Source organism: Peribacillus sp. NPDC056705 (assembly GCF_043656335.1).
Map to the genome: position 1 here is coordinate 1 of NZ_JBHTYI010000024.1, position 57,671 is coordinate 57,671.

The 57,671-nt window shown below is 42.3% G+C and carries 49 protein-coding genes, 4 pseudogenes and 3 other annotated features; of the genes and pseudogenes, 13 read left to right on the forward strand and 40 right to left on the reverse strand.

Annotation, left to right across the window (positions count from 1 at the left end):
* Nucleotides 1-121: 121 nt before the first annotated feature.
* From ACFRAK_RS20955 to garD, 8 genes and pseudogenes are all read right to left on the reverse strand, one after another.
* Nucleotides 122-772: a DsbA family oxidoreductase gene (locus ACFRAK_RS20955; RefSeq protein ID WP_387600610.1), complete on the reverse strand. Its 651-nt coding sequence runs from the start codon at nucleotides 770-772 to the stop codon at nucleotides 122-124.
* Between the two features lie 216 nt (nucleotides 773-988).
* The gene (locus ACFRAK_RS20960) at nucleotides 989-4,027 is read right to left on the reverse strand and encodes an efflux RND transporter permease subunit (protein WP_394572414.1); all 3,039 of its coding nucleotides are present in this window, start codon (nucleotides 4,025-4,027) and stop codon (nucleotides 989-991) included.
* Between the two features lie 736 nt (nucleotides 4,028-4,763).
* Nucleotides 4,764-5,460: pseudogene (locus tag ACFRAK_RS20965) on the reverse strand (polysaccharide deacetylase family protein).
* Nucleotides 5,461-5,537: 77 nt separating this feature from the next.
* Entirely contained in the window at nucleotides 5,538-5,996 is a 459-nt protein-coding gene (locus ACFRAK_RS20970; protein ID WP_387600602.1) for an ASCH domain-containing protein, read from the reverse strand.
* Nucleotides 5,997-6,101: 105 nt separating this feature from the next.
* Nucleotides 6,102-6,551, reverse strand: coding sequence for a VOC family protein (locus ACFRAK_RS20975; RefSeq protein ID WP_394572416.1), 450 nt, complete (start codon nucleotides 6,549-6,551; stop codon nucleotides 6,102-6,104).
* Between the two features lie 56 nt (nucleotides 6,552-6,607).
* Nucleotides 6,608-6,931: a hypothetical protein gene (locus ACFRAK_RS20980; RefSeq protein ID WP_387706794.1), complete on the reverse strand. Its 324-nt coding sequence runs from the start codon at nucleotides 6,929-6,931 to the stop codon at nucleotides 6,608-6,610.
* 113 nt (nucleotides 6,932-7,044) lie between these two features.
* The gene (locus tag ACFRAK_RS20985) at nucleotides 7,045-7,497 is read right to left on the reverse strand and encodes a GNAT family N-acetyltransferase (RefSeq protein WP_260286656.1); all 453 of its coding nucleotides are present in this window, start codon (nucleotides 7,495-7,497) and stop codon (nucleotides 7,045-7,047) included.
* Between the two features lie 183 nt (nucleotides 7,498-7,680).
* Nucleotides 7,681-8,379 (reverse strand): annotated as a pseudogene (gene garD, locus ACFRAK_RS20990) (galactarate dehydratase); the annotation flags it as partial.
* Here garD and ACFRAK_RS20995 point away from each other — a divergent pair.
* Both ACFRAK_RS20995 and ACFRAK_RS21000 read left to right on the forward strand, forming a co-directional pair.
* Nucleotides 8,356-9,114, forward strand: a pseudogene (locus ACFRAK_RS20995) (enolase C-terminal domain-like protein); the annotation flags it as partial. The pseudogenes garD and ACFRAK_RS20995 sit on opposite strands and share 24 nt — an antisense overlap.
* Nucleotides 9,115-9,274: 160 nt before the next feature.
* Nucleotides 9,275-9,976: a FadR/GntR family transcriptional regulator gene (locus tag ACFRAK_RS21000; protein WP_387706792.1), complete on the forward strand. Its 702-nt coding sequence runs from the start codon at nucleotides 9,275-9,277 to the stop codon at nucleotides 9,974-9,976.
* Between the two features lie 356 nt (nucleotides 9,977-10,332).
* Here ACFRAK_RS21000 and ACFRAK_RS21005 read toward each other — a convergent pair whose 3' ends face one another.
* Nucleotides 10,333-11,091 carry an SDR family oxidoreductase gene (locus ACFRAK_RS21005; protein WP_387600579.1) on the reverse strand — a complete coding sequence of 253 codons (759 nt, stop codon included), beginning with the start codon at nucleotides 11,089-11,091 and terminating at the stop codon, nucleotides 10,333-10,335.
* Between the two features lie 190 nt (nucleotides 11,092-11,281).
* On the opposite strand from ACFRAK_RS21005, the gene ACFRAK_RS21010 reads away from it, so the two are divergent.
* Nucleotides 11,282-11,899, forward strand: coding sequence for a TetR/AcrR family transcriptional regulator (locus ACFRAK_RS21010; RefSeq protein WP_387600577.1), 618 nt, complete (start codon nucleotides 11,282-11,284; stop codon nucleotides 11,897-11,899).
* A 29-nt stretch (nucleotides 11,900-11,928) separates the two neighbouring features.
* Here ACFRAK_RS21010 and ACFRAK_RS21015 read toward each other — a convergent pair whose 3' ends face one another.
* Together ACFRAK_RS21015 and ACFRAK_RS21020 are read right to left on the reverse strand one after the other, a co-directional pair.
* Nucleotides 11,929-12,630, reverse strand: a complete 702-nt coding sequence (locus tag ACFRAK_RS21015; RefSeq protein WP_387600575.1) for an alpha/beta fold hydrolase — start codon at nucleotides 12,628-12,630, stop codon at nucleotides 11,929-11,931.
* 131 nt (nucleotides 12,631-12,761) lie between these two features.
* Complete coding sequence (locus tag ACFRAK_RS21020; protein ID WP_387600573.1) at nucleotides 12,762-13,664, reverse strand: LysR family transcriptional regulator; 903 nt, start codon at nucleotides 13,662-13,664, stop codon at nucleotides 12,762-12,764.
* A gap of 121 nt (nucleotides 13,665-13,785) precedes the next feature.
* Here ACFRAK_RS21020 and ACFRAK_RS21025 point away from each other — a divergent pair, with 121 nt between their 5' ends.
* Nucleotides 13,786-15,789 (forward strand): YhgE/Pip family protein, encoded by a 2,004-nt coding sequence (locus tag ACFRAK_RS21025; RefSeq protein ID WP_394572420.1) that lies wholly within the window; start codon nucleotides 13,786-13,788, stop codon nucleotides 15,787-15,789.
* Between the two features lie 381 nt (nucleotides 15,790-16,170).
* Here ACFRAK_RS21025 and ACFRAK_RS21030 read toward each other — a convergent pair whose 3' ends face one another.
* Nucleotides 16,171-17,619 carry a DHA2 family efflux MFS transporter permease subunit gene (locus ACFRAK_RS21030; RefSeq protein ID WP_387601020.1) on the reverse strand — a complete coding sequence of 483 codons (1,449 nt, stop codon included), beginning with the start codon at nucleotides 17,617-17,619 and terminating at the stop codon, nucleotides 16,171-16,173.
* A gap of 254 nt (nucleotides 17,620-17,873) precedes the next feature.
* On the opposite strand from ACFRAK_RS21030, the gene ACFRAK_RS21035 reads away from it, so the two are divergent.
* Nucleotides 17,874-18,773, forward strand: a complete 900-nt coding sequence (locus ACFRAK_RS21035; RefSeq protein WP_387600568.1) for a TetR/AcrR family transcriptional regulator — start codon at nucleotides 17,874-17,876, stop codon at nucleotides 18,771-18,773.
* Between the two features lie 328 nt (nucleotides 18,774-19,101).
* Entirely contained in the window at nucleotides 19,102-20,775 is a 1,674-nt protein-coding gene (locus ACFRAK_RS21040; RefSeq protein ID WP_394572422.1) for a ribonuclease J, read from the forward strand.
* 49 nt (nucleotides 20,776-20,824) lie between these two features.
* Here ACFRAK_RS21040 and ACFRAK_RS21045 read toward each other — a convergent pair whose 3' ends face one another.
* A complete protein-coding gene (locus ACFRAK_RS21045) occupies nucleotides 20,825-22,162 on the reverse strand; it encodes an amino acid permease (protein ID WP_387601017.1) in 1,338 nt (445 codons plus the stop codon).
* Nucleotides 22,163-22,674: 512 nt separating this feature from the next.
* Entirely contained in the window at nucleotides 22,675-23,910 is a 1,236-nt protein-coding gene (locus ACFRAK_RS21050; RefSeq protein WP_387600562.1) for an MFS transporter, read from the reverse strand.
* 343 nt (nucleotides 23,911-24,253) lie between these two features.
* On the opposite strand from ACFRAK_RS21050, the gene ACFRAK_RS21055 reads away from it, so the two are divergent.
* Nucleotides 24,254-24,880, forward strand: a complete 627-nt coding sequence (locus tag ACFRAK_RS21055; protein ID WP_387600559.1) for a LysE family transporter — start codon at nucleotides 24,254-24,256, stop codon at nucleotides 24,878-24,880.
* 202 nt (nucleotides 24,881-25,082) lie between these two features.
* Here the strand turns inward: ACFRAK_RS21055 and thrS are convergent, their stop codons facing one another.
* From thrS to ACFRAK_RS21115, 12 genes are all read right to left on the reverse strand, one after another.
* Nucleotides 25,083-26,990: a threonine--tRNA ligase gene (gene thrS / locus ACFRAK_RS21060; protein ID WP_394572459.1), complete on the reverse strand. Its 1,908-nt coding sequence runs from the start codon at nucleotides 26,988-26,990 to the stop codon at nucleotides 25,083-25,085.
* A 59-nt stretch (nucleotides 26,991-27,049) separates the two neighbouring features.
* Nucleotides 27,050-27,273: a binding site (T-box leader), on the reverse strand.
* A gap of 31 nt (nucleotides 27,274-27,304) precedes the next feature.
* Nucleotides 27,305-27,527, reverse strand: a binding site (T-box leader).
* 30 nt (nucleotides 27,528-27,557) lie between these two features.
* Nucleotides 27,558-27,782 (reverse strand) — a binding site (T-box leader).
* Nucleotides 27,783-27,929: 147 nt separating this feature from the next.
* Entirely contained in the window at nucleotides 27,930-28,529 is a 600-nt protein-coding gene (locus ACFRAK_RS21065; protein ID WP_394572425.1) for a DUF7010 family protein, read from the reverse strand.
* Between the two features lie 293 nt (nucleotides 28,530-28,822).
* A complete protein-coding gene (locus ACFRAK_RS21070; protein WP_387600553.1) occupies nucleotides 28,823-30,286 on the reverse strand; it encodes an amino acid permease in 1,464 nt (487 codons plus the stop codon).
* Between the two features lie 115 nt (nucleotides 30,287-30,401).
* Nucleotides 30,402-31,727, reverse strand: a complete 1,326-nt coding sequence (locus ACFRAK_RS21075) for a peptidase (protein WP_394572427.1) — start codon at nucleotides 31,725-31,727, stop codon at nucleotides 30,402-30,404.
* Between the two features lie 37 nt (nucleotides 31,728-31,764).
* Nucleotides 31,765-32,427, reverse strand: a complete 663-nt coding sequence (locus ACFRAK_RS21080) for a 3-oxoacid CoA-transferase subunit B (RefSeq protein WP_144528238.1) — start codon at nucleotides 32,425-32,427, stop codon at nucleotides 31,765-31,767.
* Nucleotides 32,412-33,110 carry a CoA transferase subunit A gene (locus ACFRAK_RS21085; RefSeq protein ID WP_387600546.1) on the reverse strand — a complete coding sequence of 233 codons (699 nt, stop codon included), beginning with the start codon at nucleotides 33,108-33,110 and terminating at the stop codon, nucleotides 32,412-32,414. Before ACFRAK_RS21085 ends, ACFRAK_RS21080 begins: the two co-directional genes overlap by 16 nt.
* A gap of 10 nt (nucleotides 33,111-33,120) precedes the next feature.
* On the reverse strand, nucleotides 33,121-34,488 hold the full coding sequence (locus tag ACFRAK_RS21090) for an aspartate aminotransferase family protein (RefSeq protein WP_387600543.1): 1,368 nt from the start codon (nucleotides 34,486-34,488) through the stop codon (nucleotides 33,121-33,123).
* Between the two features lie 75 nt (nucleotides 34,489-34,563).
* On the reverse strand, nucleotides 34,564-34,794 hold the full coding sequence (locus tag ACFRAK_RS21095) for a ferredoxin (protein ID WP_076364212.1): 231 nt from the start codon (nucleotides 34,792-34,794) through the stop codon (nucleotides 34,564-34,566).
* Nucleotides 34,795-34,807: 13 nt separating this feature from the next.
* A complete protein-coding gene (gene ablB, locus ACFRAK_RS21100) occupies nucleotides 34,808-35,671 on the reverse strand; it encodes a putative beta-lysine N-acetyltransferase (RefSeq protein WP_387704893.1) in 864 nt (287 codons plus the stop codon).
* A 65-nt stretch (nucleotides 35,672-35,736) separates the two neighbouring features.
* Nucleotides 35,737-36,003 (reverse strand): YokU family protein, encoded by a 267-nt coding sequence (locus ACFRAK_RS21105; RefSeq protein ID WP_192206310.1) that lies wholly within the window; start codon nucleotides 36,001-36,003, stop codon nucleotides 35,737-35,739.
* 2 nt (nucleotides 36,004-36,005) lie between these two features.
* The gene (kamA, locus tag ACFRAK_RS21110; RefSeq protein ID WP_387601011.1) at nucleotides 36,006-37,442 is read right to left on the reverse strand and encodes a lysine 2,3-aminomutase; all 1,437 of its coding nucleotides are present in this window, start codon (nucleotides 37,440-37,442) and stop codon (nucleotides 36,006-36,008) included.
* A gap of 263 nt (nucleotides 37,443-37,705) precedes the next feature.
* The gene (locus tag ACFRAK_RS21115; protein WP_394572431.1) at nucleotides 37,706-39,187 is read right to left on the reverse strand and encodes a sigma-54 interaction domain-containing protein; all 1,482 of its coding nucleotides are present in this window, start codon (nucleotides 39,185-39,187) and stop codon (nucleotides 37,706-37,708) included.
* Nucleotides 39,188-39,361: 174 nt separating this feature from the next.
* Between ACFRAK_RS21115 and ACFRAK_RS21120 the strand changes: the two genes are divergently transcribed.
* Nucleotides 39,362-39,874, forward strand: a complete 513-nt coding sequence (locus ACFRAK_RS21120) for a GNAT family N-acetyltransferase (protein ID WP_387601009.1) — start codon at nucleotides 39,362-39,364, stop codon at nucleotides 39,872-39,874.
* A gap of 218 nt (nucleotides 39,875-40,092) precedes the next feature.
* Here ACFRAK_RS21120 and ACFRAK_RS21125 read toward each other — a convergent pair whose 3' ends face one another.
* Nucleotides 40,093-41,082, reverse strand: coding sequence for a LacI family DNA-binding transcriptional regulator (locus ACFRAK_RS21125; RefSeq protein ID WP_387600531.1), 990 nt, complete (start codon nucleotides 41,080-41,082; stop codon nucleotides 40,093-40,095).
* A 152-nt stretch (nucleotides 41,083-41,234) separates the two neighbouring features.
* Between ACFRAK_RS21125 and ACFRAK_RS21130 the strand changes: the two genes are divergently transcribed.
* Complete coding sequence (locus tag ACFRAK_RS21130) at nucleotides 41,235-42,083, forward strand: HAD-IIB family hydrolase (RefSeq protein WP_387600528.1); 849 nt, start codon at nucleotides 41,235-41,237, stop codon at nucleotides 42,081-42,083.
* Nucleotides 42,084-42,159: 76 nt separating this feature from the next.
* On the opposite strand, the gene ACFRAK_RS21135 is transcribed toward ACFRAK_RS21130, so the two are convergent.
* The 7 genes from ACFRAK_RS21135 to ACFRAK_RS21165 form a co-directional block, all read right to left on the reverse strand.
* On the reverse strand, nucleotides 42,160-43,077 hold the full coding sequence (locus ACFRAK_RS21135; protein ID WP_394572434.1) for a peptidoglycan-binding protein: 918 nt from the start codon (nucleotides 43,075-43,077) through the stop codon (nucleotides 42,160-42,162).
* A 289-nt stretch (nucleotides 43,078-43,366) separates the two neighbouring features.
* Nucleotides 43,367-44,014 (reverse strand): 3-oxoacid CoA-transferase subunit B, encoded by a 648-nt coding sequence (locus ACFRAK_RS21140; protein WP_192206315.1) that lies wholly within the window; start codon nucleotides 44,012-44,014, stop codon nucleotides 43,367-43,369.
* Nucleotides 44,015-44,031: 17 nt separating this feature from the next.
* Nucleotides 44,032-44,727 (reverse strand): CoA transferase subunit A, encoded by a 696-nt coding sequence (locus tag ACFRAK_RS21145; RefSeq protein ID WP_230303876.1) that lies wholly within the window; start codon nucleotides 44,725-44,727, stop codon nucleotides 44,032-44,034.
* Between the two features lie 32 nt (nucleotides 44,728-44,759).
* Nucleotides 44,760-46,145 carry a GntP family permease gene (locus tag ACFRAK_RS21150; RefSeq protein WP_387704899.1) on the reverse strand — a complete coding sequence of 462 codons (1,386 nt, stop codon included), beginning with the start codon at nucleotides 46,143-46,145 and terminating at the stop codon, nucleotides 44,760-44,762.
* A gap of 687 nt (nucleotides 46,146-46,832) precedes the next feature.
* Complete coding sequence (locus ACFRAK_RS21155; RefSeq protein ID WP_387600514.1) at nucleotides 46,833-48,503, reverse strand: sigma-54 interaction domain-containing protein; 1,671 nt, start codon at nucleotides 48,501-48,503, stop codon at nucleotides 46,833-46,835.
* A gap of 64 nt (nucleotides 48,504-48,567) precedes the next feature.
* Nucleotides 48,568-49,743, reverse strand: a complete 1,176-nt coding sequence (locus tag ACFRAK_RS21160) for an acetyl-CoA C-acetyltransferase (protein WP_387704903.1) — start codon at nucleotides 49,741-49,743, stop codon at nucleotides 48,568-48,570.
* Nucleotides 49,740-50,687, reverse strand: a complete 948-nt coding sequence (locus ACFRAK_RS21165; protein WP_394572438.1) for a 3-hydroxyacyl-CoA dehydrogenase family protein — start codon at nucleotides 50,685-50,687, stop codon at nucleotides 49,740-49,742. Before ACFRAK_RS21165 ends, ACFRAK_RS21160 begins: the two co-directional genes overlap by 4 nt.
* A 257-nt stretch (nucleotides 50,688-50,944) precedes the next feature.
* On the opposite strand from ACFRAK_RS21165, the gene ACFRAK_RS21170 reads away from it, so the two are divergent.
* A complete protein-coding gene (locus tag ACFRAK_RS21170; protein ID WP_394572440.1) occupies nucleotides 50,945-51,721 on the forward strand; it encodes a 3-hydroxybutyrate dehydrogenase in 777 nt (258 codons plus the stop codon).
* Between the two features lie 303 nt (nucleotides 51,722-52,024).
* A complete protein-coding gene (gene mleCBF, locus ACFRAK_RS21175; protein WP_387600502.1) occupies nucleotides 52,025-52,867 on the forward strand; it encodes a CBF family alpha/beta fold macrolide esterase in 843 nt (280 codons plus the stop codon).
* Nucleotides 52,868-52,923: 56 nt separating this feature from the next.
* Here mleCBF and ACFRAK_RS21180 read toward each other — a convergent pair whose 3' ends face one another.
* Complete coding sequence (locus ACFRAK_RS21180) at nucleotides 52,924-53,097, reverse strand: YjcZ family sporulation protein (RefSeq protein WP_387600499.1); 174 nt, start codon at nucleotides 53,095-53,097, stop codon at nucleotides 52,924-52,926.
* A 289-nt stretch (nucleotides 53,098-53,386) separates the two neighbouring features.
* On the opposite strand from ACFRAK_RS21180, the gene ACFRAK_RS21185 reads away from it, so the two are divergent.
* Nucleotides 53,387-53,899: a hypothetical protein gene (locus tag ACFRAK_RS21185; RefSeq protein ID WP_387704911.1), complete on the forward strand. Its 513-nt coding sequence runs from the start codon at nucleotides 53,387-53,389 to the stop codon at nucleotides 53,897-53,899.
* Nucleotides 53,900-53,956: 57 nt separating this feature from the next.
* Here the strand turns inward: ACFRAK_RS21185 and ACFRAK_RS21190 are convergent, their stop codons facing one another.
* The 5 genes and pseudogenes from ACFRAK_RS21190 to ACFRAK_RS21210 form a co-directional block, all read right to left on the reverse strand.
* The gene (locus ACFRAK_RS21190) at nucleotides 53,957-54,193 is read right to left on the reverse strand and encodes a DUF4083 domain-containing protein (protein WP_394572443.1); all 237 of its coding nucleotides are present in this window, start codon (nucleotides 54,191-54,193) and stop codon (nucleotides 53,957-53,959) included.
* 555 nt (nucleotides 54,194-54,748) lie between these two features.
* On the reverse strand, nucleotides 54,749-54,847 hold the full coding sequence (locus tag ACFRAK_RS21195) for a ribonuclease E inhibitor RraB (protein ID WP_387600490.1): 99 nt from the start codon (nucleotides 54,845-54,847) through the stop codon (nucleotides 54,749-54,751).
* Between the two features lie 58 nt (nucleotides 54,848-54,905).
* A pseudogene (locus tag ACFRAK_RS21200) lies at nucleotides 54,906-55,268 on the reverse strand (SRPBCC family protein).
* Nucleotides 55,269-55,419: 151 nt separating this feature from the next.
* Nucleotides 55,420-56,292 (reverse strand): AraC family transcriptional regulator, encoded by an 873-nt coding sequence (locus tag ACFRAK_RS21205; protein WP_394572447.1) that lies wholly within the window; start codon nucleotides 56,290-56,292, stop codon nucleotides 55,420-55,422.
* 100 nt (nucleotides 56,293-56,392) lie between these two features.
* The gene (locus ACFRAK_RS21210; protein ID WP_387600484.1) at nucleotides 56,393-56,839 is read right to left on the reverse strand and encodes a GNAT family N-acetyltransferase; all 447 of its coding nucleotides are present in this window, start codon (nucleotides 56,837-56,839) and stop codon (nucleotides 56,393-56,395) included.
* A 253-nt stretch (nucleotides 56,840-57,092) separates the two neighbouring features.
* Between ACFRAK_RS21210 and ACFRAK_RS21215 the strand changes: the two genes are divergently transcribed.
* Nucleotides 57,093-57,272 (forward strand): small acid-soluble spore protein H, encoded by a 180-nt coding sequence (locus ACFRAK_RS21215; RefSeq protein ID WP_260286606.1) that lies wholly within the window; start codon nucleotides 57,093-57,095, stop codon nucleotides 57,270-57,272.
* The last annotated feature ends 399 nt before the right edge of the window (nucleotides 57,273-57,671 follow it).

The window sequence follows — 57,671 nt, forward strand, 5'->3', positions numbered from 1 at the left end:
ACCTGTCCCGCTGCTCCCGCAGGAGTCTCGCACTTGCGCTCCAATCAACCTTAAATCGTTTCGTTTTAAAAACAACAATCTTTACGAAAAGAGCCTAATTTTTTTAATCCTCAGAAGGTTTTTAGCAATTCCCCTTACCATCACATTGCAAGCCCTCAAGTTCATTCCGTTCATTTTTTGCTTCTTCCTTCTCAATGACTTGCGCTAACCTTTCTTTACTGGCTAGTCCTTGAATAACTTCATCACCAATAATAAACGTTGGGACAGCCCTGATATCTGCTTCTTCATAAGCATGTTTCAGTGCTTCTTGGTGCACTTCCCGATACTTTCGTGACACTAATGCTTCTCTAAAAGCATCTACAGGAAGTTCAACTTCATCCGCTAATTTTGTCAATACTTCAATATCTTCAATATTTTGTTCCTCTTGAAAAAACGCTGTAAATACTCTGTCGTGGAACTCGTTCCCTTTTCCGTGCTCCTTTGCAAAATGGCACCCTTCGAACGCCAAATGTGTATATGGATGCGGGGAGACACGGGGTAAACGCATATCCACTCCAAGTTTTTTCGCAACAGGGAGAATGTAAGAATCCCATGAATTCAACTTATCGGGTTCCTTCCATGGATCTATTTTGGAATGTGGACTCGGTCGCAATTCAAATGGCATCCATTCCACTTCTACATCCTTTTCCTCCATGATTTCGTCCAAAGGACCTTTACCTAAAAAACAAAATGGACATATAAAATCAGAATACGCTTTAATTTTCACTGTCATTATATATTCCCTCACTTTTCATCATCGGCTAAACTTGTAATCAAACCAGTTACAACACAAACCAAAAAAAATATAACATTTCCACTAGCTGTAATAATTTTAGTTACAGGTTGAAAGAAAGTCAACCATTATTTTTAAAAAACTAAAGAACATGCACTATTTTACAGAAAAAAAAGTTTGTAAAGAAAGCTTTGCTTCTCTACAAACTTTTTATTATTACATTTCGATTTGTTCGTTAACGGGTTCTCTCTTTTTCTTTCTCTGTTTTTTCGATTTTTTATAGTGCAGCAATTCGTATATACATGGAATGACGATAAGTGTGAGCAGTGTAGACACAGCTAGCCCGCCAATGACAACGATCGCTAAACTTTGTGAAACCAAGCTTCCTGTTTCAGCTTTTTTATACAATAGGGGCAGCATGGCACAAATCGTTGCTACAGCCGTCATTATGATCGGACGGAATCTTGTAGCTGTCGCTTCGACGATCGCATCACGGATAATCATTTTTTCTTCGTTTTGTTTGACTCGATCCAGAAGCACAATCGCGTTTGTCACAACAACTCCAATTAACATGAGAGCACCCAGCAGTGCTGTAATATCGACTGGAATTCGGCTGATAACCAATCCTAATACCGCTCCAATGGCAGCGAATGGCAAGGAAAATAGAATGGCGATCGGTGCTTTGATCGATTTAAATGTTATAACCATGATTAAAAAGACAATGCCGATCGATATTAACATCGTAAGGAACAAATCGGAAAAATCATCTGTTTGCTGAGCACTGGCTCCCCCGACTAGAATATCTACATCATTCGGAATATCAAGTCCTTTGTTCTTCTCTTTATCTCCAAATATCTCAAGATTTATTTTGCTTGCAATATCGGAAAGCTTAGTCGGATCTACCGTTGCCTTCAATTGAAGATACGTTTCCCCATCTTTATGGAACTGCGTTGTTGCACTCTCCTCGCTCTTTAAAGAAGCGACCTTTGACACTGGGGCCAGACCGCCATCTGTCATGATCGGAATGCTTTTTAAATCCTCTGGTTTTTTAGGATCTAAGATCGGTTCAAGGACGACAGGTGTCTGCTTATCCTGTAAAGTTATATTTCCAATAGGCGTTTTATTAAGCATGATACCTAATTGTTGACCGATTTGTTCTGTATTGCCTTTAGCCGGATCTACCTTGAATGAATAAATGGTTTTCTTTTCGTCTTGGTTCGTTGTTACTTCTTCAATTCCTTTAATATCCTGTATACTTTCTTTGACCTTATTGGCCGTCAGTTCCAAATCTTCAACATTACTGCCGACCACATCTATCGTAATGTTCGTCTTCGATGCCCCCATCATAAAGGAAGAGGCTTGGGCCGTAAGTTTTGCATCAGGATAGTTTTCCTGTTCCTTTTCCATTTTTTTCAGAATCGCATCTACATTTGCTTTATCCTTTACCAGGATGCCGAAAGTCGCTTCCGTCGGTGATGTGACTTCCCCATATTGTGCTGATTCGGCAGAGTTTCCTAATTGCATGAAAATATTATCCACTTCACTCATATCCTGCATCGTTTCTTCGAGTTCAATCGCTTTTTCCTTCACTTTTTCATAGGGCTGATCATTTGGATAAGTTAATGTCACGGAGACATAGTCTGCTGAAGAATTATCAATCGCCCCTTTTGGCATGGCAAAATATGTACCAATGGAACCGACAAACAACAGCATAGCAATAATCAAGACAACCCATTTATGGTTTAGTGACCAAGTAACGAGCTTGGTAAAACGCTTGGCCGGGCTATGTTTGGGCAGCTTCGTCCTTTTCAGCAATCCTGCACTCATTAACGGAACAACCGTTAATGCCACGATTAAAGAAGCCAGTAAAGAATAAGTGACAGTCAAAGCGAAAGGCAGAAGAAACTCTTGAAGCCCTCCATTCAATAAGGCAACCGGAAGGAAAACGGCTACAGTCGTAAGGGTTGAAGCTGTTATCGCCACTCCCACTTCTTTAGTTGCATCCATCACCAATTCAATTGAAATCTTCTCCTGCTGCATTTTCCGGAAAATATTTTCAATAACAACAATACTATCGTCCACCAAGCGCCCGATCGCTACAGCGACACCGCCCAGCGTCAAAATGTTCAGCGTCACTCCCGACAATGACAGCAAAAATAACGTAAAGCCAAGAGATAGCGGTATGGATACGATTGTAATGAATGTAGATCGTACATTCCGTAAAAAGACCATGATCACTATCGTGGCGAATAGCGCTCCCAGCAGGACTTCTTTTACCATCGTCTGAACGGAAGTCTCCACCATATCAGCTGTAGATAAATAAATGATCGATTTCTGGTCGCTATACTTTTCATTAATTTCTTTCGCTACTTTTTCAACCTCTTTACTGATTGTGACAGCATTTGATTGACTGTCCTTGATAATGCTTAAATCAATGCTTTCCTTTCCATTAAAACGACTGATGAGGTTGCCATCCTTCGCTTCTTCAACTTTTGCTATCTCTCCAAGTGTGACATTCGGGGTGACCTTTAACGCTTTTAATTTCCCAATACTTGTTAAATCCCCGATAACCTTGATGTTACTTGCCTTCCCATCAATCACTTTTTCGCCTACGGCCAAAGCTGCATTCTGACCGTTAAGGACGTTCATGACATCTTGAATGGAGACTTTCTTTTTAGCCAATTCTTCATTATCCACCTTGACTGAAAGAACGGATTGGGAAACTCCAAATGTCTGTACATCGGAAACCCCTTTAATATCTTTATACAGAGGCTCTAATTCCTTCTTGGTAAAGTCAATATTTTCAGCTGTTAATCCATCCTTAAAAGTAACGGAAACAAATGAAATGGGAATCATAGATGTATTTAACTGTGTAACAGTAGGCTTTGCCATGCTTTGTGGCAAAGCTACACTGCCTAAAGCCTCTTGAACATCAAGTTTTGCTTGTTTCATATCCGATCCGGCTTCAAAGAATAGATCTACTTTTGAAAACCCGTCTCCCGTTGTGGAGTATATTGAACTCTTTCCCTTAACTCCAGTGACCGCTCTTTCAATCGGATCTGTAACTTGTGCTTCCATCGTTTTCGAATCGGTGCCCTGCCCCATTGTGATAATCGTAACTTGTGGATTATCAGCAGATGGTAAAAATTCCATCGGCAGTTTAAAATAACTGACAACTCCTATCAACAAAATAAATATGGTTACCAATGAAACGGCAGCCTTGTTCTTAAACGACCACTTTGTAAAAAACTCCACGTACTAATCACCCCTGAATAAAATTTAAAAGAAAATAATTCCATTTAAAATCTTACCATATATTACTAGTGTTTGAACGTTAATTTTTTATTGATTTTTATTTTTTTTTATGCCTCTCTGTGTGAAGAGCTTTTTTCCACATAAAAAAGGCTGCCGCAGCAGCCTCCAGTTTTTAGACAAAAGGAGTTCAATCTAAATATTAAAACAAAGTTGATTGGAACGTAAGGTACGAGACTCCTGCGGGAAAAGCGTGGCCAGGGGAGACCCCGCTGGCGCGAAGCGTCGAGGAGGCTCCCGGACCGCCCGCGGAAAGCGAGTGCCCTTCGTTCCAATCAACGTTCAAATAGCACAACCTAAAAAAATGTAAACAAACTCGATTATTTATATCCTTTGAAAAAAAGCATAACGATAGCCAAAACCATTACCCCGATAAACAATAACGGGCCGATGCCCGAGCTATACACGAAGTATACTTTGATGTGGCGAAAAAGGAGCATGACAAGAAATAGGAATAACAGGAAACACAAAATGATGATCAGAGCGGTATTTTTATTCCGATACAAGTAACCAGCCCCATTTTAAAATAGCTTTTTCATGCAATTGCATGCCATACAACGAATTCCGTTAAGAAACAATATGCAGACCACGTTTTGTACTATTCTGTACTATATCAAATAAAAAAGGGCTGCCGCAGCAGCCCTTTTCTTCGAAAATCGTACATTCGGTATAAATGAGACTACATTTCCTGAAGTTCATTGACCGTTACAAACGTATACCCTTCGTTCGTTAACTCCTGCAAGATCCCTTCAATCGCTTGAAGTTCTTTACCCGTATCATCATACATCGGATGCATCAGGATGATCGAACCTGGCTTTATATTTTCCTTCACATACTTCACTTTGTCAGAAGCGGTAGTGTAATAGCTATCTGGTTCCAGATTCCAGGTAATGGTCTCTCTATCATTTTCATTTAAATAATAAGGCAGACCTATGATTTTTTTCCCGTGGTGGCCGGACGTCAATTTCACCCTTATATCCGGAGTCCAGAATTAATTTATCCGTTTTCTCGATTTCCGCCTTGATAAAAGAAGGCGATTTAAAAACCATTCGCTTGTGGGAATACGTGTGATTCCCAATCTGATGTCCTGCTTCCGCTATTTTTCCAGCTTCCTCTGGGTATTTTTCGATTTCGTTACCAATCAGGAAGAAAGTAGCTTTTACATCGTATTTAGCCAATAACGGAAGGATCTGATTCACATTCTTCGATGGGCCATCATCAAATGTCAAAGCGACCACTTTTTCATTCGTCTCGACATTATCCGTCAATCCTCCGAATACCTGATATGTTCTCGAATTCATTAATTTATACGTTCCAAGCAATAGCAGGAAAACAACCACGATTCCCAAACCAATGAATGTCAATTTCTTTTTCATGCAAATACCTATCTTTCTATAAGTCTTTTAATCCAATGACCTATTATAGCAAATCACTGAACGAAAACACTTATTGTTCACTTCCGTAACTTTACATGTATCAATTCAAAGCGCTCACACACAAGCAGCATATCTTCTTTAAAGGTGTGCCCGATCTTGTCCAATTGTTCTTTCAGCCATTTTTCATGGGCCTCCCACCAGTATGTATAGGTTCGATCTCCTTCCCCTTCTGCAATCGCAAACTCTTCACTCACTTCATTCATGGGCAATACTTCGACTTTCACTGTTTGGATGATGGCTAAGGGCTCATCCTCACTACTTAAAATAATGCTGTAATCACCTACTGATGGTAATGGTTCATTTTCCTCTTCATAAAAAACATACCCAGAGCACGTAGCCGTTTTCATCCCATCCATCACTAATTGAGCCAACTGATCGGGATCAGCCCCGAATTGCCATGCACTGACTGCCTGGGGTTTTTCTTCATCTTTCCCCTGCCAAAATTCATTCCAATATAATTCCGCTTTGACATTCATTCTATGATTCTCCATTCTGTTTTAACATAAAAAGGATATAAATGATTATTATTCTTGAAGTTTTCGCCCAACTGTCATTCGCTTTTTTTTACTTCTGTTTTTCATTTATATCTGTTCCCATTCACTTAAATACATACGATTCTTGATTTTTTGGGGATTCTCCATTTTACTAATAAACTCCAAACTGTTTCCGTCTGGATCATTAAAGTGAATTTTAGCGTGGGCATATTCCCCGTGAGGCATCACGAAAGGTTCAATTGGTTTAAATCCAAAGGCCTCTCTTGGCGCATAGCCCCTATCTTCAAGCCATGCGACTGAGCTCTTTAGATCTTCCAATGATACTTGAAAAGCGATATGCCGCAGGGAGGGATGATACTCAACCTCCACTTTTTCCGTTTCCCAAAGCCCCAACCAACTTTTGTCCTTTTCAATCCATAGAAAAGCCAGGTTGTCTTCAACCTTATGATCTAACTGTAAACCAAGCCCCTCATAGAATTCGATGGAACGTTTCAAATCACGAACCGGTAAATGTGATTCATATAAACCTCTTATCATTGAAAAACCACCTTTTGTCAGTTCTATCTCACAAGAAGCTTCCTGGTTCAATCCCTTTATCCTATTGTCCTACGAGGCAATTCTATTTCCCCAGTTATCAACAAGGTGATGATGATCACCCAAAATATAAAGAAGGATGAGGAAAAAACCAAAGAAATGATCGGGATCACTTTTTTCTCGGTTTTCTTCAAAATTCCTATGACAGAGAGGACGATGCCGGCAATAGTAAGGAAAAAAGTTATATAATCACCCGTCCTGCTCCCGATATTTGCCATTCTAATAGGTGTAATAAAAACAGTAAAAAAACAAATGATTCCAATGATGAATGAAGTAAAACTGATTACACCGTACCTCTTCTGAATACATGCTTCGTTTTCCATCGAGCACACCCTTTCATCAGATCCTGCGCATCTATTAATATCTCATAAATAATTTTAACATATAATGCCAGACAATTTGTTATGCACAGAAAAAGGGGTCAAAAGACGGTGAATTAAAGCTTCATTTTCATGCCTTCATGAGTGGCTTTGAATCCTAAACGTTCATAAAATCGCAGCGTTTCTTCCCGCTTTTTATCGGTCGTCAGCTGAATGATATGGCAGCCCCGCTTCCTGGCACGGTCAATCGCATATTGAATCAACTTGCTTCCGATGCCTTTCCCTCGTTCTGAAGATGCCGTCCGAACCCCTTCGATCGTTGCTCTCCAACCGCCTTGATGGGTAATATATGGAGTGAACGTGATTTGCTGCACCCCAACGATTTCCTTACCAAGACATGCTACGATCAATTCATTATTCTCATCTGCATCAATGGATGCAAATGCTTTTAGATAGCTTTCAGGAAGGGGATTTTCATAGCGTTCCCTTTCCCTCCCCAACACATCATCCGCTAGCATCCGTACTATTTCACTTAAGTCTTTTACTGTCGCATTCCTGAATGTTACCATGATATCCCTCCTGTACTGTATTGCCCTTTTTTCGTCATGCCGGAAAACCGATCGTTCATTAATAACTTCAACTAAAAGTTAGGCGGTCCTCTTTTCTGGAGGAAAAATTATGACAGCTTTAAAAATCGGACCAACAAAAAAGGACCCCTTTTAAAAGCAAGTCCTTCTTAAGTAACATCATTATTAGGTAATTGGCGCAGGATTGAACAGGGCCAAATCATTATGCAGGCCCCAATGCTCTGCCCAGGTTTTCTTTTTACCGCTGGCCACTTCCAATATGAGGTGAAACATTTCCCACCCGACATCCTCTATGGTTGCTTCACCTGTAGCGATAGTTCCTGCATTTATATCAATGAGATCTTTCCATTGCTCGGTCAAAGTATTTCGTGTAGATACTTTGATGACGGAAGCCATTGCCAGGCTATAAGGTGTGCCTCTTCCGGTTGTAAAAACTTGAAGGTGCATGCCGGAGGCGAGCTGCAGCGTTCCGCAAACGAAGTCACTAGCTGGTGTAGCTGCAAAAATCAGCCCTTTTTCCGTTGCTTTTTCACCTGGGGCCAGTACGCCTGAAATTGGGCTGCCTCCGGATTTGGCAATGGAGCCTAATGATTTTTCCACTACATTGGCCAATCCGCCTTTTTTGTTTCCTGGAGACGGATTGGCACTTCGATCGGCATCACCTAAAGCCAGGTAGTTATCATACCAATCCATTTCCTTTATTAACGCTCTCCCCACTTCTTCATTCACTGCACGGGGCGTCAATAGATGAATCGCATCCCGTACTTCTGTGACTTCAGAAAATAGAACGGTTGCCCCTGCCCTAACTAACAGATCTGTAGCATATCCTACTGCAGGGTTAGCTGTCACACCAGATATGGATTCAATGATTTTAAACTGAAAGGCGGAGTTTTGCGCGGGGAAGAAGAAATCGAAGCAGTGACGGCTCTTGCGGAACGCTTCCCTGAAGCCAGGATCACCCTTGACCCAAATGGCGGCTGGCTGCTTAAGGATGCGATTGAACTTTGCCGGGATCAACATCATGTTTTAGCCTATGCGGAGGATCCATGCGGAGCGGAAAATGGTTTTTCCGCCCGGGAAATCATGACGGAATTCAGGCGCGCAACGGGCCTTCCGACCGCTACTAATATGATTGCAACGGACTGGAGGCAAATGGGGCACTCCATTCAACTTCAATCCGTGGACATCCCTCTTGCCGATCCGCATTTTTGGACGATGCAAGGCTCCGTCCGCGTCGCTCAAATGTGCAACGACTGGGGATTGACATGGGGATCACACTCGAATAATCACTTTGACATTTCGCTTGCCATGTTTACACACGTTGCTGCAGCCGCACCAGGAAATATCACTGCGATCGATACCCACTGGATTTGGCAGGATGGGCAGCGTTTGACGAAAGAACCTTTTAAAATAGTCGGCCGTATGGTCGATGTCCCTTCCAAGCCCGGACTTGGAATTGAAGTGGATATGGAACAAATCGAGAAGGCACATCAGCTTTATAAACAAAAAGGACTTGGTGCCCGTGATGATTCAATGGCGATGCAATACCTGATTTCCGGATGGGAGTTCAATCCAAAATCACCTTGCCTTGTCAGATGATTTTTTCCAACAATGCGTGCGTCTCTCTCTTTAGAGCGGCGCATTTTACTTTTTTTGGGTATAGATCTTCTCTTCCTCACATGCAAATAAGCGTATTATATTATATAATTAGTCTTACAGTATGAATACATATAGGATTTAACAGAAAAGGGGTTACACAATGGTAGAATCGTCAAAGAAATTAGGCGTACAATCGGTACATCGCAACACTCTTTCACAACAAGTCGTGGATCAAATCGTGCATCTGCTCGTCAGCGGACAAATGAAAGCGGGCGACAAACTGCCTCCTGAAATGGAACTTATGAAAGAACTTGAAGTAAGCCGGCCTGTTTTACGGGAGGCACTCAGTGCACTTGATACACTAGGAGTCATTACACGGAAAACGCGTGAAGGCACCTTTTTTAACGATAAAATCGGTACACATCCATTCTCTGTCATGCTGGCGCTGGCTACGGATAATTTACCAGCGATCATCGAAGCGCGAATGGCATTGGAGTTGGGACTGGTAACAATGGCTGCCGAGAAGATCACAGACGAACAACTGGAGAAACTGCAAATTACGATTGACACGATTGCCAATAGTGAAGACAACGATTATGGAGAGGCCGATAAAGAATTCCACAAGCTCATTGCTTTAAGTGCGAACAATCCCATTATTGAAGGCATGATCGATTCCTTATTGATTACCCATAATAAAATAAATAGCCTGATACAATTCAGGGAACGGGAACTGACTGTAAAGTATCATAAAGCCATCTATGCGGCACTTGCAGCACATGATCCACATGAAGCATTCAGTCAGATGTACAAGCACCTTGACTACGTCCGTCAGAAAGTCCTTCAACATTCTCACGCAAATTAATGGATCGTTTGTGTGGAAGATGAAGTAATCGCAGCAAACCAATGGATCACTCAAATGATCCAATTTCATAGGGAAAGTGGATTTATTCAGGGAACCTATTTCGCTTCCAAGATTTCAGAGTTCAACTTATCTTTTAAATCCAATTGATAGCATCATTCTTATTGAGAAAAAAATGGATAGTAGTTGAACTATCCAGCCCCCACTTATCCACTTTTGATTGTGAAAGTGTTCCCCGTTGAATTCGAAACCTCCCGCTCCCAATCCAGGTCTCCACTCAAAAAAATGCATTCCTGCTTACTAGCAGGAATGCATGAATCAGTCCTAAGTTCTTGACCATCATCTTGTTCATTTACGGCTTAATATGCACTCCAACCAGCATCTGCCGTGATGACCGTGCCATTAACAAAACTGGAATCGTCTGAAGCAAGGAACAAAGCCACTTTAGCGATTTCCTCAGGTTTGCCATTGCGTGGATTGATGGCCATCCCCAATTGTTGGCGAGAGATGCCGAACTCATTGATGCTCGTCATGCTGGAACCGATATTGGTTTCAACTCCGCCTGGTGCTATTGCATTGCAGCGAATCCCTTTATTGGCATACATGAAACCCGTGTTTTTTGTGAAACCAACCACTGCGTGCTTAGAGGCAGTGTATGCTGCGCCTGCTCGAGCACCGTACAAACCGCCAGCAGAAGCAATGTTGATGATGACCCCTTTTTGTTTTTCCAAAAAGATCGGCAATACTTTTCTGGTCGAACGCATGACGCTTGTCGTGTTAATGGCAAAAATCCGATCCCACCTAGAATCTTCAATGTCTCCAGCAGGTTCCATGCCATCCATGATACCCGCGTTATTCACCAAAATATCCACCGTACCATACGTACTTACCGTGGTATCGATCAAATGTTGAATATCTTCCTCCACCGCTACGTTCGTTTTAATGGCAAAGGCCATACCGCCATTCGCTTTTATTTCTTCTACCGTCTCGTTCGCGCCATCAAGATTTAAATCCGATACGACGACTTTAGCCCCTTCTCTGGCATAATCTATAGCGATCTGTTTCCCCATGCCAGATGCTGCGCCTGTCACTACTGCAACTTTGTCTTGTAATTTCATTTGAACTCCCCCATTCATTCTAGTGAAGTGATACTTATCGTACAGATGTTCATTAACTTACTTCCTTTATAGTATAATTAGTTTCAATAGGCTTATACAATCAGCAAATGATGACCTTGATGTTGAACAATGAACAGAAAGTATTGATTATGTTCATTAAAAGCACAATAACCAACAAAGGGTGAAGAAAATGTCCAATAATAACACTGGGATTGATAGAAGGATCAGGAAATCCAAACTGGCTTTGAAAGATTCTCTCATATCATTAATGCAACACAAGGATTTCAGGGAAATATCGATTACTGACATTGTAGAACGCGCCGACCTTAATCGAGGTACATTTTACAAACACTATCAGTATAAAGAGGAACTGCTTGAAGAGGTCATGGAGGATGTAATTGCGGATTTGATCATATCTTACCGGGAACCTTATAAAAATGTTGAAACTTTCACCATCAATGAACTAACGGCTTCAGTGGTCAAAATATTTGAACATGTAGCTAATTATGCAAACATTTATACCCTCATACTAAAGTCGAATGCATGGCCAACTTTACTGGAAAGGATTTGTGATGAATTAAAGAAACTTCCATTGGAAGACCTGGAAGATTACCGGCCGAATCCTAAGATCAATACAGAACTTGCCTCCAGTTACCAAGCATATGCGATATTAGGCATGATCATCGAATGGGTCAACACCGGCTTTAAATACAGCGCTGACTATATGGCTGAACAGTTACTGGAAATCATTAATAATAAATCGGTAAATGCCGTCTATAAAATAAACCATACATTTAAGCAGGAATAGGAGGGCTGCATCGGCACCCCCCTATCTCATTAATACGCCTGCCCTTTGGAAAGAAACCTTGTTACGGCAGACAAGAAAGCTGATAAATTATCTTCATGCACAAAGTGTCCTGCATCCTCTATCGTCACCAATTCGCAATTCGGAATAAGCTCGGAAACTTCCTGCAATTTATTTTGGGGTATATGGCTCGACCCTCCCCCTATAACAAGCGTCGGAATCATAATATCGGTAAGGCGTGCCCACCATTCGGGTTCGGGTTCATTAAGCTGCTGTAGAATCGAAGGCACAACCTGCCAATCAAACGGCAGAGGGCCAGAAGGTTGGGAAGGAATCTCTATTGGTTCATCCAAGAAAGGTGGAGGCGTATCTTCGACAATCAACCTATCTATCCTCGAAGGAAAAGTTTGCGAGAAAAGGTAGGAAACTGTCCCTCCCATGGAATGCCCCATTAGCGAAAATCCCTCCAAATTCAGCGCATCCGCAAAATGAAGCAAATCATCGCACATCAATTCGAAAGTGTATGTACTAGTTCTCGCACTCCCACCGTGTCCCCGTTGATCTAAAGCCAATACACGAAAATTTTCTCCTAATGCGGCAGCCACTTGATCCCATGACTCTGCACTTTTACCCAGCGCATGAAGAACAACAAGCGGCGGTGCAGCAACATCCCCGCTCTCCCGGTATTGAAACGTGTGTCCATTCAATTCAATTTGATTAACCCGTATTTCCATCTCCATTCATCTCCTAGGATCGGCATTGGTCTTTTTGAACCCGATCTATTTAAGAAAACCCCTAAATACTATGTTCACGATAATTACATTATATTCCGGCCTACATCCGATTATTTCGACCTTTCCCACATTTATTGATCTTTTGGTCTGGCGGAGTTGGCAGCAGCGAAGTAATCCATGACAAATAACCGAAATTGCTTGGCTACTGGGGTGAAGTAGCGTTTTTCTGACCAGCCGAGCCCTATCGTTCTTTGACAAGCAGGTTCGGTTATCCGGATTTTATGGGATAATGACCCGGTTTGATGAAGCCATGTCAGCTCGGATACGAAGGCGACTCCCAACCCTTTCCTGACAAGGTCCGAGATGACAGCAGGTTCATCTCCTTCAAATGCGATGTGCTGGGCGAATCCCGCTTCGAGGCAAAATTGGTCGGTGAGGCTGCGGAACCCGAAGCCTGTGTTCATACTGATGAATGGTTCATCTTTCACTTCTTGAAGTGTAATGCTTTCCCTGCCTGCCAGCCGGTGATCGGGAGGCACGATCAAGTATATTTCTTCGGTGATCAGCGGTTCCCACTTTAAGTCTGGGCCTTCAATCGGAACGGATGATATGCAATAATCAATTTCCCCTTCTATTAGAAGCTGCTTCATGGATGATATGGATTTTAGGAATTGTTGAAAACGGACATCCGGGTATTGAGATAAAAATGTCCCCAATAAATCAGGCAGGACCCTGGGAATGGTAACGGCCAAGGTGATGTTCTTTTGGTCCTGATCAATTAATTCCACTATTTCGCGCCTCCCTTCATTCAGTTCCGCAAAAGCGCGTTCAACACGGTTCAAGAAAATTCGTCCGGCTGCATTAAGCTTGATTTTCCGGTGTTCCCTATCGAACAGTGCGACTCCCAAATCCTCTTCAAGCCGGGATATGGTTTTACTGAGGGATGGCTGAGCAATCTGAAGTTGTTCCGCAGCCTTCGTCATATGTTCCAGCCGTGCTACGGTTTGAAAGTACTGGAGCTGTAATATTTCCATTTTCCCACTCTTTTCACATAGATTTAAATCTATTATTACATAATCAATTATGTATTATACAGTATCTAAAAAAGCCATTATGATGAAATAATCTCTTAGTTAGAAAGGGCAGGCTCAAATAATGAAAGGTTTACAACTTGTATTTCAAGATATAAAAGCAATGTGGAAACATAAACACGGGAGAATCGCCTTGATTTTCCTTTTGGTCGTTCCATTGATTTACTCAGGTTTCTTCTTGGCAGGATATTGGAACCCTTATGGAAAGTTGGATCAGCTCCCTGTGGCAGTGGTCAATCTCGATAATGGTTCAAAAATGGACGATAAGCCAGTCGAGGCTGGAGAGGATTTCGTTGAACAATTGAAAAAGCAGAAAGAATTGGATTTTCACTTTGTCACGGCAAAGGAGGCAAATACGGGTCTTAAGGAAGGGACCTATTATATGGTAGTCACGATTCCGGAAGATTTTTCGCAAAATGTCACGACTTTAATGGATAAAAAACCGGAAACGGCTAAACTTTTGTATACTGTCAATCCAGGTAAGAACTTCGTTGCCTCACAGATCAGCTCCACTGCTGTTGAAAAAATGACGGCAAAAATCAACGCAAGCATCACGAAAGTCTATTCTAAAGGCATCCTTTCGAAGTTCCAGGACGTTTCTAACGGCTTGGCGGAAGCCGGGGATGGAGCGGAAACACTTCATCAAGGAACGGCCGATGCGAAAAGCGGCAGTGAGAAATTGAATGATGGCATCCATGATTTGAATGATGGCGCTCAGAAGCTGCATACAGGAAGCAACAAGCTCTTGGATGGACAAGAAGCCCTAACGGATGGTGCGAAAGGATTAACAACAGGTTCCCACAACTTGCATTCTGGCATGAAGCAGCTATCTGATGCACATGACTCATTGGAAAATGGGATGAATGAAGTAAGTAAGGGTGTTGAGAACTGGTCAGCCGGAAATGCAAAATTGATGCAAGGGCAAGAACAGGCTGCCGATACAGCGAATACTCTAGAAAAACAATTGGATGCCTATATGAAAAGTCATCCTGATGCAATAAAGGATCCAGACTTCAAGCAAATCATTGCCCTATCGGAAGGTTTATCCAAAACAGCCGCCACATTACATGCCAATCAAAAGCAATTGGGCGAAGGTGCTGCCAAAGTGGCTGATGGACAAGCAACCGTTCAAACCGGGATGAATGCCTTTGGTGATAAAATGGCACAAGCTACCTCGGGTGCCGAGCAATTAAACGAGGGTTCTGAAGAAATGGCAAATGGATTATTTAAATGGAAAAATGGTTTCTCCGCTTTACATTCCGGAATCGATTCGCTAGCCGGCGGAAGCAGCCGGCTAGCCAGTGGATCGACGGAGCTTCAAGACGGACTGGCTTCACTGGAAACGGGTTCAAGCAAATTATCCACCAAGCTTAATGAAGCCGCCGATAAAACGGCCAGTCTTCAGTACGACGATTCGACAACTTCGATGTTCTCTGAGCCCGTACAATTGGTCCAATCCAATTTATCTGAAGTACCTAACTACGGAACCGGGATTGCTCCTTATTTTCTGTCATTGGCCTTTTATGTAGGCGGCATCATGGCTTCCAATATCTTGCCGCTTGGCCGCAGGCAGAATCTTAAGGTTACCGGAACCGTTCATTTCACGAATAAATTAATGCTCGTATATGTAATTGGCTTGATACAGGCACTTCTAGTGGATGCAGTCGTCCTTCTTGGATTCCATTTACACGTGGCCAGTGTCCCTGTATTCATTCTATCAAGCATCATCGTTTCATTTACCTTCATGACATTCATTCTTATGTTGGTGACCGTATTCGGAGTGGTGGGCAAATTCGCAGCCGTGACCCTTCTCGTGTTCCAATTGGCGACTTGCGGCGGAACATTCCCAGGCGAACTGGGCATGTCATTATTGACGAAAATCGGTCAATTTTTACCTATGGCCCACTCATTAAAGGAACTTCAAGAGGTCATCTCATTAGGCGGCTGGGAAAACTTGCAAACGCAGATTTGGATCTTACTTGCCTATCTCGTTTCGGCAGCGATCATTGGCTGGATCGCCAGTCATATCCAGCATGCAAAAGCAGCTTCAGAGGAAGTGACATCTTGATGTAAATAAGCGCAGTGCAAATGGCACTGCGCTTATTTTATATACAAGTGAAAATCACATGGGTAAAACATACTGATTAAGTCGGCTGAACTTAAAGAAGGCTGTTTCCGCATACTTTTTTGCTATTTACCAAGTAAAGCGGTGTGGTTGATTTTCCCCTCCAGATGCTCGCTTTCCGCGGGGCGGGCGGTGAGCCTCCTCGGCGTAAACGCCTGTGGGGTCTCACCTGTCCCGCTGCTCCATCAGGAGTCTCGCACTTGCGCTACAATCAACCTTAAATCGTTTAGTTTTTAAAAACAACTATCTTTACGAAAAGAGCCAAAAAGAAAAAGCCCCATGCTGCCTGAACGATTAAGGCGGCATAGGGCTTTATTGTTTCCTTTAAGCGGTTTGATCTTTTTTCACAGCTGGTTTTTCTTCAGCCGGCCATGCGCGCTTAATGAATAACGCCAGAATCAGCGCCACACCGGCAATGAAGGTAGATACAAAGAAGGAGAAGTTAATTCCATCCAGCATTGCCTGCATCCCGATTTGGGCTTTCATTTGGCCCATCATCTCAGCGGTGGGCTGGCTTGTTAATTTGCTCATCGCTTTCGTCATTAAATCTTCGGCAGTAGAAGCTGCACGGTTAGACATGACCGTAACGAGCAATGCCGTACCGACCGCACCGGAAATTTGGTTCAGTGTGTTATTCATGGCTGTACCGTGCGGGTTCATGCGGGCTGGCAGCGAGTTCAAACCATTTGTCATGATCGGCATCATGGACATTGACATCCCGAAGGAACGAACGGAAAACAGGATTACAATTTCTGTATACGTAGTTTCCATTGATAATTTACTTAGCAAATACGTAGTTACCACGGTGATGAGCAAACCGATTGAAGCAAGGATGCGGGCACCGAATTTATCGAAAAGCTTACCGGTAACCGGTGACATGAGGGCCATTAATAACGCACCTGGAAGCATCAGTAATCCAGAATCGAATGGTGAAATGCCACGTACTGTTTGTGTGTACATCGGAATTAAGATCATCCCCGAGAACATCGCCATGTTCAGTACGATTGAGATCGTTGCGGATAAAGCGAACATCGGGTGCTTGAAGATCTTGAACTCAAGCATTGGTGTTTCCATTTTAAGCTGGCGTGTTATGAAAAGGATCAGGGAGATGGTACCGACTACCAGTGTTCCGTATACCCACGGGCTGTCCCAGCCTTTGCTGCCTGCCGAACTGAATCCGTAAAGCAAACCGCCGAAGCCTAAGCTTGAAAGGATGACCGATATTTTATCAATTGAGATATCGACTTTTTCCTTTTTGTCTTTAAGTTTAAAGAAGCCGAAAATAAGCACTAATAAAGCTAGCGGAGTAATGAAATGGAATAGCATTCTCCAATCATAATGTTCGATGATCCAGCCTGAAAGCGTCGGCCCGATTGCCGGGGCAAACATCATGACCAAACCGAATAATCCCATTGCCGAGCCCCGTTTTTCAACAGGGAAAGAAGTTAATAGTACGTTCATCAATAACGGCATCATGATTGCCGAACCGGCAGCCTGAACCATACGTGCGCTCAATAATAGCGGGAATACATGCGCTACACCTGCCACGATTGTCCCGATTGAGAATAGGAGCATGGCTGTCAGGAACAGATTGCGCACCGAATATTTTCTTATTAAGAAGGCAGTTGTCGGAATCATGATTCCGTTCACGAGCATATAGCCCGTTGTCAGCCATTGGACTGTGGAAGTCTCGATTCCCAGGTCTATTTGGATTGATGGCAGTGCAATATTTAAAAGGGTTGAATTCAGTATCGATATGAACGCACCGACCATCAGTATGGCCAAAATGCCATACGAACCCTTTTTCTCATTTATTTGTGCAGTACTCACTTTTTATCTATTCCTCCATTCAAACTATTGGTTCATTTTATTAGACATGCGGTATATTCCAATCTCACAAAATCAATAATATACCCCTAGTTCATTTTTTGCAATAAAAATTTACTGGTTTAAATAAGGGTTTGTGCTGTGATGAAAAATAGAGTACGATTATTTTTATACAAGCAGTATAATGAAAATTAGGTGATATGATGAATAACCGAAGGCAGAATGTCATCGATACGGCTCATAAGCTGTTTATTGACAAAGGCTACCAAGCCACGTCCATCCAGGACATTTTAGATGGCAGCGGTATATCAAAAGGTACATTCTATAATTATTTCCCTTCGAAGGGTGAATTATTTATAGCCATTTTCCGTTCCTTCTATACAAAGATTCGCCATGACAGGGAAAAACTGTTGATTGGTCAAGATTCAGCCGATATTGAAATTTTCATCCGGCAGCTTGATATGCAGATGATGGTGAACAAGCAGAGCAAATTGCTTATCCTTATCGAAGAAGTCCGTGTTTCCAACGATGAAGAATTAAAACAATTCATCAATAATACGGTATTGTTTAACTTACGCTGGATATATAATCGTTTTATCGATATATTCGGGGAAAGCAAAAAACCCTATCTTTTAGATAGCGTCATCATCTTTCATTCGATGATGACCCACATGAATCATTTTAGCTATCGGGCAAACCCCGCCGGTACACCGGACATACAAATTATCCGCTATTGCATGAACCGCATTGTCCGCTTAGTCAATGAAGTGGCTGAAAGCGGGGAACAGATCATCGATCCGGAACTAATGGATAAGTGGTTTCCAAAGTTTACAAACAACCTTGATCCTTGCCATAATGATTTGCTTCAATCCACCACGGAATTGAAAAAAGCGATAAACAAAGCTTTGCCATGCGATGAAGATCGAACAAGAGCCATTGAATTGATCGACTTTATCCAAGATGAGCTGATGCAGTCCGACAAGCCGCGAAAATTCTTGATAGAAAGTTTGCTGCTCACTTTGAAAACTGGATATGCATCAAAGGTCCAAGCAAACATTGAGACTTTTGAAGAAAGCATCAATTCTTGCTTGAGCCTATGAAGATTGGAGATACACGCACCTGCCGAAAACGGCAGGTGTTTTTTTATGGCTTTTTGAATTGCCCTGTTTCCGCATACTTTGTTGCTATTTACCAAGTAGTGAGGTGTGGTTGATTTCCCCTCCAGATGCTCGCTTTCCGCGGGGCGGGCGGTGAGCTCACCTGTCCCGCTGCTCCCGCAGGAGTCTCGCACTTGCGCTCCAATCAACGTTAAATCGTTTCGTTTTAAAAACAACAATCTTTACGAAAAGAGCCTAAAAAAAGAGTTGGTTTTATAAAAGTGACCTATGGAAACACTATCATTATCATCATAAAGGGAGGTCTATCTACTTGAGTGCGAAAGAGAATGCTTTGTCCATACTGGCTCTGGGCGGAGTGAATGAAATCGGTAAAAACATGTACGTGGTTCAATATGCTAACGATCTCGTCATCATTGATTGTGGGGCTAAGTTTCCTGATGAAAGTTTATTAGGAGTCGATTTGATCATTCCCGATATTTCCTTTCTTCAGGAAAATAAGGAGAAGATCCGCGCTTTAATTGTGACTCATGGGCATGAAGACCATATTGGCGGGATCCCTTATTTCCTGAAAAAATTGAATGTACCCATTTATGCCACACGTTTAACACTTGGTTTGATTGAATTGAAATTAAAAGAACATAGCCTTTTGGCTGATACGGAATTAATCCAGATCGATTCGGATTCAAGGTTGGAATTCGGGGAGATGGTTCTGGACTTTTTCAAAACGAATCATAGTATACCCGATTGCCTTGGAGTCACCATGCATACGCCTGAAGGCACGGTCGTTCATACAGGGGACTTTAAGTTTGACTTGACTCCCATGAATGATCAGTATCCCGATATCCATAAAATGGCCAAAATCGGGAGTGAAGGTGTACTGGTTTTATTATCTGAAAGCACGAACGCAGAACGTCCCGGCTCAAGCCCCTCTGAGCATCTGGTTGGCAGCCATATTGAAGAAGCCTTCATGCAGGCAAAACGGAAAGTCATTCTTTCGACCTTCGCTTCAAATGTCAATCGCGTTCAACAAGTTGTGAACGCTGCACAGAAGACAAACCGGAAACTCGCCCTGATTGGACGAAGCATGGTGAACGTCGTATCCGTTGCCATTGAACGCGGCTACCTCGAGGTACCTGATGGGATGCTTATCCAACCGCAAGAAGTGGATAAATATGCTCCTGAAAGGGTCGCGGTTTTATGTACAGGAAGTCAAGGAGAGCCATTTGCTGCACTTTCCCGGCTTTCCAGTTCGAATTATCGGGATATGAGTATATTGCCTGATGATACAGTGATTCTTGCCTCCACTCCAATACCCGGAAATGAACGGGATGTTTCACGCATCATCGACAACCTGTTTCAACTTGGCGCCAAAGTCATTTACGGTTCTGGGACAGTAACGGGCATGCATGTTTCCGGACATGCCTATCAGGAAGAATTAAAGCTCATGCTTACCCTGATGAAACCGAAGTATTTCATACCGATTCACGGTGAGTATCGGATGTTGCACCAGCATCGATTGCTAGCTGAGTCTGTCGGGGTGGAGAAGGACCACACTTTCATCATCAATAACGGCGATGTGGTGGATATTGAAAACTCCGTTGCCCGTCAAACGAGAAAGGTCATTGCAGGCAATACCTTTGTTGATGGAGTTGGCGTTGGTGATGTTGGGGAAATCGTTCTGCGGGACCGTAAGCATCTTTCCGAAGATGGAATGCTCGTGATCGTCATAACACTAAGCAAGACGGAAAGAAAAATAGTATCGGGTCCCGATACCATTTCCCGGGGATTTGTTTATGTTCAAAATTCCGAGGACCTCCTTAGGCATGTGAACCGTCTTGTCACGAAAACGGTCAACGACTTACAAAGTGAAAAAATATACCGCTGGAACGTCATCAAGCAAACCATAAAGAAGGAACTGGGGCAATACCTCTATACTCAAACTAAGAAAAAACCAATGATCCTTCCGATCATCATTGAGGTTTAGCGCCAAATCGAAAGCACACAAAAAGGAACTCGATTCGAGTTCCTTTTTTTCAATCGAGCCCTGATTTACCCGCTTTTGCGGCCATCGCCTTATTCTTATTCCAAACCTTGAACTTCATGAAAACGGCGGCAAGACCGATGATCACGATGAATAAAAGGCTGATGAAGAACCCTGGACGTATCTCTTTTTCAAGCAGGGTGCCACTTACGGCGGCCAAAATTAACAGAAGCCCGAAAACGGCCGTAATCTTACTCCAAATCTTATTTTCCAAGATTTTAAAAGAAGAGAGAATGATGAATGCCCAGTTATACAAAAGTAATATCCCAGCTGATGTCGTAATGTATTCATAAATCTTGCCTGGCAGGAGCAAGGCAGTGATGATTGATCCTAAAAGTCCCAAGGCTCCAAGACCGAGTGAGGGCAGTGGAAGATCCTTGAATTTCTTGATCTTTTGCATGAATAATGCGGGTGCATTCCCATCATCGGAGAGGGTTACCAATAGATTGGTTACACCAAATAGTGAAGCGGTCATCGTCGAGAAACCGGCAATGATGATCGCACCGTTAAAAACGTGCGGGAAAAATGCCAGGTGATAACTGTCCAATGCCGAAACGAATGGGCTTTCTTTTTCACTGAATGCCCCTAATGAAATCATGGTTACGGCTAACCCCAATGAAATCACATATATGATGGTAAGAACAAAGAGCATGATAGTCCCTGCCTTAGGCGCATCTTCCTTCTTTTTAAGCTGCATCGCCATCAGTCCAATGACCTCAATTCCGCCAAATGCATAAAAGGCATAGATAAGCGATGTCCAAAACCCTTTTAGCCCTTTTGGAAATAATTCATTGAACTTATTCGGAAATGAGGGCGGTTTCCCTCCATCAAGACCAAACCAGCCGAAAACGGCACATATTGCAATAATGATAAACATGACGATCGCTGCCGTCTTAATTATCGCAAGTATGTTTTCCACTCTGTCGAACCCTTTTGTTCCCAGCAATACCACCACGATCGAAACAATGGCAAAACCGGATGCAAATAGCCACAGCGGGACCTTCGGAAACCAAAATTGTGATAATAACGAAAGCGCAGTAAGCTGGCTTCCCATGATCAATATATTGGAGGACCAATAATTCCAGCCACAGCTAAAGCCAGCCCATCGTCCAAATGCTTTATTGGCATAATAACAAAAAGAACCCTCTTGAGGATCGGCAGCCGTCATCTTAGCTAGCAGATTATAAACGATGTAAGTACCTAGTGCAGCCAATATAAATGAAAATACAATGGATGGCCCAGTCGTTTTAATCCCTATGGCCGAACCGAGGAAATACCCTGTCCCGATCGTACAGCCAACACCGACCAATGATAACTGCCACCATTTCATATCGCCTTGTTGTGCACCAGATTCTGCGGAATTTTGAGCAGCCTTCCCTTTAGCTGAACGGCAATTGGCTTTTGTTGTCATAGCATTACCCCCTTCCATCATTCATAGTGTTGTTAATGCCACAATGAATTATGTAAGGAAGAAATTTACCAAATGGTTAATCAAGTATTCGAATAAGAATTGAAGCACTGTGATACGACGGCTGAAATGCCTTGATAAGCGCCGATAAAGATAAGCCAGGGATGATGGAAATAGCCATTAAGCTTTTTTCATTTAGGTTCTTTTCGTAAAGATTGTTGTTTTTAAAAACTAAAACGTTGATTGGAGCGCAAGTGCGAGACTCCTGCGGGAGCAGCGGGACCTTGGTAAATAGCAACAAAGTATGTGAAAACAGCCTTCATAAAAACCTGCAAAATCCAATGCAGCTACAAAAAGACCAAGAAAAATCATCCAGCTATAGATGAAAAGTACAAAAAAAGCCGTTGGAAAGACCGGCTTTTTCGGAGAAATTATTAGGAGGCAGCAGCTTCTTTTTTGTCTGAACTAATGAATTTCCAAACAATCAGGACGATTCCTATACCAATGATTCCTGTAATGATATAGCTCAAATTGAGATGATTTTTCATGACAAGGGACATGACCGGAGGGCCTGCCGCAACTCCGATGAACCTAGATGACATGTAGAAAGAGGTTATCGTCCCACGCTGTTCCTTTTTTATATTTTGAGTGATGATTGCGTCTAGTGTCGGCAATAACGCACCAATTGCTATGCCCGCCAAACTTGTTACGAGTAATAATAGGAAAACTTTATTTTTTGTAAAACCGACAAATACAAGGCTGATTGAAAGGACAATCAAACTAATCATGATGATCTTTTTCATGATTGGCAATTCGCCCTTGATTTTCTTCCCGGCAACATAAGAAGACACACAAAGGAAAAATAGCGGGATCGCTATCACTAAACCTTTTTTGATTCCATGCAAATCATGGATTTTTTCCAAATTATCAGACAAAAAGAAAAGAACACCGAATAAAACCAACATGACAAATACACCAATCAGGAAAACTGTATATAACCATTTTCCTTCCTGTTTGAATATTTTTTTCGTATCATTCCAAAATTCATTGAATTTCTTCGGATCATCCTTTTCCTTTGGTACCTTTATAAAGAAAAAGACCAAGACAATAGATATTAAACTGAAGAATGAAATCGAGAAGAATGGTAAAAACCAGATAAATGCAGCAAACAGGGAACCCAATATTGGACTAAGCACTTTCCCAAATGTATTCGAGGTTTCTATGATACCCAGACAAGCACTCGTTTTTTCATCATCATCCTTGTATAAATCCCCCACAAGAGGCAAAATGATGGGCGAGGCACCAGACGCCCCAATCCCCTGCAATACCCTCCCAATGATGATCCATGTATAGGGATTTTCCATTTTCCATGATGCATAACCTGCGACCAAGCCACCAATGAGGGCTAGGATCAGACTTGGCAGGATCACCATCTTCCGTCCGAATCGATCTGATAAATAACCTGCTATGGGAATTAAAAAAATGGATGCAACGGAATAGCTTGTTATCACCATGCTTGATTGAAATGAAGATATCCCCACCTTATCCTCGAAAATGGGCAAAACCGGAATAAGCATTGAATTTCCAAGCGTCATCACCAATGGAATCGATGCCATACTGATCAGGCACCACACGCTTACATCTTTACTTTGCTTCTCATGACCCTCCATACTTACACTCCTCATCCATTATAAAAGCCACTAATTGCATAAAAGGTAACCATTCGTGAAATCAATATGTGTTTTGCATCATTTTTTAGATGTCTTAAATTATTATGTTATAGCTTTGAAAGATTTATTCAGTAGCGCATTAACCAAAATTACCCCTTTTGACCTTTAAAACAAAAAAAACTACTGTATAACAATGGCTTTCTCTTTTTTCACAATGACTGGTAAGCGCAAACCGGACCATGATTCACCATGTCCACACTAAAAGGGCTAAAAAGGTGGTACAAGTCCAATTGTTTGAATACATTCAAATAAGCGAAGATGTATTAAACGATGAGGTGATGAATTGGGCGTTTTTTTCAGCTATATATTATTAGGTTTATCACTGGCGGCTCCTATCGGTCCCATAAACGCTGCTCAATTGGACAAAGGAATCAAAAAGGGTTTTTGGCATGCCTGGATTTTTGGATGGGGTGCCATTTTAGCAGATCTTGTTTTTATAGCCCTCGTCTTTTTCGGTGTCGTCCACTTTTTGGACAACTCCTTCATGAAGACATTTTTATGGCTTTTTGGATTTTTCGTCCTGACCTATACCGGGATCGAAAGTCTGCTAAGTGCAGGCAAGATTGAAGTGAATGCACGAAAAGCGAAAGACTCCCTTTTTTCTTCATTTCTGACAGGCTTCATCATGTCCCTTTCGAATCCTTTATCCATTTTGTTTTGGCTGGGCATTTATGGATCCATTCTCGCAAACTCCGCATCAAAATATGATATGGATCATTTACTTTTTTACAGTTCAGGGATCCTTGTCGGCCTCTTGATCTGGGATTTCGCAATGGCCATCATCGCCAGCACTTTCAGACGCTTTTTATCCAAACCCATTCTAATAGGCATCTCGATCATTTCGGGTATATCCCTTATAGGGATTGGCATTTACTTTGCCATCCAAGCAGCCAAGGTTTTATTTACATAAGCATTTACTGGAAGAGTTCGTATAGAAAAGACAGCCGATTTATTCGGCTGTCTTTTTTTATCCAAACCTAATCCAAGGGACATATACTCGTGAATTATGTGCATTTACTCGTGAGTTTTGTGCATTTACTCGTGAGTTTTGTGCATTTACTCGTGAGTTTCGCGCATTTACTCGTGAGTTCCGGATTAAGCTGCTTTTTTTGTTAGATGCTGCGTTCTTTTATTTGCTGGACCATTTTCTTGATGAACGTTTCTATTGCGACATTTTCAACCTCTTGTTCCCCGTATTTCCGGACATTCACTTCATTTTCTTTCTCTTCTTTATCTCCAAGAACCAGCATATATGGGATTTTCCCCATCTGTGCTTCCCTGACTTTATATCCGAGCTTTTCATTCCGATCATCAATTTTCACTCTTATGCCTTGATTCTTCATTTCTTTTTGAACCTTTAAACAATAATTCAAATGAACTTGTGAGACAGGGATGATCTGTACTTGCACCGGGGCGAGCCATACTGGAAAAGCACCTGCAAAGTGTTCTATCAGGATTCCGAAAAAGCGATCGATCGATCCAAAAATGGCACGATGAATGACGACTGGACGAACTTTTTCATTATTTTCATCGATGTAAGTTAGATCAAATTTGTCGGGCATTTGAAAATCAAGTTGGATTGTTGCACATTGATGGCTTCGTTTTAAAGCATCTTTAATATGAAAATCAATTTTCGGTCCATAAAATGCCCCGTCCCCTTCATTTACTTGATATTGTATCCCGATGCTTTCCAGAACATTTTTCAAGGCTGTTTCAGAAGCTTCCCAAAGGGAATCATCACCCATTGAATCCTCTGGGCGCGTCGAGAGCTCCACGGAATACTCGAATCCAAAAGTGCGGTACACCTTATCGATCAGATGAAACACTTGTTTAATTTCACTTTCGATTTGATCCTGCCGAACAAAGATGTGGGCATCATCCTGACAAAATGTACGGACACGCAGCATCCCGTTCAATGCCCCGCTATATTCATGACGGTGGACTTGACCGAATTCGGCCATCCGAATGGGTAAATCCCTGTAAGAATAAAGACTGTTTTTAAAAATGAGCATATGACCCGGACAGTTCATTGGCTTCATCGCGAATTTTGTTTGATCCACCTCAGTGAAGTACATATTCTCATGGTAATGATCCCAGTGACCCGATTGTTCCCATAACCGCTGGTTCATCATGAAAGGAGTCCGAACTTCGTCGTAATCAGCTTCAGTCTGAAGCTCCCGCGAGAATTTCTCCAATTCATTTCTAACAATTTGCCCTTTCGGTAAATAAAACGGCATTCCAGGGGCTTCCTCCGAAAACATGAATAGTTCCAACTGCTTTCCTAATTTACGGTGATTGCGCTTGGCCGCTTCTTCCAGGAATTCAAAGTGTTCCTGTAGATCCTTTTTCTTTCGGAATGCCACGCCATATACCCTTTGAAGAACTTCATTTTGATTGTCTCCCCGCCAATAGGCACCAGATACACGAGTCAATTTGAACGATTTTACAATTGATGTGGATGGAAGGTGCGGCCCTCTGCAAAGATCGACAAATTCCCCCTGTTGATAGATCGTTAATTTTTCACCATTAGGGATGCTCTTTGCAATATCCAACTTGAATGACTCCCCTCTGCCCTCGAATAACTTCACAGCTTCTTCATAAGTCACTTCGACCCTTTTTATTTCCAGATTTTCACTTATGATATGTTCCATCTCTTTTTCAATAGCTTGTAGATCTTCTGGACTCAAAGGATGGTCTAACTTAAAATCATAGTAAAAACCATCTTCCACAACTGGCCCCATTCCTAATTCCACATTTCGGTACAATCTTTTCACTGCCTGTGCCAAAACATGCGCTGCTGTATGTCGTAATACTTGTAATCCTTCATCCGAATCCAGAGTCAAGATCGACAATTCGGCATCCTCATTCAGCTTGTGACATAGATCAACCAGTTGCTTATCCAGTTTTCCTGCCACTGCCTTTTTCCTTAAACTTGAACTGATGGACCCTGCCACACCTTCCACTGTCATCCCAAGCGGATATTCCTTTTGCTGCCCATCCGGGAATTGAACTTTAATCATTTTTTCACCCATCACATAAACACCCCTTTTTAAGTAATAAAAAACGCACTCATCCCTAAGTAAGGGACGAGTGCGTTTATACCCGTGATTCCACCCAATTTCCCATGAGCAAGTAACACTCATGGCTCTGGAGCTTGTAACGCAGCTTAGACGTTATCAGTTACTCTTGTTCACCGATATAGCTCAAAGGCGGTAAATCAGTTTCCTAAGCCAGGAAGTTCGCAGCTGCCCTTCCCTCTCTGTAGACCGTAAAAATGATTCATGTCCTTATCATGGCACTAATTATAATAATAAAAAAACGCACCCATCCCTAAGTAAGGGACGAGTGCGTTTTACCCGTGGTTCCACCCAATTTCCCATGAGCAAGTAACACTCATGGCTCTGGAGCTTGTAACGCAGCTTAGACGATATCAGTTACTCTTGTTCACCGATATAGCTCAAAGGCGGTAAATCAATTTCCTAAGCCAGGAAGTTCGCAGATGCCCTTCCCTCTCTGTAGACCGTAAAAATGATTCATGTCCTTATCATGGCACTAATTATAATAATAAAAAACGCACCCATCCCTAAGTAAGGGACGAGTGCGTTTATACCCGTGATTCCACCCAATTTCCCATAAGCAAGTAACACTCATGGCTCTGGAGCTTGTAACGCAGCTTAGACGATATCAGTTACTCTTGTTCACCGATATAACTCAAAGGCGGTAAATCAGTTTCCTAAGCCAGGAAGTTTGCAGCTAACCCTTCCCTCTCTGTAGACCGTAAAAATGATTCATGTCCTTATCAATGCTTCTAAAATGTAATGGATTTTTATATTGTTATATATATTACAATATATTCCCATAAGTGACAACCTCAATTTTATAATTCTCAGATTCTTGACCTGGATGAAAAATTAATCAAAATGAAAAACCCGTTCGCCATGACGGTTTTTTTGATTGATTCAATCTTCATCGGCTATCGTTAGACTTGAATTCTTTATTCTAAGCCATAGCGTAAGTCCAGTGATCCAGAGAATTAGCGCGCATCCAAAGCCGAGCAAAGATAACGGTGCAAGGATTTGATGCTCCCCAAACATGACAGTGTCTGGCAAAATAATCAATGTGATAAGCGCCAATAAACAGAGAAGCACTCCTGTTGCATAGTAAACCTTGATTTGGAAAAGTGACGCCAAAGGTAAAAAATGAATCCCTACAATAATGGCGATGACCCCTGGTATAAGCTCGGTCTGATTGATCAAGTTACAGATGACAATGGCAATCCCAATCAGCAAACCTTCGGCAATGAAGACCATATTAAACAAAAATCCGATACGCTTCAGACGCCTAGCCCCATTTTCTGAAACTTGATTGGACATTTTTTGTGATGCATGAATTAATGAAATGCCGCCGATAACCATTATGATTCCCACGAAGATGGCTGCGAGTTCCACGTAGGGAAACCCCCACCCCTGCAATCCCATTACACCTGTACCTGCCCACAGTGTACCGAAGACCGCCATGAAAATGACTCCAATTCCAGAACCGCGATACGCCTCTTTCATTCTCAGTTTCCTTTCATCCACAGTAATAAAAGTACATAGAATAATAGTATTGCTTACCCTCCCCAATTATTCAGCTATAAAAACTGATTCATTGCAAAAATTACCATGTTGTGAATTTTAATGGATAATTGCCGCTTTCGTCGATATAACTGGATTTTCGGAGATATATTCCTATTTTCGGAGATATAATCTTGTTTTCGGAGATATAATTCTACTTCCGTTAGATATCGTCTAATTAGTGTTCATAAAAAAACCTGAGTCCCAAAGGGATTTCAGGTTTTTATCTATTCATATCAAGCCACATCTGATTTATCAAATTGACAATCTTTTAATGATATTAATTTGGTCTTGTGATAAATCTTGTATCCTGACCAGATCGCCAGGAATATCGGTAATCCGATATAGGAGACAGCGACGCCATACCAGTCGATGCTGCCGCTTAGGAATGCTTGATAATTCTGCCCGGCAATGACTCCCATGCAAAGGACGAATGATAGGATCGGACCGAGTGGAAACCATTTTGCTTTATATTTCAATTCGTTCAGGTCACCACCCTGTGCAACATAGGCAAGTCTAAAGCGATAATGGCTGATGGCGATTCCAATCCAGGCGATGAAGCCGGTTAGCCCGGATGCATTCAATAGCCATGTAAATACATGGTCCCCAAAAATGGAGGTCAAGAAGGCGAGCCCACCAATTAATGTCGTTAGAATCAAAGCATTCATCGGGATTCCCCTGCGATTGACTTTGGCGAGGAATTGGGGAGCTTGTTTATCTTTCGCCATCGACCATAACATCCGCGTTGATGCATATAGTCCAGAGTTCCCTGCGGATAGTAAGGAAGTCAACACGACTGCATTCATGACGGATGCCGCGAATGCAAGTCCTGCCCGTTCAAAGACAAGTGTGAAAGGGCTTACAGAAATGTTTTCGACGTCCCCGTTCAGCAAACTTGGACTTGTATACGGAATCAAGAGGCCGAGTATCAGGATGGCTCCGATGTAAAATAATAGGATGCGCCAAAATACTTGGCGGATCGCATTCGGAACATTTTTTTCGGGATTCTCACTTTCCCCGGCAGCAATCCCAACCAGCTCCGTGCCTTGAAAAGAAAATCCCGCGATAAGAAAGATTGAGATGATCGATAAAAATCCTCCCTTGAATGGTGCCTCGTCCATGGTGAAGTTTTCAAATCCAATCACCTTTCCGCCAAAAACCCCAAATATGGTCAATAAACCAATAATGATGAAACAAATGATGGCAATGACTTTTATTAAGGCAAACCAATATTCAGATTCACCATAGCTTTTAATGGATAGGGCGTTGAGGGTGAAGACGATTCCAAGAAATAATCCACTCCATATAAGGCTGGGTACATCAGGGAGCCAGAATTTCATGATGATGGCTGCAGCAGCTATTTCCACGGCAAGGGTGACAGCCCAGTTAAACCAATAATTCCAGCCAAGTGCAAAGCCGAATGCGGGATCAACAAAGCGTGTGGCATAGGTGGAAAATGATCCCGACACAGGCATATATGTCGCCATTTCCCCTAAGCTCGTCATAAGGAAATACACCATGATTCCAATGCAGGCATAGGCAACAAGGGCACCGCCGGGCCCTGCGCTCTGGATGGTTGCCCCGCTTGCCAGGAATAATCCGGTTCCTATTGAACCTCCAATGGCAATCATGGTCATATGCCTTGCTTTCAGTTTCCTTTTAACTGTCGGTTCTTGATTATCAATGAGATTCATGTCCATATGGTTCCTACCTCATTTTCTTTTAAAGTTAAAAGTTCAAGAAATATAAGAGTTTTTAACAACCGCTTTGTGAAAGTCTTAATAGTTCGCTTCACTTGCTGGGATCCTATTCAGTTTAATTGCCATTGCCTGGTATCGTCTCCCTATTCCCGGTCTGGGTGACTCCATCCTGCTCAGGCTCCATTCCACACCATTGAATTAATGTTAGGGCAATGATTTCGGCCGTGGAGAACACGTTGTCGAGCAGGATGTATTCATTTGGATAGTGTGCAACCTCGGTTACTCCTGGTCCGAAAACGATTGCAGGCGTTTCACCGACATGTGTCAGCAATCCCCCATCCGTTCCCCAAGGGGAGGCCTCAATGACAGGGTCCTGCCCGGCCACTTGCCGATATTGATGAACAAGCGCATTCATCAGTTCATGCTCTACATCAATTGCTCCTGGAACCCAGCGTGCCCCGAACCACTCCAATACGGGCGGGTTTTCCTTGAACCATTGGTCCACTTCCACCAGCTGCAATAACCAGGACGCCATTTCATCCTTCGCCTGCTCCATCGTTTCCTCCGGCGCAACGCCCATCCTTCCTTCGATTTTCACAAGGTCAGGGACGGATGACGGCCAATTGCCGCCTTCAATGACACCTAGATTGATAGGTATCGGAATAGGCGTGTTCTGATAAAGCGGATCACTGACACGTGCATTTCGCTTTTCTTCCAAGGCACGAATATGATTGATGACGGTCATGCTTTTTTCTATCGCACTAACGCCTTCATATCTTGTTCCGCCATGGGCTGACCGTCCTTTGACATGGATTCGGAACCACATCGAACCCTGCTGTTTCGGGAAGATCCTCATATTCGTCGGTTCAGGGATCAGGGCGGCATCTGCTTTATATCCCCTCAGGACGGCTGCCAGTGTTCCGGCCCCGCCGCTTTCTTCTTCAATCACACTTTGAAAAATGACATCTCCTTTTAATTGGATGCCACTTTCCTTCAATGCCTGCATCGCAAGGATCAGCGATACATTTCCACCCTTCATATCGGTTACACCCCGACCAAACATTCTTCCATTTTTAATCGCTCCACTATATGGATCGTCGTCCCACTGATCCCGGTCACCATCCGGAACCACATCGATGTGTCCGTTCAATATGATGGAACGTCCGCCGCCAGTCCCTTTCATGATACCTACCACATTGGGGCTGTTGGAAAATTCACTGCGCGGAGAATAGAAATAAGAATGCTTTTTCAGCTCGCTGCCGTCCGGTTCCCAACTATCGATTTGCAAACCCATTTCCTGCAGCTTTTGGGCGACGATGGCCTGTGCCCCTGCTTCATTTCCTTGCGTACTTGGAGCTTGTACCATTTTTTGCAGTAGGTTTGTTCCTTCTTCCCGATGATCCTTGATCCATTGGTTTATCCGTTTTTTAATATCCGGCACATTTATCCCTCCTTAATCTTGAATGCATATTATCGACTTATTCAATCGTGTTGACGGCAGCATGGATTTTCAATGTCGCCTCTGTATTCCTTATCACATCATCGACGGTATATGGCGCCATGACTTCCTTCAGCACCAATCCCTCTTCTGTAACTTCCATGACAGCCATATCCGTAATGATTAAATCCACACTCTGCCTCGCCGTCAATGGGAGCGTACATGCCTTCAATATCTTCGATTCACCCTGCTTATTCACGTGATTCATCAGGACGATCACCTTTTTCGCTTTCTGGGCAAGCTCCATTGCCCCGCCCATACCCGGCACCCGCTTTCCTGGGACGATCCAATTCGCCAAATCCCCTTTTTCACTGACCTCCAGGGCTCCAAGGATGGTGATGTCGATGTATCCTTTCCTGATCATTCCAAAAGCTGTCGCACTGTCAAAATAGGAAGCTCCCATTACAGTGGTGATCGGGAACCCTCCTGCATTACAGAGGGCAGGATCTTCTTGCCCGGGATCAGGACTTGGCCCTGTACCGAGAACTCCATTTTCCGCATGGAACAGCACATGAATATCTTGAGGTATATGGTCGGCCACCAAGGTAGGGATGCCGATGCCTAAATTGACGATCAATCCGTCATGGATTTCCTTGGCGGCGCGTTTCGCGATGCGATTTCGTACATCTACTGCCATGCCCATTTCCAATTCACCCCTTTTGTCGGAATCACCATATCTACATAAATGCCCGGTGTAGCAATACATTCCGGATCCAATTCGCCTACAGGAACGATTTCCTCCACTTCCGCAATCGTGAATGTTCCTGCCATCGCCACTAGCGGATTGAAGTTACATGCAGTCTTATCGTACACTAAATTCCCCAGCGAATCTGCCTTTTTGGCATGGACGATGCTGACTTCAGCCGTCAAAGCGGTTTCCACCAAGTATTCTTTTCCTTCTATCACCATCTTGTCCTTGCCTTCTTCGGCTATCGTACCAATCCCGACATCGACAAAAATCCCGCCTAAGCCTACACCGCCAGCACGAATCCGTTCGGCTAATGTCCCTTGCGGTGAAAATTCCACCTGCAGCTTTCCTTCAGTCATGAGCCTGCCGGCATTAGGGTTTGAACCGATATGCGAGGCGATCACTTTCTTTGCCCTTTCAGCAGTCACAAGCCGCCCAATGCCGATGTCAGGGAATCCAGTATCATTGCCAATCAAGGTCAATTCCTTAACGCCCTTGTCAAGAATACCCTGTACGAGCGTCGGAGGAGTCCCCACTCCGCCAAACCCGCCATACATGAGTGTGCATCCATCGGAAATATGCTCCAATGCTTCTTCCATGGTCACAATTTTGTTTTTCTTCGTAATGACCTGCTTCATAACGTTCCTCCTAAATAGCCTGCATGTCCTCAATCAAACCTTCCGTGTGCAATTCTTGCTGCAACTCTTCGAGGGAAGCTTCCAGTATCTTGACGAGGGTATCGATTTCTTCATTAGTAATGATTAATGGCGGAGATATGATAACCGCATCGCCAGCGATTCCTTCAATCGCACCTGCAGCAGGATAGATCAACAGCCCCTTAGCAAAAGCCTTATTGACAAGCCTTGTAGTCAGGCCGATTTGCAAGTCGAATGGCGTTTTTGAAATCCGATTGGAGACAAACTCAAGCCCAAGGAGCAGCCCTTTCCCTCTTACATCACCAATGATGTCGAATTTTTCAGCCAATCCTTCCAGCCTCTTAAACAGATATTGACCTTTCTCTTCCGCTGCCTGAACCAGGCCATTTCGCTCAATGTAGGAAAGCACTTCCAATGAAACGGCTGCAGATAGAGGGTTTGCACTATATGTGTGTCCAGCCATGATTGATTTCGAACCTTTTAAAATGGGCTCCATGACACGGTCAGTAATCATCGTGGCTGCCATTGGTGTATAGCCGGCACTCATTCCTTTACCCAATGCGATGATATCCGGGGTGACTCCCCAGTGTTCCATTGCGAACATTTTTCCTGTTCGGCCGATTCCCGTCATTACCTCATCGGCGATAAAGAGAATGTCATAGGTTTCGCAGATCTCCTTAATCCTTTGATAGTAGCCATCCGGCGGTGTTACAGCACCAGCCGATGCCCCAATTATCGGTTCTGCGATGAAGGCTGCGATATTCTCGGAGCCGACCCTTTGAATAGCTGTCTCCAGTTCATCTGCACACTTAAGCTTGCATCCGGAAGTTTCATTATTATGAGGACAGCGATAGCAGTAGGGAGCAGATATGCTAGGGAAATCTTCCAATAGCGGCACAAAACGTTTTCTTCTTGGTACATGGCCTGACATCGATAATGCGCCCATCGTGATCCCGTGATAACTCGTCCACCTGGATATGATGCGATTTTTTCGCTCGAACCCTTTTTCTTGCCAATGTTGTATCGCGATCTTCATTGCCGTTTCGGTCGCTTCCGAGCCACTATTCACAAAAAATGACCAATTCAAATCCCCTGGAGCCAACTCACTCAGCTTTTTTGCCAAGGCCTCTGCGGCTCCACTCGTAAAATGAGACCTATATGCAAAGGAAACCTTGCGTGCCTGCTCCGTCATTGCCTCGACAACATCCAATACACCATGGCCTATACTTGCTGTGACCGCTCCTGATGAGCCGTCTATATACTGTTTTCCATCTATATCATAAAGGTAAATTCCATTCCCATGAGAGATAGTGGGATAATGTTGATCTAAAGTAGGTTTAATCAAATGATTCCGTTCCATTTCATCTCTCCTTTTTCACGTTCGTACACACTGCTCATTATCTATCAATCAATTAAGTTCTTAAAAGAAACCGATCTACCAACTAAAAGGTTCATCCTGAATCAGGATGGATTCGGTAGGGCAGCCTTCCATAGCATCTTGCATGTCATCATGCAGGATCTCAGGAACTTCGGCAATCCCCTGATTATCGTCCAAGATGACGAAAGCGATTCCTTGATCATCATAGTCATAAATCTCAGGACCAGTTGCACCGCATGCCCCGCATGCAATACAGGTTTCTTTATCAACCCATGTGTATTTAGCCATAGAAACAATCCTCCTACTTGACGGATAAATCTTTACCCCAAATATTCATATCCTCATACTTATCCCAAATATTGCAATTCTTCGTTAATCTGCCTCCATATTCATATCCCAGCTGATGAAAGACTGCGTTCATGCCCATTGACAATGATCGCGCCAATGAATAAGAGCAATAAATGTTTTTCCTGAACAATTCTTGTTCCAATGCGGAGATGAGCACCTTCATGAAACCATGCTTTCGATGTTCGGGAATCGTTGCACAGTCCGTCAATTCAGCATTGTGATACATCTCATTCACTTCAGCGGATGCAGCACTCACGATGGTTCCTTCATATTCGATTACACTAAAGATCGTGCCTTCCTCCATCACTTTCTTGATATATCGCTCATCATTCATCGGTGTAGGATAGGTTTCAAAAATGGCACCGTATAACTCCGCCAGCTCTTTTGCATCTTCAACCGTAGCAAACCGGAGGATATAGTCCTTAGGAATTTGCTGAGATTCCATTACCCTTGGAACCTTGCTTATCTCTTGGATGACTTTATCTTCCTTGACCCAAAAGTCGCTCGTTCGCCTTTCATCCGTTAAATAGAAGGCCATGCAATAGGCATCATTCCCTTTGAAATACTTGTTCAATATGCCTTCCAGCATGAATCCTTGACCCAATGCCGCTGATAAATCTTCATTTCTGGCCTTAAGTATCACTTTAGTGAAGCCCTGCTCCTTTGCGATGGCAAGGGCCCGATCGATCGCTTTTTTGACATTTCCCCGATAATCATCCATGCGTAAGCGCTGATTGGCATGATCATGATAGAGTTCCATCGTATAACAATCCCCAGTCTCCACTTGGGTGAAAAAAGGCAGCTTTTGAACAGGCATTACGTACCCCCCTTATTTAAAGAATTCGGGAGAAGAGATGCATATCATCCGCTTCTCCCGGCATTCTATTTCCAATTGAATAATTTTTTGACAGGTGCCTGAAGAAGCTGATCATACGTGAACTCATCAGGATATTCACTCACATCATATATAGACAAGGCTTCATCCACCTTTTGATTCATCGAATCGGACACATAGATTCCACACTCAGGACAGTTCACGGCTGGAACTTGAAGGACTTTTATCGAGCGTTTCCCGTCAGGCATGATCCAGTAACAATCCTTCTTTTCACTTTCTTCCACGTTCGGGGCGTTGCACCACAAGCAATCCATCTTCATTCCTCCTTGCCTTCGGATTTAACCGAGCCACTAACGGCCATGGCGCTCTTTTTTTCTTGGGCTAGCCTTAATTTTTCCTTCATCTCATCCCGTTTATCACGGCGGTCCTTCAAGGAAGCATGTTCCTCAGTGCTTTCATACGATTTTCTCTTGTCAAGACGACGAAGGCCCTCTGGCACCAAATTGAATTTCTCGTCCGTCATGAGAGCTGAAATCCCGACGGCTTCTTTCCTATCCGCCGTACCATACACTTCATCAAAGTAAGCATCCGCACTGCCGGCAACATAATTCTTCGGCTCCGGATAGCTTGTGATAACTCCTTCAAAGTTCCGTAAAACGACTTTATCCGGACTTTGCGAAAGAAGGTAATTCGGAGTCAGGGCAATCTTTCCGCCTCCGCCAGGAGCATCCACCACAAAGGTCGGCACTGCATATCCTGATGTATGGCCGCGCAGCGCTTCAATGATTTCAAGCCCTTTTGAAACCGGCGCCCGGAAATGGCCAATCCCTTCAGATAGATCACATTGATAAATGTAATAAGGTCTTACCCTTGCTTTTACACAGTCATGCATAAGCTTTTTCATGATATGTACACTATCGTTGATTCCAGCCAGGATGACTGCCTGATTACCAAGCGGCACGCCTGCCATCGACAGCATATCACATGCTTTTTTCGCTTCATCCGTCAGTTCAAGTGAATGATTGAAATGCGTATTCAACCAAACCGGATGATATTTTTTCAGAATGTTACATAAATTTTCCGTAATCCTCTGCGGGAAAACGACCGGTGCACGTGTTCCGATCCGAATGATTTCCACATGCGGGATGGCACGTAAGTTACTCAATACGTATTCAAGAATCTTATCATTGATCAGCAAACCATCTCCGCCAGAGATCAGCACGTCCCTTACTTCCGGAGTGTTCCGGATATATTCAATCGCCCCATCAAGCTGCTTCTTCGGGACACCCATGCCAACCTGACCTGAGAAACGGCGTCGCGTACAATATCTGCAGTACATGGAGCATTGGTTCGTTACAAGGAATAGAACGCGATCCGGATATCGATGCGTCAATCCCGGAACAGGGGAATCCTCATCCTCATGCAGCGGATCCTCCAAATCATATCTAGTCTTGTTCATTTCTGCCGAAAGCGGTACCGACTGTAAACGAATCGGACAGCGAGGATCATCGGGATTCATCAATGAAGCATAATAAGGCGTAATGTTCAACGGAATCGTTTGAGTCGAAATCCGGACTCCTTCCTCTTCTTCAGGTGTCAGGTTGACGACCTTTTTCAGATCATCCAGTGTTTTAATCGTATTGGTCAATTGCCAGAGCCAATCATTCCACTGCTCTTCCGTTACATCTTTCCATAATTCGATATCATTATAATGCCTGCGTCCACCTAGGTATTCTTTATGTTTTACATCCATTCCCATCAAATTCATTTAAAATGCCCCCCTTATTCTAAAAGCTTATATATATACTCTCGCAAGAATGATGCCAACATGAATAACACGGTAAACATAAGCAAAAGGGGGCAAACCGAGCTTAAAGTCGCAAGAAATTTTTCAATACGCATAATTTTTTGCAGCCAGTTTCTTTGCGCCATGCGAAAAAAGAGGGTCTCTTTTCACAAGAGCCCTCTTCAGGTTACATGATCAAGAAAGTAGCAGCGTTTTCAAAAAACCTGAATTCACTTTGATTCCTTCGATCCCGCCGTATAAACTTTCTCAATGCCGTACTTGTTTAACTTATATTGCAGCCCCTGTCTTTTAATATTGAGGGCTTCTGCCGTTTTGCTGATATTTCCGTTATATTTCTCGAACATTTTGATGATCATTTCCCTTTCCATTTCTTCAAGAACGACAGGTAAATCAATCTTGTCCTGCAATGGGGAAGGATGGCTCTGCGCATTTGCTGCAGCATAATTTCCTGAAGGGAAAAGATAAGCGGGAAGATGATGTTCATCAATCATGTCTTCTCCTGCGTCCATGACGTTAAAGGTCAACTCGATGGCATGTCCCAGTTCACGAATGTTCCCTGGCCATTGATATTGAAGAAGCCGCTGCATCGCCTTTTGACTGATCCCGCGCACTTCGGTAAAAAATGATTTGTTGAACTTTTGAATAAAGTGATTGACGATTTCCGGAATATCCGTTTTACGCTCCAAAAGAGAAGGCATTTGGACCGTCACGACATTCAGGCGGAAAAATAAATCCGAGCGAATGATTCCCCGCTCCAACGCCTCTTCTGGAGATATGTTCATCGCAGCAATGATCTTAACATTAACCTTCTGCTCCTTCGAACCTCCAACACGGCGCACCTCACCTTCCTGAAGCACTCGCAGCAATTTTGCCTGCAGACCGAGGTCGAGGCTATTCAGCTCATCAAGGAAAAGGGTTCCGCCATTCGCCTGTTCAAAAATGCCCATGCGATCCATCGCTCCGGTAAAAGCCCCTTTCGTCGTCCCGAACAGCAGACCCTCCATCAATTCCTTTGGAACAGCTGCACAGTTCTGCGCGATGAAAGGCTGATTTCGCTGAGCACTTACATTATGTATACTTTGGGCGACCAGTTCCTTCCCTGTCCCGGTGGGTCCATAAATCATGACTGGGGAATGTGTACGGGCCGCTTTTTTCGCCAATGAAATCGCTTGCTGAAAAGCAGGGCTACTACCAATCAAATCACTAAAATGATAGGACGCCGTCCCTTCAGGGAACTTGCTTTTCTTATGGGTCTCGACCAGCTGGGAACGCAAATCGACAATTTGGTCGTACATATTCATGACCTTCGTAATATCCTTTGCGATTTCCACTGCCCCTATAATTTCACCATCCTCATACAGAGGATACGTACTATTGATCGACGTTATTTTTTTCTCTTTTACATTGACATATGTTTGAATGGACTCAATCGTTTCATTGCCTTTTTCCAATGCTACATGCAGCGTACTGGATTCATCAGTCAATGAAGGATAAAGCTGAAAAATATTCTCCCCCAGCACCTGTTCACGATCAAGCCCGTCGATATGTGCCATCATTTCATTGTAGAATACCGTATCCCCATCCTTATTCACGATATGGACACCCACATTGATCACATTCAATATCCATTCAAATTGAGTGGAAAACTGATTTACTGAAGATTTCATTTCTTCATCTCCGTTCTCTGTCATTTGATAGAATCACCTGTAAATTATAGCATTTAATGGGAAACATTCATCTCTTTATTCTTATAAGATTAAAACTTCAACAGAAAGGCCATAGATTAATAAGTTCAAAAAAAAGGAATATCGCACCAAGCCAAGAAAATTAATATAAAGAAGAATTAAAATTAAGGGGTGAGTCGGATTTCAGACCGAAGCAAAGAAACGAAAATAGAAATTAAACCGTGGGAAGATACAGACCTTGAATTACTTTTTCAACTAAATGCCCCAGAAATGATGGAACACCTTGGCGGACCAGAAAATAGTGAACAAATCCTGAAACGCCATCAACGGTATCTACAGATTGGGGATAAGGGGTGCATGTTTAGCATCGACTCGTTTCCGGAGGCAGAGGCAGCCGGTTCCGTCGGCTACTGGCAAACAGTGTGGAATGATGAATATGTATACGAAATCGGCTGGAGCGTCCTCCCTTCCTTTCAAGGAAAAGGAATCGCATCTCAAGCCGTGAAGGCACTGATAGAGAAAGTCAAAGCCGAACGAAAATACAAATGCATTCACGCTTTCCCTTCGATCAATAATTCTGCATCAAACGCAATTTGCCGCAAGCTCGGCTTCAACCTCATCTCCGAATGTGAATTCGAATACCCGGCAGGGAGCTTTATGAGATGCAATGATTGGTGCTTGGAACTTGAATGAATTCTTTAGATGATTAGCGGACTCGTGCAGGACGGATTATTCCAGGGTAAGTCGAATCATGACGGTTTTAGGTGCATTATTTCCCGGGAAAGTCGAATTATTCCCAGGGCAGGACGGATTGCATCCTATCCGACAACATCCATATAGCCGGAACTGCTTAACGTGTCTGTCTAAAAGGATAATGAACCTGAATAGGAAGTTTTATATCTTAATGATGGTTAGGTTGATTCCCTGATTTTAAGTTTGGTAGGCAATTTAATAATGTCCCGCTTTAATTCCAAACCATCATTTAAATATTTTATTAATTCCATTACAGTGCGCTGTCCCAGTTCCATAATTGGTATATCGATTGTGGTTATGGTGGGGGTTGTGACTTGGCAAATCGATTGATTATCATAGCCAACTATAGCTAGGCATTCCGGTATTTTGTAGCCCAATGTAGTTGCCTTTTTAATAATTCCTGCTGCGACCTGATCATTTCCAGTAAATAAGGCAGTAGGCTTTTCTTTTAATTTTAATATTTCATCACAAATACGGAATCCATCTTCAATATTAAAACCATGTCCAAATATCCAATCTTCATTGTGTAGTAAATTATTATCCGCTAACGCTTTTAAAAACCCCTTTTTTCTTTGACCCTGAGCCTGACTATAAGAAGTATCGTAGCAAAAACCTATCTTCCTATGGCCTTTTTTTATTAAATGATTAACCGCTTTGTAAGTCGCTTCAAATTCGCCATAACCAATAATCGGTATAGAGGCGGAATGATGGTATTCATTACACAGTAAAATTGGGCCGTATTTCAAATAAGGCTTTATTACATTCCATTCATTTTCTAACGCTCCTAAAATAACTCCATCTACTTCTCTATTCTTTAATTTTTCCATAACATCCAATTCATTTTTCGAATCATAAAAGGTTTGAAAAATAAGAACTTTATAATCATTTTCCAACGCTGCCAGAGATACCCCTTTAACCAATTGGGCAAAGAATGGATGATCGAATCTTGGGACTGATAGTGCAATGGTTTGGGTTTTATTTGTCCTAAAATTCCGGGCAAGTGAACTTGGTGCATAATCAAGTTCTTCAATGACCTTTAAGATTTGTTCCCTTTTTTCTTTCGATACATATGGATGATTATTCAAGACTCTAGATACCGTTGTTTTAGAGACATTACATATCTTGGCTATCTCGCTAATTTTAGTCATTTGATCACATCCTTATAATAAGTGGTTGACATGTTATCGATTTCAGAAGTTATTATTAAACCGTTCCTCACATATCACATATTACCAAATTTTCCTGAGTTGCATTTTTACATGTTATTGAAGCGGATATTTTTAGCTAATGGAGGGTTGTTATGTTATTGAATAAAAAGGGCGGGTTTCAGTTACTGCCAAATGTTGAAGACCCAAAATACATTGTATTCTGTGATTTTGATGAAACCTATTATCCTCACTCCATGAGTCACGAGAGGCAGAAAGATTTATATGAACTTGAAAATTACTTAGAAGCAAAAAGTCATGATGAAGAACTTGTCTTTGGCTGGGTCACTGGAAGTAGAATCGAATCAATATTACATAAAATGGAGCAAGGTGGCTTCAGATTTTTCCCGCATTTTATTGCCAGTGACTTAGGTACCGAAATCACCTATTTCTCAGAAAATAATTTTTTGGAAAATGATCCAGATTGGCATTCACAGATTACTATCGAAGAATTTAATAAAAGGAAAGTCGATGAAATTTATCATGTTCTACATAACGGCAATATACCATTGATTCCTCAGACTCAAATGGGAAGTTCACGCTACAAAAGAAATTATTATTATCAAATACAACATGAATCCGTCGACAAGAAGAACTTGGCCACCATCCAAATGGTGGCCAAAGAGTACGGGATAGGGGTAAATATCAATCGTTGCAATCCCCTTGCCGGAGATCCTGAAGATAGTTATGATATAGACTTTATTCCATTAGGCACTGGAAAAAATGAAATTGTACGTTTTATGCTAGACAAATTCGCGCTGAGTCGGGAGCATGCCATTGCATTCGGGGATAGCGGCAATGATCTGCTCATGTTAAAAAGTGTTAAACATGGTTACCTGGTAGGGAATGCAACTCAAGAAGCGAAGGAAGCTCATCCTAAAATAGCGACAGGCACATACTCTAAAGGAATATTAAGAACTCTGCAATCCATAATTAATCATTGAGGGGAAGTATAAGTAGTGAGAAGTTGGAGCGCTTTTGCCACAGCTTTAACTTCCTGCTAACGGTATGGTTTTTCTATCAAGCAAGCAATTCATCCCATGTTTCTTGACCTGCAAGCTTATCAGCGGAAATCTTGCTTGCCTTTTGGTATTGAAATAATGCCGCCTCTGTTTTTCCCCCGAATTCTCCGTCAAGGGACCCGGGGTGAAACCCTTTCAAATAGAGCGCTGCTTGCAGGATCCATGTGATATTGCCAGCAGCTCCTTTTTTTAAGGTGACGGTTGCTGTCTTGGTTTTAGGTCCCCATTTTCCATCGACAATTAACTTTTTATTGTATTGCTTATTCAGCTCTGTTTGTAAACCTTTTATTAAAGCCGATCGAGTTTTTGGACCATAAAACCCATCACCTTCAATATTCGTTTTATATCGGCTATTTAACGTTTTTTGTATCGAAATTATATGACTATCTCCTTTGCTGGCCTTCGGCATTTCAATTTTTTCTAATTTGAATGTAAGGTGAGGTTCTTTTCCTGCTTGTAACTGTGCAAAAGATAACCCGCCTGTCATCTCCAAGTGGGGATAATCCTTGAATGAACTCCACTCCCCGCCCCATTTAAAACCTAAATCCTTGCCTATGGCAGCCACGCGCTGCCACTTTGAATCAACTGTCCATATCGCCCTCTTGCCATCATCACTCACAATGAAGAAATCAATGGCCAGTCCATAATTATGATAAGTTTGCCCTGGTTTAGCGTTCGTCACAATAGGTTTAGCTAGATTGCTATAACTTTTTCCATTGTAGCTGTAAACTCGTCCTTGACCATAAAGTGCGGCTTGTTCTTCCAAAGAGCGATGGCCCGCACTTATCTGTACAGTGATCCCTTCAGTATAAGCACGTTCCAACATTTCCAATGCTGATGCCTTCACCACAGGGTTTATCCCTTTGCCCATCCTTTTCACTGATCGATCCAATAATGTTCGTAATGCTACCGTCAAAATGCAATCCCTCCTTTTAAGTTCCCATCAGGCTTTATATAAGCCTTTTTAATGGAAAAGTAGCATGGTTGGAAAAGTTTGTTCTCATTTATTAGTGAATGGTATTTAACAAACGTTCCAGCTGATTTCAGAAATCCGCTCCCTTTCCGCCGACTGCCTGCCAAGCGTCTGTGGGGTTGTTCCTTCACAATAGAAAGGGAATTTCCCAAAAAAAATTAGACTACTTCCGTTCGCCCGTTTGCGAATGGAAGTAGTCTATTAATGAATTATTTTATTAATCTCTTTAAACTTACGCCTTAATTTCAATAGAAGGGCTTATTGTAAAGTCAGCCTCTGTTTTACTTTTCACTTCATCAAGTGTTATGCCATTTTGCAATTCTATCAATTCCATGCCAGCTTCTGTAAATTGAAAAACAGCCAGTTCGGTAATCAGGCAATGGACGACTTTTTCCCCCGTCAATGGCAATGTACAGCTCTTTTTCACTTTGGATTCCCCATGCTTGTTCACATGGTCCATAATGACAACGATTCTTTTTGCGCCTTGGACGAGATCCATCGCCCCTCCCATTCCTTTTACCATCTTCCCTGGAATCATCCAGTTTGCCAAGTCCCCATTCTCGGACACTTCCATCCCGCCTAAAATGGCCAGGTCGATGTGGCCTCCGCGAATCATCGCGAACGATTCAGCGCTATCAAAAAATGATGCCCCGGATTTTGCGGTTACTGTTTCTTTTCCGGCATTTATCAAATCCGGATCGACTTCATCCTTTTGTGGATAAGGCCCGATTCCCAGTAAGCCATTTTCCGATTGAAGCATGACATTAAAGTCATTTGGAATCATGTTGGCAATCAAGGTCGGCATTCCAATCCCTAAATTCACACACATACCATCTTGGATTTCTTTAACGGCCCGTTCTAAAATTAGTTGTCTAGTCATTCGAATACTCCTCCTTTTTATGCGTTAGCAGTTGTAAGTTTTTCAATTCGTTTTTCATAGTCATTTCCTACAAGCACTTTCTGTACATAAACCCCTGAAGTATGAATTTCATCTGGATCAAGTTCTCCTGTGCCCACGAGCTCCTCCACTTCGACAAGCGTGACTTTTCCTGCAGTGGCAACGACAGGGTTAAAATTCCTTGCCGTTTTCCGATATACAAGATTACCGAAATGATCTGCTTTCCAGGCTTTTACAAAGGCAAAATCTCCGACTATTCCTTTTTCCATAATGTATGTGCGGCCATCAAACTCTTTATGTTCTTTACCTTTCGCGACTTCCGTTCCTACTCCTGTAGCTGTATAAAAGGCAGGAATTCCCGCTCCGCCCGCTCTTAAACGCTCGGCCAGCGTTCCTTGGGGAACTAGCTCGACCTCCAGCTCGCCACTTAAAAATTGCTGTTCAAATAACTTATTTTCCCCTACATAAGAAGCGATCATTTTTTTGATTTGCTTATTTTCAAGCAATAGACCTAGACCCCAATCGTCGACTCCACAATTGTTGCTGACAATCGTCAAATCCTTTACCCCTTTGTTACGCAAAGCAATGATCAGTTTTTCTGGTATTCCGCTTAATCCGAATCCGCCAACGATAATGGTTGCTCCATCCTCGATTTGTTGAATAGCGCTATCAAAAGATGTTAATAATTTACTCATTTTCCATCATCTCCATTCTTAATACTATTCTATTAAATAAACAGTGAAGTTGCAAAAGCTATGATGAACACGGTCACTGTTTTCAAAATCGTAATCGCAAAGATATCCTTATAAGATTGACGATGTGTCAGTCCAGTAATGGCAAGCAAGGTAATGACGGCACCATTATGCGGCAGCGTATCCATTCCGCCAGATGCCATGGATGCAATTCGATGAAGCATTTCAGGGGTGATTCCGACACTTTGGGCCACCTGCAAATAGTGACCTCCCATTACTTCTAACGCGATCGAAAGTCCACCTGACGCGGATCCGGTAATCCCTGCCAGCACATTGACGGCGATGGCTTCGGATACGAGTGGATTGCCGCTTGCATCGAACACCCAGTTTTGAATGACCGAGAATCCAGGAAGCGTTTTCACCACATTCCCGAAACCGACTTCAGATGCAGTATTGAATATGGCAAGCAAGGATCCCATTGCCGCAGCTGTTAATCCAGTTGCCAATTTGACCTTGATACGTCCAACATTCAGAAGCATCGCTGCAATAATACCGATTGACAATGCAACAATCAAAGACCAGGATGAAGTGACTGTGCTTACATCGGCAATGTTGAAAGTTTCCTTCAACATCGATGCATCATACCAGTGCTTAACCGAAATGGCACTCCGGCTGAAAGCAAAATTAAACGCTACGACAAGGATGAGCGGTACGATGGACAGCCAAAAGTTAGGCAGGTTTTGCTGTTCTGCACTTTCTGGTTCATTAATATGTCCTTCCCCGTAGCCTTCGCCATTTGCCAACGCTTGTTTACGGCGACGCTCTAACCAGATCATTCCTCCAGTGAATACCATGATCGCGCCAATAATCCCCATTATTGGGGCTGCATAGGTATCCGTTCCGAAATAATTCGTTGGAATGATATTTTGAATTTGAGGTGTTCCAGGAAGGGCATCCATCGTATAAGTGAAAGCGCCTAACGCTATCGTTCCTGGCAATAATCTTTTTGGAATGTCTGCTTCTTTAAAGATTGCCGCTGCAAATGGATAAACGGCGAATGCCACGACAAACAATGAAACCCCGCCGTATGTCAGCGCCGAACACGCCAGCACCACGGCAAGAATGGCCTGCTTTGAGCCTAGTGATTTTACGATGGTTTTGGCAATGGATGCAGCTGCACCGCTCATTTCCATGACCTTTCCAAATACGGCCCCTAATAAGAATATCGGAAAAAACGCTTTTATATAGTTAGCAGCAAACGTCATATATGTCTCTGTATAACTCGGCAGCAAATGTCCACCGGATAAAATGACCGCCAATAAAGTAACGATCGGCGCTATGATAATGACCGGATAGCCCCGGTAGGCTAAAAAGATTAAAAGTCCCAGCGCCACAACAATGGCTAAAATTTGAATCACCAACTCAATTCCCCCTTTTCTCCCCTTGCCCCAAAATAATTTCAGAAGCCCTTAAGCAGAACTAGTAATCTCCTAAATTCCATATTTTCAACTTTTCCGCCTTTGCCATCCAAGCTTGCCTTCCCCAAGTCAAGCTGAATGATCTTCCTAAGTGGTTTCCAATTATTGAGAACGCTTTCAGCAATCTGCTGAATTACGAAATCCCCTTTCATTTTACGTGGAAACACAATATAAAATGACAGATAGGCCATTCACAAAAGTAATTATGCAATTATTGTGCCAACTTAAGGACAATGAAAAATGACATCTTTTAAAGCCTTTTCCAACACTTTTTTTCCCTGTTTATCAATAAAATCCTTTAAAACTGTCAAGGTTTCAGTACACATACGTATAGACTTCGAAAAAGTGTAAGCCTTTTCTTACACCATTTATATTTCCTTTCATTTTTTGTGCGGATTTCCTTACATATCAAATATTTGCTGGGGAAAAATTCTTAAGAGGTGGGGAATAAGTATAAAAAAAAGTGCCCTTGGGCTAAAGGGCACTTCAGACTGTAGACATACTCAAAGAAAACCGAGTTGGTCTATAGTTATTTTGATCGTTGATTTCCTCTCCAGGCACTCGCTTTCCGTCCAATCTACTATTTTAAAAATTTTGAAAGTACCCTTCGCAAAAGGACAATTTCTACATTCATAAACCATATTTATTCATTTTTTCATACAGTGTCGTGCGGCTCACTCCGAGTCTCTTTGCCGTTTCTGATTTATTACCAGAAGTCATTTCCAAACATGAAACGATTGCAGCCCGTTCGGTTTCATCCATCACTTCAGCTAAAGTGCGAATCGATACTGATTCTTTATGCCCTGTTATTTCTTTAGGGAGATGCTTGGAACGTATCATTTCCCCTTCTTCCACAATATTCATTGCGCGTTCAATGATATTCTCCAACTCACGGATATTACCCGGCCATTTATAAAGACGCAACAGCCGTAAAGCTTGTTCACCCATCCCCGTTACGCGTTTTTTCATGAGGTTCTGGTATTTTTCAACAAAATGGTTTACCAGTATTTCAATGTCCTCCGGTCGCTCTTTCAAGGAAGGAACCTGGATTTGCAAGACCTTCAGCCGGTAATACATATCAAGTCGGAATTCCCCCTTCGAGACCATTTCCTCCAGATTACGGTTCGTTGCAGCGATTACCCGTACATCAATCGGAATGCTTCCCGTCGAACCGACCCTCTCGATCTCTTTTTCTTGTAACACACGGAGCAGCTTAACCTGCATATGCAGTGGCAGCTCACCGATTTCATCGAGAAAAATCGTTCCGCCTTCAGCCGCTTCGAACTTACCTGCTTTTCCGCCTTTTTTTGCACCAGTGAAAGAACCTTCTTCATAACCGAATAGCTCTGACTCCAGCAGCTCTGCCGGGATGGCGGCACAATTCACTTTGACAAATACACCCATGGCCCTTCTGCTATCATTATGAATGGAATGGGCAAACAGCTCCTTACCTGTTCCGCTTTCACCCAAGATCAACACATTCGAGTCACTTTTAGCGGCAATTTTGGCTTGACCTTTTACTTCCATGAAAGCAGGACTTCTCCCCATCAAATGATCAAACGTATAGGAGGCCTTATTCCTCTCGCGAAAATCGCCTTTGTACTTTTTCAGCTCGACTTCTAGTGAATTTATCCGTTTGGAAAGAGCGGTAAATTGGCCGACATTCTTAAACAGAATCTTTCCGACCGCCCCTATTAATTTACCTTGTTTCCTTATCGGGGAGCGGGTCGCAATTATATAATTATCTTTTATTTTTTGTAATTCAGCGACCTCTTGCTTGCCAGTTTTGGCGACCACATGCATACGGGTATTTTCAATGACCTCCGTTACATGTTTCCCTATGGAACTTTCCTGATCGACGCCAAGAAAATCCGCATAAGCGTGGCTAAGCATTTGGACATACCCTTCCGTATCGACCATCACCAAGCCGTCATAGGCAAATTCGATAATATCCTTAAACAGAAGTTCTTCATGATTATCGCTGTTAAGAAAATCACTTTTATTATTTGTAAATAATAGGAGATAAATCTGATACTCTTCATCACCCATTTGAATGATGGCCTTTCTGACAATTCCATTATGATCATTCAAACGAATCGGAGTATTTACAGCGGGTACAAGTTTTTTTTCAATAATCAAATTTATTTGCAGATCCAATTCATTCTCAGCAAAAGCCTCGGATAATACGCGATTGCTGAGAACGATTTCTGTTTCGTTTTTGGTTACCAAAACACCAAAAGGCAATTCTTCCAATATCGCTTTCACTAATTCCAATTGAATCGTTTTATTATCGCTGGCCATTCCTATTCTCCTTAACCCGTCTGAAGTTTCCTCCATTATATCATAGGAAAAAGGGGCCAAGTCATTACCGTTCCACAATCAGCGCAGTTCCCTGACCGCCACCGATACATAATGTGGCAAGGCCGGTTTTTGCATCCCTAAGCTTCATTTCATACAATAAAGTCACTAAGATTCGGGCACCGGAAGCACCTACCGGATGACCCAGAGCTATTGCACCGCCATTTACATTCACTTTCTCCGGATTCAGTTCAAGGTCTTTAAGCACGGCGAGTGATTGTGCCGCAAAGGCTTCATTCACTTCCATCAAATCAAGATCATCTATTGTCAATCCCGCTTTTGCCAAAGCCTTCCTTGTCGCAGGCACAGGACCGTATCCCATGATTTTCGGATCAAGCGCAGTGTTTGCATATGACTTAATTGTCGCTAATGCTTCCAGCCCCAGCTCGTCCGCTTTTTCTTTAGACATCAGGACTAACATCGCACCCCCATCATTGATTCCGGATGCATTTCCTGCCGTAACCGTCCCATTTTCCTTGAAAGCAGGGCGCAGCTTCGCTAGCTGGTCGATCGTCAGCCCATGACGCGGGTGTTCATCTTGGTCCACCAAGATCGTCTTTCCTCTGCGTTTATATTCTACAGGTACGATTTCATCTGCAAATCGTCCTTCAAGCTGTGCCTTTTCAGCCTTCAGTTGGCTATTTAAAGCAAATTCGTCCTGCTTTTCACGGCTGATTTCCCACTGCTCGGCGATATTCTCCGCAGTCACGCCCATATGATATTGATTAAAAACATCCGTCAAGGCGTCATATGTCATGGAATCGACTGCTTCGGCATTACCCATTTTCTGTCCAAAACGATAATTCGGAAGTAAATATGGAGCATTGCTCATGCTTTCAATTCCCCCGGCAAGAATCACATCAGCATCGCCAAGGGCAATGAATTGCGCTCCCATTATTACCGTCCGGAGGCCAGATCCGCAAAGTTTATTTATGGCCATGGCCGGCGTTGTTTCCGGAATCCCTGCATGAATCGCAACCTGACGTGCCACATTTTGCCCTAATCCAGCAGACAGAATATTCCCTACCAATACCTCATCGATCATGTCAGCCGAGATATTTGCCCGCTTAATCGCTTCCTTGGCGGCCACAACTCCCAAGTCAACCGCCGACACATTGGCAAGACTGCCTCCAAAAGAACCAACTGGTGTTCTTGCTGCCCCCACAATCACTACTTCTCTCATAATACTTCCTCCTTCTCCATTTTTAATTTTCCCAGTTTAATATAATTACGGTTCCTCTCATTGATTTTCTGGGAAACGGCAGATCCTTCATACGTAAAAATCCCTTCTCCCGACTTCGCCCCAAGTTTTCCCTTGGCTACCAAATCACGAATCAAATCAGGGGCTTCCTTACTTTGATCCAATACCGGTGAAACATTATCAAAAACGCGCTGCCATGTATCCAATCCGCCAAAATCTGCAATCTCGATCGGTCCAGTAAATGCCCACCGAAAACCTGGTCCAGCTGTTATCGCCGTATCGATATCCTCAGCATCGGCAACGCCCTCTTTCAATAGATAAAAGGCTTCCCGCATCAAGGCAGTCTGGAGACGATTGGCGATGAATCCTGCTATTTCTTTTTTTAAGAGAATCGGAGACTTGCCGATTCTACGCATTAAATCCATTGTTGTCTTGACGATTTCAGGCTTTGTTTCGTCATGCTGAACAATTTCAACCAACGGAACCAAATGGCCAGGATTAAAGAAATGCGTGATGACCATTCTGTCCGCAAACGAGGCCTTCACCATCAATTGAGAAATCGGAAAGGTCGATGTATTTGAAGCGACAATGGCATCCGGTTTGATTATTCCCTCCATTTGCTGATATAGATTCAACTTCAGCTCAATGACTTCCGGAATCGCCTCAATGATAAGGTCAGCATCCCTTACAGCCCCTTCCAAATCTACGCTATACGTAATATTCGCTAAAGCATCTTGCTTTTCCTGATCAGTCATGGCCCCTTCCTCAATGAGCAGTGATAGATTCTCAGAAATCCGATTTTGGGCATGGTGTAGCAACTCTTCCTTTATATCATTAATGGTGACAAGATACCCGCTAACTGCAAAAGACTGAGCGATCCCGCTCCCCATTACACCTGAACCGATAATGGTTATTTTTTTAATCATCCAGCTTCCCCTTTCCGTTTCAAATACCTTTATTTACTCACCTTTTTATCTATGCAATATTTATGCCAAAGATAGGGGGAAATAAAATTCTTTTTTTATCTTGAAAATCATGATAGACTCTTACTCATTAACCTAAACCATATTTTTATAACCTTCCCTTTAATATTTCCAATGGAGTTTACCTTGTGAAATATTCCCTATTTACGACATGAAATGACAGACCTGGACCATTACATTTTTTATTGGAGGAATGTAATATGGTTAAAGATAAAGTGGCGATCATTACCGGATCTGCTAGAGGAATCGGTTTTGAGATCGGAAAGATATTCGCTGAAAATGGCGCAAAGGTCGTTTTGTCCGACCTTGATCAAAACACAGTTGAAAAAGCTGCTTTAGACCTGAGGAACAAAGGCTTGGATGTTATCGGCCTAAAAGCGGACGTAACAAGTGAAGAGGATATTATCCAACTAATCAAACAAGCTAAAGACAAATACGGTCGAATAGATATTTTCATCAATAACGCAGGCCTTCAGCATGTTGCTCCAATCGAGGAGTTTCCGACTGAAAAATTCGAGCTGATGATCAAAATCATGCTGACCGCGCCATTCATTTCAATCAAGAACGTTTTGCCGATCATGAAAGAACAAGGCTTCGGCAGAATCATCAACGTCTCTTCCATTAACGGCCTGATTGGATTTGCCAACAAAGCAGCGTACAATAGTGCCAAACACGGTGTAATCGGTTTAACGAAAGTCGCCGCATTGGAAAGCGCCTCTTTTGGCATTACCGTCAATGCCCTTTGCCCAGGATACGTAGACACACCTCTCGTCCGCGGTCAATTGGAGGATCTGGCGAAAACAAGACAGGTACCGCTAGAAAGCGTTTTGGAAGAGGTCATTTATCCACTTGTCCCACAAAACCGCTTACTTGATGTAAGTGAAATTGCCGGCTACGCCATTTTCCTCGCAAGCGACAAAGCTCGGGGCATCACAGGCCAGGCAGTCGTGTTAGATGGCGGATATACAGCTCAATAAAAGGAAAATGCATCTGCGATAAACCCCGAATAAATGACACCAAAAAAGGTGCTCTGCATTCGGGGTTTTCTGGCTTCTTGGGATTGTGGGAAAATTTGGTGGTTCACAGACCTCGCACATGTTACAGTAATATAGGGACATTTCCCATTTTACAAATATAAAAGGAGGCCTCGTCATGATTATTAAGTGGGTTAGACTGCGATAATTAAAAGCGCAGGCCAATCATCATGCTCCGGAAAGAATTTATTGATCTGCGCCATGGTAAACGGCTATTAGATAATATTTAATACGGAGGTAAAAAACATGAGTGAACAGATACTGAAAATAAATAAAGTGGATATATGTACAGAAAGTTTTGGAAACCCAAAGGACCCTGCTGTGCTTTTGATCATGGGAGCGATGTCTTCATTAGATTGGTGGGATGATGACTTCTGTCTCCTCCTCGCTGATTCGGGGAGGTTTGTCATTCGGTACGACCATCGGGATCTCGGACGATCTGTCAATTATGAACCCGGTACCTCCAACTATACAATAACGGACATGGCTGACGATGCCGCGGGTGTCCTGGACGCTTATTCCATAGAGCAGGCGTCTATCGTCGGAATGTCCCTAGGCGGTTTGATCGGCCAGATTCTTGCATTAAGATATCCGGAACGCGTAACTACGCTTACGCTAATTGCATCAAGTGTGTTCGGGACTGTAATGGAAAAACTCCCCCCAATGGACCAAAGCATATTGGATTATCATGCGAAGAGTGCTTCCATGGATTGGTCAAATCGGGAGGCGGCCATCGCTTTTCTTGCGGATGGATGGAAAACCTTAGCCGGTTCCAAACCTTACGAGCAGGAAAGAATGTATAAACTGGCACAAAGAGAGGCGGACCGCGCCAAACAACTGCCGAGCAGATTTAATCATGCTTTGCTTGCTGGCGGGGACGAATACTTTGATAGAATGGGTGAGATATCCGTACCTGTCCTCATTATTCATGGCACAGAAGATCCAGCCTTGCCATACGAGCACGGGCTTGCCCTTGCAAAAGCAATCCCTCATGCAGAATTAGTGGCTCTTGATGGATCGGGGCATGAGATTCATAGTGAAGATTGGGATGTAATTATCGATTCAATCATTAAGCTAACTTCACGATAAACTAGTCATAAAAGAAGCCGACCAATAAAGGTCGGCTTTTTTTTTATATACTACTTTTAGCAGTAACTGCCATACCCTTGTACGCCGCCGTACCCGCCGCCGTAACCGCCGCCGAAACAAGCAGCTCCAACGATGATTAAGAGTATAAACAAAACGACTATAAAAGCGAAGCCGCCACCAAATCCAACACCATCATTACAACAACTTGATTCATGACCACAATTTGACAATAGAAACATCTCCTTATTCGTTTTAGGAGGAAATAATTAAATGGGTTAATTCAACTTATGTTCCAATTAGGATAATGACACAAAAATCTCCGGAAAATTTTTAACAACCCACTAAACCATTTGGGAATCCAATTATGTCGGTCAAGAATATCGCCGATCCATGAACCAACTTGACGTTCCCAGCTTCGGCTGAAGAAGGAACAGGGTTAGCTACTGGCGGACGGCCCGACAAGCAATCCCTACTAAATTCGTTTATTGTACAATTAAGGTAAAAAGGTTCGAGGTATCTATGATAAAAGGAAATTCTTATATTCTTGTTTTCACCGTGCTTGTTATGTTTACAATAGTGCTTGTTTCGACTACACCAATAATAATTAAAACTTTACTTGCTTTTATAACGATTGCGTTTTTATTTCCTGTGATTAGGAAGCTTCTGTTTAAAGACAAATCAAGAAAAATTAAAGTGGCATTCTACTCATCATTGACCTTAACAATTGGTTTATTTCTAGTCTCAATTTTTGAAGAACCATCCTTGAATTCAGGTGGAGATTTTATTGTTGTTCTTTTTTATAGTTTGATTGGAAATTTCTTTTATGGCTTACCAGTCTCACTCATTGCTGAATTTATCTCAATCAAGTATTTCAATATTCGTTTCTGGTTATCTGGATTAATACATATTGGTTTTGGATTGGCTACATACTTTATTGACCAAGGAGGTTTCTTTATCTTTGCTGTCATTTGCTCCATAATCTTTTTTGCACTAGATGAAATCGCTATAGTATATTCTAACTTGCGCCGATAGTTTCATAAGAAGCTTTGATCTACATCTAATCTGCCCAGTTTAATACTATAAGCCTTACTATTGAGTGACATAAACTATGTAGGAGCAAAAAAAAAATGAAAAGGATAAATGAAAATAATCTCTTCTATCCTTTTCAAGCAGCTCAATTACTCTATCAAGTTTTTGTTCTATGCTATTGGATTTGTTTGACCTTGTAAGGAGAGACCGAACAAAAAAGTAAACAGCCAAAATGACGCCAAACAACAAAATAAATATAATCAGTTGATATACTATATCACCGGTATTGAAACCCAAAGAACTCCGCCCCTATCTTTTTTTGTATACTATACAGAACGTATATACTAAGCTTCTTGAACTATCCTCCGCCGCTAGTTGCATAAGAAAAAGGCCGCAAATCAAACTCCACTATTGAAGGAAAGCACATTTCATTAAGGATTCAAAATAAATTTATCCTTTTTTGGCCAATTATAGCATATATATCTTGCGTAATTCGATAACACTACGACTGTCTTGCTCCCCTGGCCATTTAGTTTTTCAAGAGAATCAACAAAACCCTTTACCAGAGTGATTTTTTAAAAAAGTAATTATTTTACACTTTAATACTGGAACATTTGTTCTATTTATGTTATTCTTATAAAAACAAATAAAAAGATCAAATCGCTACAAAAGATTTGACCATAATTATAATTAAAGGTCGGTTGTATCCGCGGGCCTTACACGGTTGTACCGCTGAGCCGAGCCATTTGCTAACGTTCAGGGTGCCGGTGATAAAGACAGCTCCGAACTTCAGCTAAAGCACCCGTTCGTTCATTAATAACCCGTAATTTCATAACAAGAACAGCTATTTAATCATTCATCCCCCCATCCATCTGTTTGCCCGCCATAAGGTTTACTTAGTCCATTAAGTCGTTTTTGTATATCAATAATATCTTCGTAAATTAAAAGCACTTATCTCTTCTGCAACAAAAAAAGACAGTAGCCCCCTGATAGTTAAAGCACCATTTCGTTAGTGCATATTCTCGGGAATCTTTTTCAGTGCCTTTGCACGAGAAATGATAAATTCTCTCATATACTTCTCTAAAAACAACTTATCAGCTAAAACTCCAATTGGACCGAACGGGGATTCATATTGAAATTTATCCATCATTATAGTTCCCCTGATTCTTCTATGAACTGATGTGTATGCACGAAGGAATGGAAGGCTCCCTTCACCATAATATCCACAAACTTATTTGGCTTTTCCATTAATGTCACTTGGGCTTTCAGCCTTTTTCGCTGTCGTTTTGGTATGGATATCCACGCCCCACTTAAGGTCAAAACATAAGTCAACTGGTGCTTTAATATATAGTTGATGTTCAATAACAGGCATCGCCCAATCTCCTTATATAATCACTTTCTACCCATCATTATTGCTCTTTTTAGCAAATAATACCTAGCCCTTATTCCATTATCCTGCCATGCTTGTTATATAAGAAAAAGCTGCCTTAAGACAGCTTTTCGAATAAATCTTTCGTCCAGTCTCACTTTTTCAAAACGGGGATCCATATTTCACTTCTAAATGTTGGTGAGGTCATATCTTTATTTTCATTCCAAAGGATTTCCGGTCCTTCCCTTTGTTCATAGTTTGAGGATGGAAACCATTCGGAATAAATACGTCCCCATACATTTTGCAGTGTTTCAGGAAAGGGCCCTACCGCTTCGAATACTGCCCATGTAGATGCATCAACTTCAAGCTGTGTTAAGTTATCTGGACATTCCCTCGTTGTCGCTGCGCCGATATAATGATCAAGCTCCCCTTTTTCCTCCATGCGGCCTTCGGTAAAATTCGCAGATGCACTAAGCAGCCCCAATGGCTCGACATTCGATAGGTTTTTAAGTTCATTTATCGTTTTCTCGTCTAAACTTTTCCACATAGATGCAATCCCTGGATTAACCCCGTTAAAAATGATTGGAACTCTTTTTTTAATTCCAATAATGTGAAATGCCTCTTTTTCTTCCATTCGATAGTTCATTTCACTGCCTCCTTTAATGGATAATTGGAAGGACATCGGTGGATATGCTTTAAGTGAATGGCCATTACTTCTCGCTTCTGATGGTGTGATTCCATGCAAATGTTGAAACGCTCTTGCAAAAGAGTCAGGTGAGCTGTATCCGTACTTTATCGCTATATCTATGACCTTTATGTTGTTATCCTTTAGCTCAAACGCTGCAAGTGTAAGTCGTCTTCGGCGGATATATTCGGATAGTGGGATACCTGCAAGGAAGGAAAACATCCTTTTAAAATGATATTCCGAGCAATAAGCTATTCTTGAAACTTCTTTAAAGTCAATTTCATTCGTAAGATTTTCTTCAATGAAGTTAATGGCACCATTCATATTTTTCAGCAAATCCATTCAATGACCTCCTTATATCAAAAGAATAGCAGGAATTGAATCGAATCATCCGACATTCCGTGCACGATTATGCAGGGTCCTTTCACACCCGTTAATGAAACTAAAATGGAGATTTACGCACTTTTTGCATAAATAGCTCTGGATTATCGATCTGATTAAAACCGTATTTTTTATATAATGAATGTGCATCATTAGTAGCTAACATAAACCTGCGGACCCCCTCCAGTTCGGAATGGTTGGTGATGACATCCATTAACCATTTTGATAATCCTAATTTGCGATAGTCAGGTAATATAAACACATCGCAAAGGTATGCATGTGTTACTAAATCTGTTATGACCCTTGCAAATCCAACTTGTTCACTACCTTCATTACCTATTTCACCCTTATAAACCCCAAAACATAAGGTCGTATTTTCAATTGACTTCATTACTGTTTCCTTAGGTATTCCCTTTGACCAGTAAGCTTCTTGATTCAAAAAACCATGTATTAAATCTACATCCAAATACTTTTTATTAGTAGAAATCGAAAATCCTTTACTATTCATTTTACATCGCCTCCAAACCTTTTTTTATTTTCTGTAATTTTACCAAACAACAGGTTTTAATCTTTTGAACTGGCTCGCCACGTTAGTCTAAATGATTATAGCTTCCTTAAATATAACTCGACCTTCAGCTGATGCACCAGTTTGTTAAATAAGTGTGTAAGGGATTGTTGGAAGAATTTTAATTACAACAAGTATATCTAGGTAATTCGGAACAAATATTATACATGTCACAAATTCTAAGGAGGTGGCTAAAATGGACGCACAACGAGCAGAAGAAATTGCTTCTTCACCAAATATGGTTAATGTAACCTATAATGAGGAAAGTATCTACATTGAGCATGTGGATGAACAAAATGGAATAGCTACAATCCATCCCCTTGATGATCCAAATAAAAAACAAAGTGTTACTGTAACCAGCTTAAAAGAACAGTAATTTCCTCGATTCAATAATAAACCTCCACTTTCGGGTGGCGGTTTATTGTTCGAGTCATTCCAATTACCATTTTCAAAAAAAGAGAGCTGCTGATCAGCTCCTGGGAATGAAGTAAAGCTCGTATTGTTGGTGTAAAAGGCAAAGAAAAAACAAGCGAATTCATAAAATTCGCTTGCCTTTTGATTTTAAGTTATTGTGTAATTTGCTGACTTTTAAAATACTATTTTAAGCGATTAATGATTAGTAAATCTTCAACTGGCATGTCGTATGCACGATTACCAAGCTCTTGTTTTAAACGTTCATTATCTTCATACTCTTCGGGAGTAAGTAATTAAAAGTGCCAAATCCGGGATTTAGAGGCAAAGTAATAAAACGGGTTTTCCTGTTCACTCTAAAAGA

Excerpts from the sequence above, each read along its gene's own strand:
- ACFRAK_RS21030 (WP_387601020.1), bottom strand. The coding sequence starts at position 17,619 with ATGGTCGGTGCGTTCATATCGATACTGAATTCAACCCTTTTAAATATT.
- ACFRAK_RS21160 (WP_387704903.1), bottom strand. The coding sequence starts at position 49,743 with ATGAGAGAAGTAGTGATTGTGGGGGCAGCAAGAACACCAGTTGGTTCT.
- ACFRAK_RS20970 (WP_387600602.1), bottom strand. The coding sequence starts at position 5,996 with ATGAATGTCAAAGCGGAATTATATTGGAATGAATTTTGGCAGGGGAAA.
- ACFRAK_RS21025 (WP_394572420.1), top strand. The coding sequence starts at position 13,786 with ATGAAAGGTTTACAACTTGTATTTCAAGATATAAAAGCAATGTGGAAA.
- ACFRAK_RS21015 (WP_387600575.1), bottom strand. The coding sequence starts at position 12,630 with ATGGAAATACGGGTTAATCAAATTGAATTGAATGGACACACGTTTCAA.
- ACFRAK_RS21185 (WP_387704911.1), top strand. The coding sequence starts at position 53,387 with ATGATAAAAGGAAATTCTTATATTCTTGTTTTCACCGTGCTTGTTATG.
- ACFRAK_RS21130 (WP_387600528.1), top strand. The coding sequence starts at position 41,235 with ATGTTATTGAATAAAAAGGGCGGGTTTCAGTTACTGCCAAATGTTGAA.
- ACFRAK_RS21140 (WP_192206315.1), bottom strand. The coding sequence starts at position 44,014 with ATGACTAGACAACTAATTTTAGAACGGGCCGTTAAAGAAATCCAAGAT.
- ACFRAK_RS21000 (WP_387706792.1), top strand. The coding sequence starts at position 9,275 with ATGGTAGAATCGTCAAAGAAATTAGGCGTACAATCGGTACATCGCAAC.
- ACFRAK_RS21045 (WP_387601017.1), bottom strand. The coding sequence starts at position 22,162 with ATGAAATGGTGGCAGTTATCATTGGTCGGTGTTGGCTGTACGATCGGG.
- ACFRAK_RS20975 (WP_394572416.1), bottom strand. The coding sequence starts at position 6,551 with ATGATAAGAGGTTTATATGAATCACATTTACCGGTTCGTGATTTGAAA.
- ACFRAK_RS21165 (WP_394572438.1), bottom strand. The coding sequence starts at position 50,687 with ATGATTAAAAAAATAACCATTATCGGTTCAGGTGTAATGGGGAGCGGG.
- ACFRAK_RS21170 (WP_394572440.1), top strand. The coding sequence starts at position 50,945 with ATGGTTAAAGATAAAGTGGCGATCATTACCGGATCTGCTAGAGGAATC.
- ablB (WP_387704893.1), bottom strand. The coding sequence starts at position 35,671 with ATGCCTGTTCAAAAGCTGCCTTTTTTCACCCAAGTGGAGACTGGGGAT.
- mleCBF (WP_387600502.1), top strand. The coding sequence starts at position 52,025 with ATGAGTGAACAGATACTGAAAATAAATAAAGTGGATATATGTACAGAA.
- ACFRAK_RS21090 (WP_387600543.1), bottom strand. The coding sequence starts at position 34,488 with ATGGAACGGAATCATTTGATTAAACCTACTTTAGATCAACATTATCCC.
- ACFRAK_RS21085 (WP_387600546.1), bottom strand. The coding sequence starts at position 33,110 with ATGAAGCAGGTCATTACGAAGAAAAACAAAATTGTGACCATGGAAGAA.
- kamA (WP_387601011.1), bottom strand. The coding sequence starts at position 37,442 with ATGGATGTAAAACATAAAGAATACCTAGGTGGACGCAGGCATTATAAT.
- ACFRAK_RS21145 (WP_230303876.1), bottom strand. The coding sequence starts at position 44,727 with ATGAGTAAATTATTAACATCTTTTGATAGCGCTATTCAACAAATCGAG.
- ACFRAK_RS21105 (WP_192206310.1), bottom strand. The coding sequence starts at position 36,003 with ATGGATTGCTTGTGGTGCAACGCCCCGAACGTGGAAGAAAGTGAAAAG.
- ACFRAK_RS21020 (WP_387600573.1), bottom strand. The coding sequence starts at position 13,664 with ATGGAAATATTACAGCTCCAGTACTTTCAAACCGTAGCACGGCTGGAA.
- ACFRAK_RS21215 (WP_260286606.1), top strand. The coding sequence starts at position 57,093 with ATGGACGCACAACGAGCAGAAGAAATTGCTTCTTCACCAAATATGGTT.
- ACFRAK_RS21155 (WP_387600514.1), bottom strand. The coding sequence starts at position 48,503 with ATGGCCAGCGATAATAAAACGATTCAATTGGAATTAGTGAAAGCGATA.
- ACFRAK_RS20955 (WP_387600610.1), bottom strand. The coding sequence starts at position 772 with ATGACAGTGAAAATTAAAGCGTATTCTGATTTTATATGTCCATTTTGT.
- ACFRAK_RS20980 (WP_387706794.1), bottom strand. The coding sequence starts at position 6,931 with ATGGAAAACGAAGCATGTATTCAGAAGAGGTACGGTGTAATCAGTTTT.
- ACFRAK_RS21115 (WP_394572431.1), bottom strand. The coding sequence starts at position 39,187 with ATGACAGAGAACGGAGATGAAGAAATGAAATCTTCAGTAAATCAGTTT.
- ACFRAK_RS21010 (WP_387600577.1), top strand. The coding sequence starts at position 11,282 with ATGTCCAATAATAACACTGGGATTGATAGAAGGATCAGGAAATCCAAA.
- ACFRAK_RS21210 (WP_387600484.1), bottom strand. The coding sequence starts at position 56,839 with ATGAATAGTAAAGGATTTTCGATTTCTACTAATAAAAAGTATTTGGAT.
- ACFRAK_RS20985 (WP_260286656.1), bottom strand. The coding sequence starts at position 7,497 with ATGGTAACATTCAGGAATGCGACAGTAAAAGACTTAAGTGAAATAGTA.
- ACFRAK_RS21050 (WP_387600562.1), bottom strand. The coding sequence starts at position 23,910 with ATGGAGGGTCATGAGAAGCAAAGTAAAGATGTAAGCGTGTGGTGCCTG.
- thrS (WP_394572459.1), bottom strand. The coding sequence starts at position 26,990 with ATGATTAAAGTTCAATTCCCGGATGGGCAGCAAAAGGAATATCCGCTT.
- ACFRAK_RS21205 (WP_394572447.1), bottom strand. The coding sequence starts at position 56,292 with ATGGATTTGCTGAAAAATATGAATGGTGCCATTAACTTCATTGAAGAA.
- ACFRAK_RS21080 (WP_144528238.1), bottom strand. The coding sequence starts at position 32,427 with ATGGGCATGGCAGTAGATGTACGAAATCGCATCGCGAAACGCGCCGCC.
- ACFRAK_RS21065 (WP_394572425.1), bottom strand. The coding sequence starts at position 28,529 with ATGAAAGAGGCGTATCGCGGTTCTGGAATTGGAGTCATTTTCATGGCG.
- ACFRAK_RS21005 (WP_387600579.1), bottom strand. The coding sequence starts at position 11,091 with ATGAAATTACAAGACAAAGTTGCAGTAGTGACAGGCGCAGCATCTGGC.
- ACFRAK_RS21070 (WP_387600553.1), bottom strand. The coding sequence starts at position 30,286 with ATGGACATGAATCTCATTGATAATCAAGAACCGACAGTTAAAAGGAAA.
- ACFRAK_RS21035 (WP_387600568.1), top strand. The coding sequence starts at position 17,874 with ATGATGAATAACCGAAGGCAGAATGTCATCGATACGGCTCATAAGCTG.
- ACFRAK_RS21095 (WP_076364212.1), bottom strand. The coding sequence starts at position 34,794 with ATGGCTAAATACACATGGGTTGATAAAGAAACCTGTATTGCATGCGGG.
- ACFRAK_RS21125 (WP_387600531.1), bottom strand. The coding sequence starts at position 41,082 with ATGACTAAAATTAGCGAGATAGCCAAGATATGTAATGTCTCTAAAACA.